Origin of the sequence: Oceanobacillus profundus (assembly GCF_003515705.1) — a bacterium.
GTDB classification, from domain to species: Bacteria; Bacillota; Bacilli; order Bacillales; family Amphibacillaceae; genus Oceanobacillus; species Oceanobacillus profundus.
Window position 1 is genome coordinate 346,029 of record NZ_QWEH01000001.1, and the last position, 57,671, is coordinate 403,699.

Here is a 57,671-nt window from a genome sequence, read left to right on the forward strand (position 1 = left end):
TAAAATTGCTGGAAATGCAGTATATGTGAAGGATTTCGATATCAAAATAAAGAGTGTGAAAAAGTGAATAATAAGTATTGGAAGGAACTATAATTAAAAATCAATTCTCCATTACGCTCTGCAGTTTAGCTTGGGCGTTATTTGTATGCGAATCAACATGCATTTTTTCTCCTTCCCTTCCAATCAAACACATTATCACCATTTTTTATAGAGTATAACGACTATTACAGTAAAAATTTTCTAAGCACAAGTTTTCTGCTTGAATAGTCTAATCTGAGCAGTAGTAAGTGCCTGTTCTATTGTATAATTATGATAGAGGTGAGGACATATGAATAAGAAGATTGGGCATCGAATCAAATATCATCGACTAAAGTCGAGGATGACACAAACAGAATTGTCAAATGGAGTTATTTCCGTTTCCTACTTATCAAAAATAGAAAATGGAGAAGTAGAGCCTCGTCAGGAAGTTGTCAGCTTGTTATCAAAAAAGCTAAAAATGGAAATAGAAACCGATGAACATAATGGGGTTGAATTTTATAAAGCCTGGTTTCGTCATTTATTGGTTGGAAACCGTGCGGAAGCAGTCAAAGGGTATCAATACATGAAAGAGAATTTAGATATTGCGGATACCTCCTATCGAAATTTAATCAATCTCCATAAATTAAGCTATTACATACTTATTAACAATAAAGCTGGAAAAGAAAAACAGTATAAATACTTACAAACTATATCGCATAGCTTCACAGAACTAGAAACCTATTATTGGTATAAATTTTCAGGTGATTACCATTTTTCCTTACTATCCTATAAAAAAGCATTATCCTTTTATCAGCATACAGAAGATTATTTGAAATATCCGATTTATTCATTGAAGGATGAAGAGAATGATCTGTACTATTTAATTGCATTGTCGGCTAGTAAACTGCGACAGACACATCATACATTTTCCTATGCCACTAAAGCGTTAGACTATTATCAAAAGATTTATAATCTAAAAAGATGTGCGGAATGTCATATTCTTTTAGGTATTTCTTATCGCAGGACATCTGAACTGGATAAGGCAAAGGAAAGCTATCAATTAGCAGCTACGATTGCGGAGCTTGCTCAGGAACATTCTTTATTTGCACTTTGTAATCAAAACTTAGGAAAGGTATATTCTCTGTTAAACAAGTCGGAGGAAGCAATTGAATACTATTTGAAAAGCTATGAACTACATGCTGTTGAATCCATAAGTGATCAAATTGTTCCTGTATCGAGCTTGATGAAGGAATACTACCAAAAAGGAGAACGTGCAAACGCTGAAAAATGGTTGCAAGAAGGGCTTCGTTTATCGGAGAGCTTAACACCGATAGATTCCATTTATGTTTATGAATTTAAAGTGTACAGGCACTTGATTCATGGAATCGAAGATAAAGAATTTGTAAATTTGATTACAAAAAAAGTACTTCCTTTCTTTGATGAGATACCTTATGAGAAATATAAGTATTTAAAGGTTTTAGCAGATTACTATTTTGATAATCGAAAATATAAATTGGCTGCAAGCTATTATAATTATGCTAACAGTGTACTGAGTGGAGTTTACAAAGAAAGGGGGTGATGATGTTGAAGAAAGTATTTTTATTGCTTTCCTTAGCATTAATTTTTTCTTTTGCTTCAGACCTATGGCAACAACCTGCACCAATCGAGATGGCAATTGAAGAGGGAGTACCTCCGTTAAACGATAAAGAGCCTAAACCAAAGAGTGGTGAATAACACATAAAGCGAATATATCGTATTTAAATGTTCTATCTGTTACATAAGGGAGCTGTCCTATTGCTAGAACAGCTCCCATCGTTTAAAAAAATAGTTTGCACGGATACATTATCTATGGAAATAATCTACTAAACCATCTGTAATCGCTGTGGCAACTTGATTCTGGTAAGCTGCTGTTTGAACGATTGCTAGATCATTTGGATTTGAAATGAATCCAAGCTCAATTAAAACAGATGGAGCTGTTGTACCACGAAGTACACTGAAATCACGTTGCATGATACCGCGATTATCTAAGCTTACAGTAGAGGCTAGCGAAGATTGGATATTTTGCGCCAAGCCCCGGTCAGAACCATTGCCAAAATACGTAGTTACCCCATTTACCCCAATTGTAGGGAAAGAATCATAATGTAGGCTGACAAACGCATCTGTTTGATAGGAATTACTAATACTTGCACGATTATCGAGTGAAACGAAGTAATCACCATTACGAGTAACAATAACAGTTGCCCCAGCATTACGGAGTTCATCTGCTACTCTAACTGCTGTATCGGAAACAAGATCCTTTTCATAAATCCCATTAAGCGCAATTGCTCCAGAATCTTTTCCACCGTGACCAGGATCCAGTACGATAGTATAGCCTTCTAATGATTCTGATTGAGGTGTGTTATTATTCGTGTTATTGCTTGTATTGATCGGTTCGGATGATTGTTCGCTAGTTGACGAAGTGTTCGTTAACCATGCGGCAATCCATCCTGTGGAACCATTTGAAAATTTGATTTGGTGCCAATCGCCGTTTGTTTCAACTATGTTGTATGTATCTCCTGCTGATGACGAGCCTATAACATTGTAATCCGTACCAGGACCTGAACGTAAACGAACACTATTTGCTGTTACAGTGATCGAATCCGTCGTTGTTACCGATTGTGTATTAGCTGAACTGCTTTGGCTAGTATTGGCAACTGGAATAAGATGGTGCTTTGCAACCCAAGCTACATGTCCACCGTAATAGGTTTGTACCCAACCATATTTCTCCTGAAACGCCATTACTTTATTCCCTTTACTTAACACGCCAATGATTTCGCCATCAGAAGCAGGTTCACCTCGAACATTTAATACCGAAGAGTAAACCTCATAGGATTGACCTTCATTAGCATGTGTTAAACTGGGGACAAGAAGTGATCCCAATAACAGAAAGCCAATGCCGATGAATAATTGCCGTAAATACTTCATTTGCTCCTCCTTTTGTCGAAAATAATTTTCCATAGATTAATAATAATAGTTAATACTTTCCTTAACAAGGGAAATTTAAACATTTTTCAGCAAAAACCGTGCTAAATAACTAGAATTCGAAAATATATCTTACTAGATTTTGTGTAAGGGGAGAGTAACTACCTAATCTTTAATTGATTACTAGGTACGTAGAATTAATAATTAGCCTGACCATAATTACTAGAAAATATACGTATTGCCAAATAAAAAAGCACGTTGAAACTGTTCAACGTGCTTCCTCTTTTATAAGTAATGATGCTGCCTTTAATGCGGGTTTATCCTGGAGAATTTCTCCGGGCTTACTTGCCTTTCCGATTACATAACCTTCAAATGACATTTTATAAAACTGACAAATGTAATTAAATTGCTGGACAAGTGGAAGTCCTTTTATTGTCGGTGTGTCGCCGCCAACCGCAATAAGGTAAACCTTTTTCTTTGATAACGCTTCTCGAAAATGTGGGTATGCAGGATCTCTTAATATTTGCGACCAGCGGTCAATAAACGTTTTCATCGGGCCGGACATACTATACCAGTATATTGGGGTAGCGAACACGATAATTTCATGAGCTAGCATCTGGTCAATGAGCCACTGATGATTATCCGCGTTTGGGTCAAAGCCTTTGGCATCATGGCGTTGATCGATAATAGAATTGACTGTATAATCACGTAAATAAATATGGGTTCCTTTTTCCTTTGGGACAGCTTGGTATGCCAAGAATTCTGTATTTCCATGAACACGGGTTGAACCGTGAAAGACGATTATCTCCATTACACATCCTCCTTGAAGGTAAAAGCTATCTGCATAAGTGCAACATTCCAATGGATAAGGATTTCAATGAACCCTTAAGTGAATGCCGAGTTTTCTAACGTCATTCAAAGTATATGAGTCAACTGTTAATAAGATGTTAGTTTTACAGAAGATATCTGGAAACATCTTGGCAATGAAAAAAGCGAGCTTCACCACGAAGCCCGCTACATAACTTTTAAGCAAAAAAACATTCATCTGACTTGATATAATAATCAGTCCCAAACCTCACTTGCGATAATAAGGCTTACGGAAAGACTTACACAAAAAGCGATAATTGCGATTAACATGAATAATGCCCCCTTTATTCATAAGAAAAATACTACATTCTGTTAAGTCTATTATAGTATATTTTACATTTAAAAAGAACGACATATTTCTGAACGATAGGAAGAGAGGGGCTGTTTTATACAGGAATACGTTTTTTCTGTTGGATTAAAAAGAAAAATACACCGATTAATACAACTGCGCCTCCAGCAACTTGCATGCCGTTAACACGTTCGCCCAATAACAGGACAGCTAATGCAGTGGCTCCAACAGGTTCACCTAGAATACTCATGGAAATGGTTGTTGTATTAACAAAGTTTAGCAGCCAGTTGTTGATAACATGTGAAATAGTAGGGATAACAGCTAGCAATAGAAAAATCCCCCATTCACGTGACTCATACCCACTAAGCGAAATTCCAGCAATGAGATTATAGATTGTCAGTGTAATCGAAGCAAAAAGGAATACACAAAAACTATAAATCCAATGTGAAAGCTTTCTAACTACATTTTGCCCGATTAATAGATAACCAACCACAGCAATGACACTTAAGAATGACAGGATATCTCCAAGCACTGCTTCCCTGCTTAAGCCAAAATCACCCCAGCCAACCATGACTGCACCAATCACAGCAATTCCTACTGTTAGTAATGCGGGGATGGAGGTTCGTTCTTTGTAAATAAGGAATCCACCAATCAAAGCAACAATCGGCTGCAAGGTAAGGATAATAGTAGAGCTTGCCACAGTGGTAAGCTGTAACGATCCAAACCATAGAGCAAAATGTAATGCTAAAAACAGTCCTGAAAACATTAATAGAAAAATGTCTCGTTTGGAAATAAGCAGAAACTCTTTTCTTCTTTTCCATACAAATGGAAGCAATAAAATAGATGCAAACCACATACGATACATACTTGAAATCGTAGCGGGTGCATCAGACCATTTTACAAAAATGGCAGAAAAGGATATGGCTATAATCGATACGACTAATGGTATACCGATTTTTTTATTTGATTTTACTTCTTCTTGCAATTCTTACTCGCACTCCTTCGTTAAAACGTTATAAATGCTTTACTATTATAACATGGGAGGAATGTTTTAGCTTTAGCATATTAATCGGGAAGTATTGGAAGAGGCAGCCACTTGCATGGCTGCCTCCAAGAAAATTAAGCACGAAGCCATTTCAAAATCTCACCTGGCGTAGCATTTTTTCCATACATTAAAATACCTACTTTAAAGATTTTTCCAGCAAGCTTCATAAAGATCCAGACACTTGCCATAATGACAATGAGGGAGATAATAATCTCAATCCATGGCCATTGTTCAAGTGTAGATAGACGCATAACCAGCACGCCTGGTGCAGTAAACGGAATGTACGTACCAACTTGCGCAACGATACCACTTGGATCACTCAGAACAGGTCCCATAATAACAAGTGGTGCGAATGGCAGCATCATTACGAAGCCCTGGAAGTTCCCGGCAGTTGAAATATCAGACATCGTCGCACCGATTCCAACAAAGATGGATGCAAACATCAAATAGCTTAAAATAGCAATGAAAACAAGTAGGAGGGTTTCCGGAACGAGTAAATATTCGATAATTGGAATATCTAATTTCCAAACTGCGAATGGCAATAGAACAACGAAGAAAACTACTACTTGAATGATGCCCAAAACAAAATAGCCGACGATTTTCCCTTGCATTAGATCAGATGGCGTTAGAGAGGATAGAATGATTTCAGCAATTTTATCCTTCTTCTCCTGTGATGCACTTTGGAAGGTTGCCATACCCGTCATAATAACAGAAAACATAATAATTCCAGCAAATATACCAGGCACCATACGCTCCATCGGATCAGCGCCAAGTCCAGCTTCTGCTTCTTCTGCATCCTCTTCACTTGCCGCTGCATCTTCCATTGTTATTTCTTCAAAAGTGATTCCTTGCAGCAGACTTGCTGTTTCTTCTTCTGTTAAACCAAACTGTTCAATTTTTAATGCTTGCAGCGGTGTTGTTAATACTTGTACTTGATTGATAAAGAACTGGTCAATCTCATCACTTGTATAAACAGGAACGACACCCGTCTCGATTGCTTGATCATTAATAAATAGGAATGCTGTATTTTCGCTAGCTTCTAAGATTGATTCCACATCTGCTTCATCAATATCTGTTTGCTCCATTTCCCAATTCAAGTCACTTTGATTGATCGTTTCCTCTAATGCTGGATAAATACCTGTTTGGTCATGAACATATACCGTTGTAGCACTAGGTTCCGCATCATCTGATCCACCAAACAAGCTGCCGATAAATCCAAAGGCAAGAATCAGGATTGGCGTTAAGAATAGCCCGATTAGAAAGGTCTTATTTTTCATATTTCGTTTAATTTCCCACTTGGCTACTTTCATCGTATTACGCATGAAGTTCACCTGCTTCCTGTAATAGATTTTTATCTGTTGCGATATCAATAAATATTTCATGAAGCGATATCCGGTCGATTGTTAGTTCTTGTATGGCGAGCTGTTCTGGTAACTGCTTCAGCCAGCTGGCAGGGTGGATGTCACTTGCTAAATAGAGAATTGATTTGTCATCCTCTTGCTCAACACGCTGCACACCAAGTATACGGATTAAGTCATCGTAAGCATTTTTCCCGTGAATGGTACATTTAAAATTGGCATATTGGGTTTTTACGTCATCCATTGTTCCATAAATCACCTTCTGTCCTCGGTGAATCATAAAGAGACGATCCGCCATTTCTTCTACAAGATTCATTTGATGGGATGATAGTAAGATTGCAGTTCCTTTTTCCGCCAGGCTGCGAATTTCCTGCTTGAACAGCTCTTGACTTACAGGATCGAGTCCGGAAAATGGTTCATCCAATATGAGCAGCTCTGGTTCATGAATAACAGATGCGATAAACTGCACCTTTTGCCCCATCCCTTTGGAAAGTTCTTCAACAGAAACCTTATCCTTACCTTCTAGGTCAAATTTTTTCAAATAGCTCAGTGCGCGCTCTTTTGCCTTGTCTAATGGGTAGTCTTTTAGCTCAGCTAAATAAAGCAGAATATCCATCACGTTGACATTTTTATAAAGCCCGCGTTCCTCTGGTAAATAGCCGATTTTATTGCGAGGAATATCTTTCCCATTGCTATTCTGAAAGTCAATCGTCCCAGCATCTGGATACATAATCCCCATAATATTGCGGATTGTAGTTGACTTCCCAGCTCCGTTTGGTCCAAGAATTGCCATGATTTCACCTTTACGAACATCGAAACTAATATCTTTAATAATTTGCTTGTCTTTAAAAGCCTTTCCTAAGTTCTTTACTGATAACATTGTTTCCATTGTTATTTATTCACCCTTTCTTTTTTAACTACATCATTTCGGACTAAAAACTCCTCGTCAAATTGAAGTGGAACACCTATCCCATCTTTTTCAGCATGGATGTGGAGATGAGGTTCAGATGTATTGCCGGAATTACCAATTTGCCCGATTGGATTACCTACTGTAAGTTGTTCACCTGCTTCCACTGTGATACTGCCTTCAAGTAGATGGACGATATACAATATAGCATCAGTCCCATCACATGCAATGGCAACATAATTTCCTTCTGGTTGATCAGGGTTTGATTCTGGTGGTATTAAATCTGGTGAATTATTTCTCGTTTCTACTACGCTTCCACTGCAAGCACTGTAAACTATATCACCGAAAATTTCGTATTTATCAAGTTCTTTAGGATAGATTCCGTTTGCTCTTGTACGAAATTGATTTAACTTCACAATATCAAGCGCATACTGTTGGGGCTCATAGGCATTGTGATAGTTTATCTGTGTCGCGCTGCCACCATGTGCAATATAATAAGACCCGTCCTTTAATGGAAAAGCAAGCTCGATGGGTTCATCCTCTGTGGAATAACCACTCACACTAGAAGTCGTATATAGACCAAAAATAAGTAATAATACGATATTAAATCCTCTTGAAAATTTTTGGCTCCTGTTAAGCTTCGTACGAAACGGAAGTGATTTGGTATTTTTCCAAGACAGATAAATAGCAGGAATTAATAAAAGCACCCATACAAACTTCAGGTATATTCCTACCCAATCCCATCGCCCTGAAAGAAATAGCCATGTAATAAATACAACGGTAAATAGTAACTGGATGATCCAATCAAGGCGGGTTGGATATTTTGTTTTCCATAAAGATAAAATAAAAGCGACGGGTAGGATAACCTGTATGACAAATACTTGGATAATAGCTAAAGTCATCGATTACACCTTCCTTTATCTAGTGGGTGACAGTAGCAACGTAATAATCTCTTCCAAATCAAGTGAAGATTGGTTCGTCCATTGTAAACCTTTTTCTTGTAAATAGTGTTCCGTTTCTTTTGGATGATTGGATACCACTTGAACACGGTCCCGAAAAACTTCACCAGGAATAGATGATTCAGTTAGTTCGCTGCGTAACCAATAACGCTTGTAGCGCTCTGTAAGTGCTTCTTTTTCAAAGTTCCCTATCATCTCCCCATTACGTAATACGAATAGATAGTCAGAAAGTTTCTTAATATCTTCAATTTGATGACTTGCAATTATAATGGAGCGTTCACCTTGGTCCATCCATTCTACTAAAATGTCCATAAGGTGAGTTTTCGCTGGAATATCAAGGTATGCTGTCGGTTCATCCAAAAGTAATAAAGGAGTATTCCTTGGGATGGTCAGTGCAAGTGTGAGTTTCTGCTGTGACCCTTGAGAAAGTTTGGAAAAGCGTTGATTCAAAGGAATAGCAAAATGTTCAACAATTCTTTGGAAAAGCTGTTCATCCCAATGTTCGTAAAGTGGGGCAATAAAACATTTTAAATTCTCTCCAGTAAAAGCGTCCCATCCGATCATTTTTTGTGATTGGTAGGAAACAAATGATTTCCATTGCTCTTCATCACCAGAAACATTTTGATTAAATAAATTAATACTGCCACTGTCAGTGTTTGCTAGATTCATCATCAGCTTCATTAATGTACTTTTTCCAGAGCCATTATTGCCAACAAGTGATGTAATTGTTCCGGGTTCAATTGTTAAATTGATTGGTCCAAGATGAAAATTATCTATTTTCTTTTTTACCTGGGTTATCTCTACAAAAGGTTTCAACGTTTACTCTCCCTTCTTATAGCTCATGAGAATGTTATGGAAGATTTCTTCAATCTGCTCAATCGTATAGTTATAACTCATTGCTGTTTCTATAGATCTTTCAATTGTTTCATAGACAGAGTTTATCTTGACTTGCTGTTTCAAGGCGTCCTCAATGTCACATACAAATGTCCCTTTTCCTTGCTTCGTTTCAATAAATCCTTGATATTCTAAATTTTGATAGGCACGTCGAATCGTAATCACACTTATTTCAAGATCCTTTGCAAGTCCCCGAATAGATGGAAGTGCTGTACCTGCTTGAATATGCCCACTAGCGATTAATGCCTTTAACTGATGTTCGATCTGATGGTATATAGGTTCACGTGATTCGTTGGAAAGATGAATCGGCAGCTGCAAAGCACACACCCCTTTCTAAAAGACATTAGCTTAAAGATAATCAAGCTTTTCCATCGTTTTTTTCAATGAACGTGGCCAATAAAAGAAACCACATGCAGCAAGGAGGATGGATACAATAGCTGATAGGAGCGGAAATTCTTGCGCAATTCGAATCGTCCATTCCACAAAACCTACATCTAACACTGCATGAAAGAGCGTTAAGATTGCTGCTCCAAGAAGTATAAAAAAGAGACTAGATCCTAATAATGTTTTCCAATTGATAATATCTCCTCCATCACTTGTAGGTAAGAAGAATCCAATATATATACTAATTGCTAGCCATATAATAACGAAAGCAAGATAGGCACTAAACCCCATGTTTCGGACTTCCGGTGTCAGTATGTACAAGCATAGTAGTAAGGTGAGCTGAAACGGAAAAGAATAAAAAGAGTGAAAGATAAATCGGCTCTTCACAATGACATTTTTTCTGATTGGCAGCTGTTGAAGCATAATAAAGGAAGGAGATGCCCAGATCTCTCCGCTAATTTTCTGTACATGGGATTCTTTTGGTTTTATCCAAGCCGGGAAAAGAAGAAAGATAACGATGAACAAAATATCCCCTACAATTGTTGTACCCCCTTCAAAGATAGGGAGGAATGCAAATACGATTACGATATATAGCAAACAAAGTGTATAGGTAAAGACAGCGTGCTTTGAAAAGTTCTTCCATTCCGTCCCAGCTAACCAGAAAGCTTGTTTCCATTCTTTCATAACAAATACCTCCTAACTGTTATACTGTGTATATCTATATGAACAGTATATGACCTAGAAACATTTCTGTCAATAATAATTCTAGTTAAAAGAGAAGGTGGGAATAGCCTGGCTAAAGCATTAGTATGGGGATATCTGGATTTCTTCAATCTGAATAGCTATAGAAACCAACCTCGTTCACAATTTAGTCACAACTTTGTTTCTGAATTGTGAACACATTCACAAACTTGTTTTCATCTTGAAAAATTCTGTTATGATATAAGTGTAGTAAGGAAACACCTTTACAATATATTGTGAAATGATGAACAAGCAAACAAATCAAAATAAGAATATAAAAGGAGATGGATGGAATGATTATGAATTTTATTCGTAACAGTAAAGTAGCTGCAGGTATTTGGACTTTCTTAAGAATTTATATTGGTTACCAATGGATGACAGCAGGTTATGGAAAAATTACTGGTGGACAGTTTGATGCAAGTGGATTTATTCAAGGAGCAATTGCAAACTCTACTGGTGAAGGAGCAACTGTTCAAGCGTGGTGGGGAACATTTCTTGAAGCTGTCGCATTGCCACAGGCTGAATTGTTTACGTACGCGGTTATGTGGGGAGAGCTGTTAGTAGGTATCGCACTTATCCTAGGAATTTTTACAAACTTTGCAGCTTTAATGGGAATTACAATGAACTTTGCGTTCCTTTTCAGTGGAACAGTAAGCACCAATGCACAAATGGTAGTAATCACTGTATTCCTTCTGGCTGCTGGTTATAATGCAGGCAGATATGGTTTAGATAGATGGATTCTACCATACTTGAAACAAACAATCCAAAGCAAAAAGCATAAAGTAGACAAAGAAGTTGCTGTTGCATCTTAAAAGTGAAAAAAACGCCTTACAAGGGAGCCACCCTTGTAAGGCGTTTTATTTTTTATAATTGAAATAAATCCAGCCATCTCAGAAAATAACCATCATATTGAACTTGAACCATCAGGCCAAACCCAATCCACTTCCACTAACAAACAATCGCTATTTCAAAATAGAATCCCTTTACGAAACTCATACCAATCTCAACAATAGGACTTTCGATTTTCGTATCTAAACTTAGCTAGTACAAATATAGGATTCTTGCCCAAATATGTTTAACTACCTCTCAGATTGTGAAACATTAGTAATATAACCTTAAAAAAGGAGAGGACATAATGAAACGTTGGGCAATAATCGCTTTCGCATTAATCTTAGCTGCAGTACTAACGGCTTGTGGAAATACGGAGGATGAGACAGATACAGGAAATGAAAATGATGCACCTGCTGAGGACGATGCGACCAATGAAAATGGTGCAGAAGATCCAAATGCAACGGCGGAGGAAGAGGTCTTGGTTTCCTTAAAAAACGCAGAAGGTGAGGTAGTTGGAACAGCAACGCTAACTCCTGCGGATACGGGAGTAGACATCAAATTAGAAGGGGAAAACTTACCACCCGGAACAAAGGGCTTCCATATTCATGAGGTTGGACAATGTGAGCCCCCGGATTTCGAATCTGCTGGTTCCCATTATAATCCGGCAGATGCTGAGCATGGATTTGACCATACAGATGGTCCGCATGCAGGTGATTTAGAAAATATTGAAGTGGCTGATGATGGTACAGTAACAGCTGAAGTAACGGCTGATATGCTTACATTGGACAAAGATGGTGAAAATACATTATACACAGAGGAAGGAACAGCATTGGTCATTCACTCTGAAGCAGATGACTACACGTCCCAACCTGCTGGTGATGCGGGAGATCGTATCGCATGTGGCGTGATTGGTGAGTAAGTAAACCCTTGAATTTGGTCCGATTTTGTGTATAATCGAAAGTAATTGCATAGGAAAAAGGTTTTCTAGGGTTCCGTAGCAACCGCTAGTCTGGTCCGAGAGAAAACCCACAGTAGTAAACTGTGTCACGGAAGGATAAAAGCCTGGGAGAAACTGTATTAACAGTCGCTCTTAGGCTTCTTTTGTTTTTTTTTGGACAGAATAAGCGTACATGTTAACCGCAGTGGTTGCCATTTTTGATGAAGGGCGGTTTTCTTAGCAAAAATAAAGGTGGAGGTGCTGTTTTAATGAATTCGAACTGGGTGAAGGTTTTTATTGCAGCTTTCTTTGAAGTGTTTTGGGTGATTGGGTTGAAGCATGCATATGATTTTTGGACATGGGTCGGTACAGCAATTGCTATTTTTGTTAGTTTTTATTTAATGATAATGGCTGGACGAAAGCTGCCCGTTGGAACGGTTTATGCCGTATTTGTTGGACTCGGGACGGCCGGTACCGTGTTCTCTGAAATACTATTCTTTGGAGAACCGTTTGAATGGAGCAAAATACTTCTAATTTTACTCTTATTAGCAGGTGTGATTGGCTTGAAATTAGTCACGGATGAAAAGGTTCAGGAAGGGGAGGCTTCTTAATGGCATGGGGAGCTTTAGTTTTAGCAGGATTATTTGAAATGTTTGGGGTCGCAATGATTAATAAATTACATCAAGACCGAAGTTGGCAAGCCCTTGCCTTATTATTTGGCGGATTTGGGGCAAGTTTTATATTCCTTTCTTATGCAATGGAAACATTGCCGATGGGGACTGCCTATGCCGTATGGACAGGAATCGGTGCTTCGGGCGGTGCAATACTTGGCATGATCTTATACGGGGAGTCAAAAGACTGGAGACGAATATTATTTATAGCAATGGTTCTAGGAGCAGCAGTTGGCTTGAAATTAGTCTCTTAATGCGCTAGGGATAGATATTAGAAATGAAAGAGGTCGGGTTGTAACTGACCATGATAAGTGAAAAAAATGGTTCCAATCATCTGCAGTTGATGGCTGGGGCCATTTTACTTTTTAGCTTACTCTGGTTTTATTTCAACATCCATATATAAACAGCTATTTCCCTGGTTTTATATGAATGCAGGCCATTAAAGTCTTTTAGCTAGCAAGCACAAGGATCTTGTCTCATGAAAAACTTCGTAACTCGAATTGTTTACATGTTAATTTTATATGGACTCCTGTATAATAGAATGTTAGCAAAGAAGAAAGGAAGGCGTTTATGCGTCCGAAATTTAATATAAAATCAGCAGAAACTCGTGAGAGAATATGGACACGTGATTTTGTGTTTATTTGTGCAGCGAACTTTTTTGTGTTTCTAGGCTTTCAAATGACACTTCCAACGCTCCCGTTATTTGTAAAAGAGTTAGGTGGCAGTGATCAGTTAGTCGGAATAGTTGTAGGGATTTTTACATTTTCTGCATTGATTTTTCGCCCGTATGCAGGTCATGCCCTCGAATCAAAAGGAAGAGGATTTGTCTACATGATTGGATTAGCAATCTTCGTTCTATCTGTTGGTGCTTATGCTTTTATTGCCAGTATTGTGCTGCTGTTTGTCATCCGAGTCGTACAAGGAATTGGCTGGGGACTATCAACAACGGCCGGAGGAACGATTGCGACCGATATAATCCCACCTGATCGTCGAGGGGAAGGGATGGGTTATTTTGGATTATCCGGTAACCTGGCACTTGCATTCGGTCCAGCTCTCGGATTAACGTTAGTAGGGATTATCTCCTTTTCAGAGCTTTTTCTTATTTGCGCTGTACTTGGATTCATCGCGTTTATTATTGCTTCCCGTATACATTATAAAAAAGTTGACCAATCTGAGCATAAAACCGCTACAGTTGCGTTTGATATTTTTGAAAAAACAGCACTACAGCCATCCGTCTTATTATTTTTTATTACCGCGACATTTGGGGGAATCGCGACATTTCTTCCAATTTATGCGATTGAACAAAACGTAGAGGGAATTCAACTTTATTTTCTTGTCTATGCTATCTTTTTAATGATATCTCGGACGTTTTCAGGACAAATCTATGATCGAAAAGGGCATCTATATGTATTTTTACCAGGGACAATACTTATATTTATAGCAATGCTCTTGTTAGCATGGCTCCCTAGTACGACCGCTTTACTGATTGCTGCTGGATTATATGGTCTAGGATTTGGCAGCGTGCAGCCAGCATTACAAGCCTGGTCAGTTGAAAAGGCTCCTAATCACCGAAAAGGAATGGCGAATGCAACCTTCTATTCTTTTTTTGATTTAGGAATCGGGATTGGAGCCATTGCCTTTGGTCAGTTTGCATATTTCTTAGGTTATGGATCCATTTACATTGCTTCAGCTGTATCGGTACTGCTGTCCATGCTGTTATACATTTACTTATATATGAAAGCAAAAAGACGGGTTTAAGAAAACACGCCCGATTGTACGCCATAGAGTACTTCTATGCGTAATATTTACTTTGAGGTCTGTTGAATGCCAGGTTCTGCGTGGATTGATTAGGATAATTTCACAATTACAGCTCCCTCGTTTACAATAAACCTAAAGAAATTTTATACTGGATTTTTTGAACATCCTATAGAAGGTAGGTTACTCATATTTTGAAAAAAATAAGTGATATTAATATCCAAAAATTATTTCCGTCAACCATTTATAAGCGCGGAAAAGATTATTATAAACAAAATAAAGTGAGCGATCTTTTATATGATATCAATTACCAAGTTTGGACGGCCACAGTTCATGGTTCAGAGGATTACTTTGTAGAAATCAATATGAAGGATTATACAAATGGATCGATTGATACGTATTGCGATTGTCCTGCTTTTGAAACCTTTGGCACGTGTAAACATATTGCAGCTACCTTAATGCAAATTGCGAATAAGGAGCAGGCTATTCCAAATGCTCCATCCAAGCCAAACTATCAGCTGACAAATAAGTTTATACAGGCATTACGTACGCTGCCACAGCAAAATGCACAGCCAGAGATTTTACCAAATAAACTACCGATGCATGTAGAATACCATTGCAGCTGGGGATTCGACCAACAATTACAAATCGAATTACGAACAGGCGAGAAACATTGCTATGTTGTTAAAGATGCTTACCAATTTCTCGTTAACATATTACAAGGAAACGAATACTACTTTACAAAAAAATTCATCTTCCATCCTGATACGCATTATTTTCTGCAAAAGGATTTGGAGCTATTTGAAATGCTCTTTGCGATTAAACGGAATGAGGAAATGTATCAGGGATATAGCAGATTTCATTACGAAGGTAATAGTGGTGATAAACGCTATATTGCAATTCCCCCACTTACAGCAAAGGAGCTGCTTGAAAAGCTTTCGGAAAGAGATTTCACAGTAGAAACACAGCAGAAAAGCTTTCAGCATATCGGAGTGGAGAAGGATACGCTGCCGTTTCGCTTTTCACTAACGAAAAGTAATCAAAATGACCTGCTAATGAAGATGTCAGACGCAACAGATGCAATGTATTTTCCTTATTATGAAATGATATTCCATGAAGGGGTCTTTTATTATCCGACGAAAGACCAGGTACAGGTTCTTGAAGAAGTTACAAAGTTCGGCATGGACGAATTACAATTACCGATTCCAAAGGAACAAGCTGACGTCTTTTTATCAGAAGTACTTCCATCATTAAAAAAGATTGGTGGGGTAGAGGTATCAGAGTCAATCACAGAAGAGATAATTCAAGTACCTTTACGTGCAAAATTGTATTTGGAAGTAAAAGGCGATTGGATTATTGGAAAGTTGGAATACCATTATGGTGATCAGTTGATTGATCCATTTAATGGGCGAAAGGATAATGATCGACTTATTATTCGTGAGGTGGAAAAGGAACAGCAAATTATGCAGCTGATTGAGCAAGCTAACTTCCATTATAATGGGAAAGAGCTCTATATTGAAGCGGATGAGGAAGAGCTGTATGACTTTCTGTATTATATCCTGCCACGATTAGATAAAGAAGTGGAACTGTTTTTTACATCAGAAATTCGAGGAATGATTATTGAAAACGAACTCAGTCCGAGTACGAGTGTACGTCTAGAAGGTACATCGAACCTATTAGAAATTGGCTTTGATATTAATGGGGTTAATGATTCCGAAATCAACCAAATTTTAAATGCAGTAATCGAGAAAAAACGCTATTATCGTTTAGGAAGTGGTGAATTACTGTCACTAGAAGGAGAAGAATTTACTTCTATAAAACGTTTATTTGACGAGATGCAAATTCATAAAAATGACTTGCTGAATGGGCACGTCCAGATGCCGGTATACCGAGGAACACAGCTAGATGAGCTAATCGATACGAAAAAGAACTACGATCCATCCTTTCGACATTTGCTGCATCAGTTGAAGTCTCCAGAAGAACAAGTATACGAGCTGCCAGAACAGCTGCAAGCGTCTTTAAGAAATTATCAGATGACTGGTTTCAGGTGGTTTAAGTCCTTGAGCAACTATCACCTCGGTGGAATCTTAGCAGACGATATGGGACTTGGAAAAACCTTACAAAGCATTGCGTATATCGCGTCAGAGAAAGAGCAGAAAGGTGCTGAACCAAATCTGATTATAGCTCCTTCCTCGGTCGTTTATAACTGGAAGAATGAATTTGAGAAATTTGCTCCACATTTGTCTGTCGTTGTACTTACAGGAAGCCCTGAGGAACGACAACAATTGATTGAGGCTTCAATAGGTACCGATGTTTGGATTACTTCCTATGCAACGTTAAGGCAAGACATTGAAATTTATCGGGAATTTTCATTTCAATCCATGATCTTGGATGAAGCGCAATATATTAAAAACTATGCAACGAAAACCTCACAAGCCATTCGGGAAATAAAAGCTGCACGTCGATTTGCGTTAAGTGGAACACCGATTGAGAATTCAATCGATGAGCTATGGGCTATTTTCCAAGTTGTTTTGCCAGGACTTATGCCAAATCAACGGAGTTTTAAGCAGTTATCGAACGAAAAAATTGCAATGATTACACGGCCATTTATATTGCGAAGACTGAAAAAGGATGTGCTGAAAGAGCTGCCAGATAAGATTGAATCTGTTCATGTCTCGGAGCTGACAAAGGAACAAAAGGATTTATATGTCGGTTATCTAAGACAGGTACAGCAGGAAGCAGCACAATCAATGAAGGAAAGTGCTTTCCAACAAAACAGGATGAAAATTCTTGCTGGATTAACCCGTCTTCGTCAGCTTTGCTGTCACCCTTCGTTATTCATTGAAAATTATGAAGGCTACTCTGGGAAGCTGGAACAATTGATGGATACCGTGAAAACAGCGATTGAAAGTGGAAAACGTATGCTGATTTTTTCCCAATTTACAAGCATGCATGAGATTATTAAAGAACGACTAGAAAAAGAAGGGTTTGGCTATTTTTATCTTCATGGGCAAACCCCTGCAAAAGATCGCGTTGAGATGAGTGAACGATTTAATAATGGCGAAAATAGTATTTTCCTTATTTCTCTGAAAGCTGGTGGGACAGGGTTAAACTTGACTGGAGCTGATACGGTCATTTTATACGACTTATGGTGGAATCCTGCTGTAGAGGATCAAGCAACCGGACGTGCACACCGATTTGGTCAAAAAAATGTCGTGCAAGTCATTCGTCTTGTAACAGAAGGAACGATCGAGGAAAAAATTTATGATCTGCAGCAGAAAAAGCGTGAGCTGATTGACCAAGTTATTCAGCCTGGAGAAACAATGCTTTCTAGCTTGAGTGAGGATGATATTCGCCAGTTGTTAAGCTTATAGGTGATTGGTGGCAGTGGGGAAATCACATAACTTTCCCTACTGCCTTATTTTGTTTGGGCGAGGTCTCGGAATATGTTTGCTTTGTTGTAAATCAGGGAACGATATAGATAAACTTACGAAAGGATGTACAAGTCTATGTCACGAAAAATTCTCGCATATTTCGACTCAGAGAATGATGCAGAATCGGCAAAAGCAACCCTCCAAACGCTGAAAGTTTGTCATGTTATCGTGGATAAGCTTCCAGATACGGATGAAAAAGTAAGTTATATACCATTTACTCCGACAGGACAATCTCAGGGAGCGATTGGCACAATTGGCTTAAAAAATCATAATAGTGAAGAGAATGAAGGGCAAGTAACACATTTACTTGAGGCCCAAGTAGAAGAGGAGGATTTCGAAAAGGCAATGCAATATCTGATGGATAATAATGGGTACGAAATAGAGGGATAAAGCTGCAGCAGAGCTTAACAATGCTAACCCTGCTGCAATCATTAATTATTAAGTGAAAATAATTTTCGTGGCCTTCCTTTTAAATAAGGACGTTCTTCTCCAGATACTTTTATGACATTACCAGATAGCAGCTTATTGACAGTTCTTTCAGCACTGCGTTTTGTAACTTTATAATACGCAGCAATGTCGTTTGAAGAGAAAGGTTCATTATTTCTATCCGTTATAAAATCAATGAAATTATAGGAAAGTTCATTGTTCAATCGAGCTTTATGAATCAAGGCATGAAATAATTGAGATGTATCGATATCTCTGCGAATGCCAATCGGACCAATTGTATCCTTTCTTTCATTGACAATATAACAGAGGCTATGATTTTCATTTTTACATTTTTCTAATGCTAAACGTGCATGCGCTTCAGCTTCACTTGCTGATAGACCGAGACCAAATCCAATGTCGATTGGGATATTCAACTCTGCTTCAAACTCACGAAGAAGAGGGAAATCTCGATAATGATTTTGTAAATGATCAATCAACTTTTTGGTTCCTACTACCACAAATTGATGATCGTCTTTTATCGTGAGCAGTGAATCGGTTCGTTCAGCAAATCGAACCAAAAGACTTTGCATTTTGGTAGTTAACGCTTTCAATTCTTGTTCCTCATGTTGATCTTGATTTTTCATGCGGATATATCCAGCTACGAGAAGAGCACTCTTGTGTTGGTTCAGTTCGGTAAGGGATTTTGCAGATTGAATGGCATGTAATAAATTTATCTCTGGTATAATCATGCAACTGCCTGGAATATCAGCTTCTCTTAGTTGTACCTCTACTTCTTTGCTTGATGTAAGTACATAATCAATTTTACCTTCATCCCAGAGTTTTTGATGAAATCTTGTAATTTGTTGAATATCAGTGGATTCATCTGCCCCATAGCTATAATGATAAATCTGTTTATTATCAAAGCTAAGTTCTTTTGCGACCTCCTCAACATGCTGTCCGTTAAGTACATCGATGGAAATACGATCGAGTTCTTGATTGTAATCGTTTCTTAAACGATAGAAAGAGGTGAGTATCATATACTCATCAAAAGCAACCTGTACAGCTGGCAATCGTTTCTTTTTTATTTTTTCTCTGGCATACAAATAGGATGTTGCTTCCGTAAATAAATAAATATCACACATGAAAGCCCTTTCAATTAATTCGGGGGTTTCACTTGAATGTGTGTATATAAACGGAAGGATATCCAAATTTTCATCATGTTTTGCTAGTGTATGTACACGCTTTATCGTTTCTTCAATTCCAAAAACTGCAATTTTAACTTTCATGTCGTACACTCCGTTCCTTACTGTTTTTTAGATAATGACCCATTCGTTACATAGTTCATTAAATACCTACCGACTTCTGCTATGAAATGTTGTGCTATACCATTATTTTCCCATCCCTCTGTTAATACAGCAACCTCTAACTTCCTTCCAGTTGATTCCATAATCGCTACATCATGCTCTACTCCAGGCAATTCTCCGGTTTTATGATAAATATTCAGCTTACAATTATTCATTTGATATGCTGCTAATTTATTGTTGAATTGCTGATTTTTAAGTAACCTTCGAACTTCTTGCCGCAAATTTTTGCTATAGGGACCGTTATCGCTGGAAAAAAGCTTAAGTAAGTGAACGATATCTGCTGCAGTAGTAATATTCTCGTTGCCGCTTGCTTGTGCTTCTTGATCCATAAATTTACGTTTAATTATTGTATCCTGACAGCCGAGCTTTTTAATAGAATGATTGATACGGTCGATACCGATCATATCAAGTAATATGTTGGAAGCAGTGTTATCGGAAACGATAATCATAAGCTCCAATAGATTCTGGTAACTATACGTGTTGTGTTTTGTTAAATAGTTAATGACACCTGCACCTTCTACCATCGCCTCAGGTTTAATAGAAATGAGTTGTTCCCTTTGGATGCGACCAGCTTCAATCTGCTGCAATACCTCAGCAAGAATAAATAGCTTAACAACACTCGCAGCTTTTCTTGGCGTATTTGCATTAAATTGAATAGTACCTTCTGTGCTGTGAACAACAATTGATATTTTATCAAGGTTGATAGGAGATATAGAAAGTAAAGCTTTTTTTAATTCGAATAAATTCATTACTTTCTTCCACCTTACTATAATTACAGCAGTATTAGTTTAAGTTATATCATATTGAATTTTCATAATATTGTCAAGAAGACTCGTTAATTTGCAAGAAGACAAGATATGTGACAAGAGCTTTAATTGTTCGTCTGTTTTCTCCATATTTTTTAAACATGTATTCTGGACGAAAACTATACTAACGTCCTACTGAAAACGTTAACAATTGATAGATGTATAAAACTTAACGTGTATATGTAACTAGAACGTAGTAACTATAAAAATTATCAAATTATAATGAAATTTTTTCATATATCATTGTAAATTTTAGAATAATAGGGTAATATATTGGAAGATAGCTTTATGTTAAAATATATTTACATATATTTACAAAGCTATTACAAAGAAACAGGGGGTTAAATACATGAAATTGTCTAAAAAGTCATTATTATTGTTGGTTTTTGGACTGCTGCTTAGTGTTCTAGTAGCATGTGCAAGTGAGCCAGATGAAAATGATTCCGCTAATGAAGGAACAGATGAAGGTACAGAAGATGCTGCTCCTGCAGGAGAACAAGATCTAATGATTGCAACTCTATCGGATGCTGTATCCTTAGATCCAGCTGGTTCAAACGATACTCCTTCAAGTAACGTTCAAGCGAATATCTTTGAATCATTAACAAAACAGGACGAAAATATGGAAGTACAACCAAGCCTAGCTGAAAGCTGGGAACAAGTTGAAGATACAGTATGGGAATTTAAATTACGTGAAGGTGTAAAATTCCACGATGGTACAGACTTTAACGCAGAAGCAGTTAAGGCAAGTATTGAACGTATATTAGATCCAGAAGTTGCATCGCCACGTCTATTTCTATATGAAATGATTACAGATATTGAAGTAGTAGATGACTATACAATTCGCTTTACAACAGAATACCCATTCTCACCACTGCCAGCTCACTTAGCACATAACGGTGGAGGTATCATTTCACCAGCTGTCATTGAAGAAGACTACGCTGCTATAGAAGCTGGAGAGGATCCAGGAAGTGTTATTAACGAAAAACCATATGGTACAGGATTCTTTAAATTTGAAGAATGGCAACCAGGAACACAAATTACACTCGTTAAGAATGATGATTATTGGGGAGAGCAAGCTTTGCTTGACTCTGTAACATTTAAAGTTGTTGGAGAAGGCTTAACTCGTGTTGCTGAATTAGAAACAGGTACATCACATATTGCTGACCCAATCAGTCCGAACGATGTTGCTCAGATTGAAGGGATGGACGGTGCAAGTCCAGCAAAACAAGCAAGTGTGAGCTTATCTTACATTGGATTTAATATGGAAAAAGAGCCATTTAATGATCCGTTAGTTCGTCAAGCAATCAACTTGGCTGTTGATAAAGAGCAAATCATTACAGGTATTTATGATGGAAATGGTGTACCAGCAGTTGGGCCATTAGCACCAGGAGTACTTGGATATGATGAAAATGCTCCAGGACTTGAATATGATCCAGATCGCGCTAGAGAACTCTTAGCTGAAGCAGGCTATGAAGATGGATTCTCTACAACACTTTGGACAAATGATAGTCCAGAACGTATGGATACAGCAACAAACCTACAAGCACAGCTTGCTGATTTTGGTATTAAAGTAGAAATTGAAGTCCTTGAGTGGGGCGCATATCTTGAGCAGACTGCACAAGGCGAGCATGATATGTTCATCCTTGGCTGGTCAACAGTAACAGGGGATGCAGACTATGGATTATATCCATTGTTCCACTCTGACAATGTTGGAGAACCTGGAAACCGTACATTCTTAAAAGATGATGAGTTAGATGCATTGTTAGAAGAAGCTCGTCAAGAGGCAGAGCCTGACGCTCGTCTTGAGTTGTACAGTGAAATTCAAACAAAGTTAACTGATCTTGCACCAATGCTTTATATTCATCACCAAGAATTCTTGTTAGGTGTTAGTGATAAGGTTCAAGGATTAACACAGTTACCAACTGGAATCTTGCAATTACATGAGGTATCTATTCAAGAATAATAAACGCTCTGCATTCACGGAGTTATCCGAGTTTGATAAGCGATTCGAAAAGCCCGCTAAGTATCTTAGGGGCTTTTCGCTTTGGCTTAGAAGAGGATAGGGATTTGGAAGCTGTGACCTGTTACAGTGGTATCAAAAAAAGCGCTCATTACAATAATGAGCGCTATTTGATACTGATTAAACTGTAGTAGGTTGGTGCTTCCCGGATTTAATGTCTTCCATATAGTGACATGCTGCCATATGTCCGTCTAACATTCCGTCTGCTTTACGAAGCTCTGGTGTTTCGGTTCGACATAGGTCAGTTGCAAATGGACAACGAGTATGGAATCTGCAACCTTTTGGTGGATCAATTGGTGAAGGTACATCACCTTTTAAGATGATCCGCTCTTTTTTCTTATCCATATCTGTACTAGGGATTGCAGAGAGCAAAGCCGTAGTATATGGATGCATTGTATTATCAAATAGTGATTTTTTATCAGCAATCTCAACGATTTTCCCTAGGTACATTACGATAATTCGATCTGAGATATGTCGTACAACCCCTAAATCATGTGAGATAAATAGATACGTTAATTTGAATTCACGTTGCAGCTTTTTCAATAGATTAATAACCTGTGCTTGGATAGAAACATCTAACGCTGATACAGCTTCATCTGCGATGATTAGCTGTGGATTAACGGAGAGAGCCCGAGCAATTCCGATCCGCTGACGTTGACCACCACTGAATTCATGAGGGAGTCTATCTGCTTGGTGTGGTCCTAGACCAACCGTTTCCATCAATTCAATTACACGATCATTCCGTTCGTTTTTTGGTACGGAGTTTTGAATCTCCATCGCTTCTGTCAGAATTTGGCGTACCGTATGACGCGGGTTAATCGATGCGTATGGATCTTGGAAAATGATCTGCATATTTTTACGATTTTTATTCATTTCTCGTTTGTTGTATGCAAGCAGATTTTTCCCATCGAATTCAACTTCACCAGATGTTGGTTCATCAAGGCGTAAAATGGCTCTTCCTGTTGTAGATTTCCCACAGCCTGATTCTCCTACGATACTTAATGTTTCTCCTTCATAAACTGTAAAGGATACACCGTCTACAGCTTTTACATGATTTACGGTACGTCCTAAAATCCCGCCTTTAATTGGGAAATATTGTTTTAAATCAGTAACTTTCAGTAGTTCTTTCTGTTTCTGCATGAACATTCACCTCCGGATCGCCATCCCATTCATCTGAATAGATCCAGCAACGAATTTGGTTCCCTTCCTCATCTGTGACGAGGTCAGGTAATTTTTCTCTGCACATTTCTGTCGCGAATGGACAGCGTGGAGCAAAACGGCAGCCTTTAGGCATCTCCGCAGGGCTAGGTACAGATCCTCTTATTACAGCTAAATCACCTTCAATATCTTGGTCATGCTGTGGAATAGATTTCATTAAGCCAACTGTATACGGATGCTTAGGAGCCTTGAATAATGTTTTTGTATCGGTATACTCAACAACCTTTCCGCAATACATAACAGCAACATAATCACATGTTTCTGCTACGACACCAAGGTCATGTGTAATTAATAGTACACCCATACCGAGTCGTTCTTGCAAGTCTTTAATTAAATCAAGAATTTGCGCTTGGATTGTTACATCAAGTGCTGTTGTTGGTTCATCAGCGATGAGTAGTTCTGGATTACAGGCAAGCGCCATTGCAATCATAACACGCTGTCTCATTCCCCCTGAAAGCTCGTGTGGATACTGATTGACACGCTTTTCCGGGGAAGGAATTCCAACTAATTTCAGCATTTCAACGGAACGCTGTTTTGCTTGTTTTTTATTTAAACCTTGATGGATTTTATAAGCTTCACTAATCTGTTGGCCAACTGTAAACGTTGGATTTAACGAAGTCATTGGCTCCTGGAATATCATTGATATTTCATTACCGCGTATTTTGCGCATATTAGCTTCGCTTTTATCAAGTAAGTTTTCTCCTTTAAACTTGATTTCACCACCAACTATTTTTCCAGGCTCTTTAAGCAGGCGAAGAATGGAAAGGGAGGTGATACTTTTACCTGATCCTGACTCCCCAACGACACCGAGAATCTTCCCTTTTGGGATTGCAAAAGAAACACCGTCAACTGCTTTAACCTCTAAATCTTTAGTGAAGAAGGAAGTCTGTAAATCTTTGATTTCCAATATATTCTCATAGGAATTTGGTGCACTTGTCATATAAGAAGCTCCTTTCTGACAATAGAATGTTCAAAATGTTCTATTTGAACAAATGATAGCAATCAGTCTAGATCAATTCGTTTATTTAAATATCGATACGTAATGTCAACTGCTAAGTTAACGAAGATGAATAATAGAGCAACGACTAAGATGGTTCCTTGGACTACTGGGAAGTCACGTGCTCGAATAGAATCGATGATTAGTTTTCCCATACCGTTTACGGCAAATACACTCTCTGTAAGTACAGCTCCACCTAACAGACCTCCGAATTGAAGACCAACTACGGTAACAACAGGTATCAATGCATTTTTAAGTGCATGGCGATAAATAACAACTCGTTCCTTAACACCTTTTGCTCTTGCAGTACGAATATAGTCTTGGTCAATTACATCGAGCATACTCGAACGTGTCATTCTTGCAATAATGGCTGCGCTACCCGTACCCAGAGTTAGAACTGGTAATACGACCTGTGCGAAGCTTCCCCAACCAGATGGCTTAAACCAACTGGTGTCACTAAAGAATGGAACCCAGCTAGGAAGATCAATACCGATGGCAAACCATTGGATAAGCATAAGTCCGAGCCAGAAGTTCGGCATGGATAGTCCAAAAAGTGCAAGAATCATAAGAGATGTATCAGCTAGAGAGTATCGCTTCGTGGCTGATATGACACCGACGATAAGCCCGATAAATACGGCAACAACTGTACTGTAAATCGCAAGTTCTACCGTAACCCAAAATCGTGCTCCAATTTCAGCTGTTACATCTCGTCCACTACGCATGGAGTTTCCAAGATCACCTTGAACAGCATCCTTTACATAATTAAAATACTGAACCGGTAATGGATCATTTAGACCCAATCTTTCTCTAATATTTTCAACCTGTTCCTTTGGTGCGCTTTCACCTGCCATAATTTGAGCAGGATCCCCTGGTACTAAGTGCATCATACTAAATACTAGAATTGAAACCCCGATTAAAACGGGAATAGTTTGAATAATTCTTCGGATAATAAACTTAAACAAGATCTTTCACCTCTTTCTACTCTTTTGTCTTCGGATCGAATGCGTCTCTTAAACCATCACCAAGCATATTGAATGCCAGAACTACAAGCACAATGGCAAGCCCAGGGAAAAGAGCAACATGTGGAGCATTGTATAAATAGTTACGCCCGTCACTTAGCATAGCTCCCCATTCAGGTGTAGGTGGCTGAGCACCAAGTCCCAAGAAAGACAATCCACTAGCAGATAAAATAGCAGTAGCTATATTAAGAGTAGCTTGCACGATAATTGGTGAAGTAATATTTGGAAAAATGTGTTTAAAAATAATCCGAGCATCACTAGCTCCTAAAGCTCTCATCGCATCAATATATTCGAGCTTCTTAACAGATAAAGTAGAACCACGAACAATCCTGGCAAATACAGGTACAGATGAGATAGCAACCGCGATAATAACATTTTGCAGGCTTCCTCCAAGCACGGTTACGATTGCAAGAGCAAGTAAAATACTAGGAAAAGCAAGTAAGATGTCCATTAATCTCATAAGGATGCTGTCCGTTCTTCCACCATAATATCCAGCGAAAATTCCAATAAGGACTCCGACTGCACCACCGAGTAGAACAGAGAAAAATCCGACAATTAATGTTAGGTTTGTTCCGTGAATAATACGGCTAAAAATATCACGACCAAAGTTATCCGTTCCCAGCCAATTATCTCCTGATGGGGGTTGGAGCTTATTCAGCATATCTTGTGTATCGGGTTGATATGGTGTGAAGTATGGACCGATTATTGCGACAATTATAAGGAATAAAATTAGAAAACCGCCAACCATAGCTGATTTATTCTTTTTTAGCTTTCGATATACTAATCTCCAATTTTTGAATCGCGGGTTAGGAGGTTTGATCGCGGTTCTAGTGTTTTCGATATGTTCTGTCGACTGACTCATAGATTGCTAACTTCCTTTCATAAGTAGATTAAAAGGTAGTTCAAAAAGCCCGGTGAAAAGGACACGTTTAGACGAGAGGTTGACAATGCTCAACACTTTCTGCAGGGCAGAGGTGTGAGCTTAATCATATAACCATCGTCCAAAACTACTATGTATTTTTCATCTGCTTTTTGAACACGCACCTAAATTGCATATTTTTACCCACCATTTTTCGATTATAACACGAAAAATTGAATTTACAATTTGATTAAAAAGTGGGACTATTGTCGAAAAAAGAAACATACTGGTAAATCAACAATTCGCAATAAAAATATGTAAATTGGTATTTTTCAGTAATTAAGTCGTCTAATTATTTCGTCTATGGTATGCTAATAACAGAACGAGCATACACATATAGCAATTAAGTGGCTCATCTAGACAGTAAACCCACTTTACAAAAATGCTTTTAAAAAGGAGTGAGAAAGGATGGCAGACATATTAGAAAGATTAAAAATTACAATTCCGATCATTCAAGCTGGTATGGCTGGTGGGATCACGACGCCTGAACTTGTAGCCGCTGTGTCGAATGCTGGTGCGCTTGGAACAATTGGTGCAGGCTACATGAGTACACATACATTAAAAGATACGATTCACCGTGTGAAACAATTAACTGACAAACCTTTTGCGGTAAACCTGTTTGCTGCAAATCTCGAAGCCTTCTCAACGGATGTAGATGAGATGCAAGCACTATTGAACAAACAAAGAGATGAAGTAGGTATAGATACTAAGGAGAATCTAGTAAAAGTGAAGGACTATTTACAAGAGAAAGTGTATCTGCTTATAAAAGAAAAGGTTCCTATTGTCAGTACAGCTTTTGGTGCACTTTCTTCTGTATTAATAAAACGGTTAAAAGAGAATCACATAATCCTTATTGGAATGGCAACAAATGTTGGTGAGGCAAAGCACCTAGAAGATATGGGGTATGACATGGTCGTTGCCCAAGGTGTTGAAGCTGGTGGTCATCGTGGCACGTTTGATATTGAAAAGTACCCGAGTGGGAGTAATATTGGTTTGATTACACTAATCCAGTCAATTTTAGAAAATACCTCTTTACCAGTTGCTGCTGCAGGAGGGATTTATACGAAGAAACAACTGGATGCGCTACTATTAATGGGAGCAAGTGGTGTACAGATGGGGACAAGATTCTTACTGGCTAAAGAGGCTGGAACAAATAAAACTTATCGGAGAGCATTAATGAAAGCCAGTTATGAAGATACGGTGATAACAAAAGTGTTCTCAGGTAGACCCGCAAGAGCAATTAAAAACAGTTTCATCGATGAAGTAGAATCAAGTGGGCTAGATATTTTACCTTTTCCAATTCAAAATGAACTAACGAAAGATCTAAGAGCAGCTGGAGCTGAATTTGCCATTGCTGATTTACAATCACTTTGGGCTGGTCAAGGAGTAGGGGCATTACATAAAGAAGAAAGCGTGAAAGATATTATCGGATTTTTTGTGGGGAACACAGAAGTTAAAACGATATAACCTGATCATATTAATAAACAGCCAAGAACCTAGATTAACTTAATTTCTTGGCTGTCTTTATTCGCTTGTTTAATAGAATGAATATAACAATAAATTACAGTAAATGAGGAATTATGATTAAATAACTAAAAAAATGATGCTTTAGAATTATTTGACATCAAATTATCGTTCCGTTACTATATTATTTATTAGAATAGTAAAACAAAAGGGGTGTTTTAATGAGAAAGATAAAATTGTTTTTATCGACAGTATTATTGATGGGGTTTGTATTATTTCTAGCAGCATGTAGTGAGGATGAATTTCTCCAAATGCTAACAGGGGGAACTAGTGGTACTTATTACCCGCTTGGTGGTGAAATGGCTACTAATATAACAGAAGCTACAGGTATTCAGACAGATGCAGTTTCATCGAATGCTTCGGCTGATAATGTAATCGCTTTAAGTGAGGGAGATGCTGAGTTAGCGTTTGTACAAACGGACGTTATGTCAAATGCGATTGATGGAATAAACTCTTTCGAAGGTAATCCGATTGATAATGTACTTGCAATTGGAGCACTTTATCCAGAAACAATTCAAATTGTTACAACTGCAGACTCTGGTATTGCATCTGTAGAAGATTTGGCAGGGAAATCTGTTTCAGTTGGTGCACCAGGATCGGGAACATATGTGAATGCAGAGCAAATTCTTGAAATTCATGGAATGACTATGGATGATATCGACCCGCAAAACCTTGACTTCGGTGAATCTACTGGAGGAATCCAAGACGGTACTATCGATGCTGCTTTTATTACAGCAGGTACGCCAACAGGTGCTGTTGAAGGGCTGTCTGCTACAGTAGACGTTTCGGTCGTTCCAATTGCTCAGGATAAAATTGATGAAATGATTGAACAATATCCGTATTATGCTGCTGACACGATTTCAGCAGGAACATATGGCTTAGATGAAGACGTAAACACGGTTGCGGTGTTAGCAATGCTTGCGGTAGTAGATAGCGTTTCAGAAGATACAGTTTATGACATCACGAAAGCTATTTACGAAAATGCAGATAGCATGGCGCATGATAAGGCTCAATTTATTAAGTTGGAAACTGCGTTAGATGGTATCGGAATTGATGTACATCCAGGAGCGCAAAAGTATTATGAGGAAGAAGGTATAAGTGTAGAATAGACTGTTTCTATTTATAGGTTGCTATAGCCGGCTGTCCGTCCTTTTATAAGGAAATGGCTGTCGGCTATTTTTGCCAAATAGATAGGCAGTTATATGACTAATCATTGAATAATGAAAGCATGATCTAGGTGAAACGTTATGTTACATAAAAAAAAGATTATCATTATTATTTTTATCATAGCAAGTTTATTAGGCATTTTTCTATTTGCTCCAGTCGGTACTGCTCTTGTTTTCTATGAAAAAAACACAAATGAACTGGCAGCGTTTAAACCAATAGAAATAGGTGACAAATTTCAGATCATCTTTACACATTCCATTCACTTAACAGATGTTGCAGAAAAATATATCGTTACGGAAAACCTTGATATACAGCAATACGAAATTGTCTATGAGGAATTTGGTATTGGCATGCCTGCTAATGCGGGAGAAGGAGAAACATTTGTCTATGAGGATGGAAAATATCATGTGAGAGACTTAGAAAATTACTTTGCTTCGATGAAAATTCGCAACGGAAAAACTGTTTCAGAAAATCGATTCTTATGGGAGTCAAATTCGGGACAGGAGCATATGGTCTGGTTTAATGATTATTTTGATCCTGGTGATTGGTTTACAGTGAAGGTAGAAAAAATCACATTATGGAAATATGTGAGAGGAGTAGAGATCCATGAGTAAAAACAAAGAAACAAAGCAATTAACATTCGAAGAGCAACAGGAACTTATGCAAAAATATGATGCTGAATCAAATACACGAAATGTTGGTGGCTTTATTGCTAAAGTAATCTTTTTTGTATTAATTGCTTTCTCTCTTTTCCAAATTTATACAGGAGTATTCGGTCAACAAACAGCTTACATTCAACGAACAGTCCATTTAGGCTTTGCATTGACACTTATCTTTCTATTATTTCCTGCCCGAAGAAAAACAAAAAGGCAGACAATACCTTGGTATGACTATGCTCTTGCATCATTATCCATTGTTGTCTGTGGATATTGGCCGGTATTCTATGAGTCCTTAGTTCAACAAGTAGGGGGCATTGATGGCACGCAAGTAATCATAGGTGGGGTTGCAGTACTATTAGTTTTAGAAGCTGCCAGAAGAGCCGTTGGCATGCCAATAACAATAATTGCTGGATTATTTCTTGTGTATGCTATTTTGGGTCCGTTTATGCCAGGAATGCTTGCACATCGGGGGTTAAGCTTCCAGCAATTAATTCAATCTATGTTTTTTACAACAGAGGGTATCCTTGGTACTCCATTACAAGTATCATCTACGTATATTTTCTTATTCTTATTATTTGGCGCTTTTTTAGTTCAAACAGGAGTTGGAAACTATTTTAATGACTTGGCGATTTCGATTGCTGGTCGCCGGATTGGAGGACCCGCAAAAGTTGCGATATTTTCTAGTGCGCTGAACGGAACAATTTCTGGAAGCTCTGTAGCGAATACGGTTACAACGGGTGCGTATACGATTCCAATGATGAAAAAGCTTGGATATAAGAAAGATTTTGCGGGGGCGGTAGAAGCGGCAGCATCCACCGGCGGGCAAATTATGCCGCCAATTATGGGAGCGGCAGCATTTCTAATGATTGAGTTTGCGGGAGAAAGCTATTGGAATATAGCGAAAGCAGCAACAATCCCAGCTATTCTGTATTTCTCCGGTATTTGGATTATGACGCATTTTGAAGCGAAGCGAATGGGCCTTCTTGGATTACCGAAGGAAGAAATCCCAAGTAAAATATCTGTACTGAAGAAAATCCATTTATTACTGCCAATACTGGCAATTGTTTACTTTTTATTTATTGGTATAAGTGTTGAACGTGCAGCAATCTATGGGATTATAGCCACCATTATTGTAAGTTTGTTTCGAAAGGATACACGAATTACACCGAGTAAGTTTATTGTTGCATTGGAGTCAGGTGCGCGAACAGCGTTAGGGGTTGCAGCAGCCACGGCCTGTGCCGGAATTATTGTAGGGGTCGTTACAAAAACAGGTTTAGGGCTAAAATTAGGAAATGGTCTTGTTAGCATTGCAGGAACCATTGCAGGTTCACCAGAAATTCAGTTGATGTTAACCTTGTTCTTCACAATGATTACGTCGATCATTATTGGAATGGGATCTCCGACAACAGCAAATTACATTATTACATCGACTATTGCTTTACCGGCAATCATTGCATTAAATGGAGAACTGGATGTAGCAATTCCTGTTTTAGCTGCACATATGTTTGTGTTCTACTTTGGTATTGTTGCGGATATTACACCGCCAGTGGCACTCGCGGCTTTTGCAGCGAGTGGAATATCTGGAGGAGATCCGATCCGTACGGGACTAAATGCATCGAAGCTAGCGATTGCTGCTTTTATCATACCGTATATGTTTGTTCTTAACCCGACACTATTGATGATAGAAGGAAACTTTCTCGATATTGGCTGGTCACTCATTACGGCCATGATTGGAATGGTTGCGGTTGGTGCAGGTCTCATTGGATTTTGGTATCGGAAAATTAACTGGTTTGAAAGGATTATTTCAGTAGTTACTGGATTGCTGTTAATGTATCCAGAAGGCTATTCCGATACAATTGGCTTTATTGCTTTTGTTATATTAGTGGCTATTCAGTTTATGACAAAAGATAAAGGCCAAAATAATCAGCGTGGGAATCTGGAAAAAGCAGGGTCTGCAGGATAAAATTTAATATGAAGGTGATCAGGATCTTATCTGATCACCTTTCTTTGATTTCTTATGTTAATGCGCTATGCTTAAACATAAGATTTATATAATAGAAGAAAGAGGATTAACATCATGAAGCAATATGATTTTACAGAAGGGAATATATTCAAGCAGCTAATTCGGTTTTCTTGGCCAATTATGTTTACAAATTTATTGCAAACGTCCTACCAGCTGATCGATAGTTTGTGGGTCGGAAACTTGCTTGGTGCCACTGCATTGGGAGCAGTAGCAGTATCGGGAACCATTTTGTTTACGGTACTTTCATTTATAATTGGTTTGAATAATGCAGCACTTACCATTCTGTCACAGCAAAAAGGAAAGGATAATGAAACAGGATTAAAACGATACTTAAATGCATTTGTCGTAATTCTAACAACGATAGCGATTGTGTTAGGTGCCATAGGATACTTTTTTTCAGAACAGTTTCTAAGTATGCTTGGTACACCGGAAGTTATGATGGAACAAGCAAATGCTTATTTACAAATTAACTTTATTGGGATTTTATTCCTGTTTGGTTATAATTTTATTAGCACGGTTCTTCGGGCTTTGGGTGATAGTAAAACGCCGGTACGCTTTGTTATGATTGCTGTGGCGCTTAATACGGTGCTCGATCCAATATTTATAAGTGTGTTTAATTGGGGAGTAGAAGGTGCGGCATATGCAACTGTATTATCGCAAGGAGTCGCTTTTCTATATGGTTTGATTTATATTTTATCTAAAAAGCTTGCTCCGTTTAGTATGCCAACATTACCAGCTAAAGCTGAAGTTGGATTGATTTTGAACCTTGGGATTCCTTCAGGTTTACAAATGTCTGTTATTTCAGCAGGATCAGCAGCAATTATGAGTGTTGTTACAGGATTTGGTGGTGGCGTTGTTGCTGGATTTAGTGCAGCTCAGCGTTTGGATAGTTTACTAATGCAGCCTGCACATGCACTTAGTACTGCTGTTAGTAGTATGGCAGGACAGAACATTGGCGTAAAAAATTGGTCTCGTGTAAAAGGGATCGCGAAGTATGGGGTGCTCTACAACTTCTCTATTATGCTAGCAAACGGTATTGTTGTTGTATTTTTGGCTGAATATGGTGTCAAACTGTTTATCCGGGATGAATCGGCAGTGGAGTTTGGTAAGACGTACTTACAAATTATTGCTTTGTGCTATCCGTTTTTAGGAATTAATTTTATCTTAAATGGAATCGTTCGTGCGGCAGGTGCAATGTATCAAGTGCTTGTACTTAATATTATTTCATTTTGGGTATTGCGGTATCCGCTAACAGCCTTATTTGCGATGTTATTTGGTGAGATTGGAATAGCAATCGGAATGGGAGCAAGCTTTGTGATTAGCAGTGTGATTGCTATTGGATACTATCGATTCGGTAAATGGCGAGAGAAAGAATTGTTTAAAAAAAGTAAATAAATTGGAGCAATTTAATGAAACGATTATGTAATCTTATAAGTAGTGGCATCATTTCCGGTTTAGTACTGGGTATATTTTTGAAGATGGTGGAACTTTTTACAGGGAAAGCGGTTTATGTTCTGTTATTAAATGTAGATTATATTCCTATTATAAAAGAATGGAACATGCATGAGGCTATTGAATTTGGCTTGCATTTGATTGTTTCTATTATACTTGTACTATGTATCTACTTTTTGCTTGAAAGGTGGAAGCTTCAAAATCAAATGCTGCCATACATAATCGTAAATGTTCTGATTGGATGTATCCTCTATTTTACAACGCAATTATCAGAGCGCACTCCAGATTTGATGGATAGGACTGCATTTTTGTTTTGGGCTGTTGGACATCTCATCTATGGGGTTGTTGTCTGGCTGTTGATACAGTTATTGTTGAGGGAAAAGGAAAGATAGTATATGAAGCTAAAACGGAAGATACAAAAGATAACAAAGCAAACCTTCAGTGTAGTGTTTATTTTAATTGGTGTATTTTTACTAGTGTCGTTTTTGACTTTTGAAAAACAAGAGGAATTCCGTCCTGAAAGATCATCTCCCTTAATCAGTGAAGAAGTTCGGAGCTATAAGCCTTTAATTGAAACCTACGCGAAGGAATATGGTGTTGAAGATTATGTCGATGTTCTGCAAGCAATGATGATGCAGGAATCAGGTGGGAGAGGCAATGATCCGATGCAATCGTCGGAAAGCTATTGTGGAGAAATTGGGTGTATTAAGGATCCTGAGCTTTCTATTAAACAAGGGGTCTATTATTTTTCGAAAACATTGGCGGATGCAGATGATGACCTAGAACTTGCCATCCAATCGTATAATTTCGGCAGAGGATTTATTGATTATGTTCATGCAGAAACTGGACGCTACTCACAGGATATTGCAATTGCATTTTCTAAAGAAATGTATGAGAACGCTTCTGATCCAACCATCTATACATGTCTGCGGGAAGAAGCAAAGCAATACGACGCCTGCTACGGAGATATATACTATGTCAGATCTGTTATGCAGTATAAAGATGTATTAGCTCCTGAATGAAGAATAGCGAAGAAACTGGTATGATTATAGAAAAGAAAGAATTTAGACAAAACAAATACAATGGGAGGAATTCAAATGGTGAAAGTAATTCAAACAGAAAAAGCACCAGCAGCAATTGGACCGTATTCACAAGCAATTCAGGCAGGAGATTTTGTCTATGTGTCAGGACAGATTCCGATAGATCCAGCATCAGGTGAAATTGTTGATGGTATTGCAAATCAAACCAAACAAGTACTTGAAAATTTAAAAGCAATTTTGGCAGAAGCGGAAAGCGATTTTTCTCAAGTTGTTAAATTTACGATTTATTTATCTTCAATGGATCATTTTGCTGAGGTAAATGAAATTTATGGCAGCTTTCTAACAGAGCCATATCCGGCTAGAGCAACTGTTGAGGTAAGCCGACTACCCAAGGATGTTTTAGTTGAAATGGATGTCGTAGCATATACCAAATAATATTGGAGGAATCTAATTTGGAAAATTTTACGTATCAGAATCCGACGAAATTAATTTTCGGTAAAGGGCAGCTGGAGAAGCTCGCTGATGAAATAAGACCGTATGGCAATCGTGTTTTAGTTGTCTATGGTGGGGGAAGCATTAAACAGAATGGCATTTATGATGATGTGAAGAGAGAGCTCGATAGGCTTGGAGCAGATGTGTTTGAATTGCCTGGCGTAGAGCCTAATCCACGTATTTCAACTGTCCGTAAAGGCGTAGCCATCTGTAAAGAGCAGCAAATTGATTTCCTGCTTGCAGTTGGTGGCGGAAGTACTATTGATTGTACGAAGGCAATTGCTGTCGGTGCAAAAACAGATGTGGATATGTGGGATATTGTGACAAAGAAAGAGCGTGCAACCGGAGCGTTACCATTTGGAACTGTTCTAACTTTGGCTGCAACAGGCTCAGAAATGAATAGTGGATCGGTAATCACAAACTGGGAGAAAAATGAGAAGCATGGCTGGGGAACGCCGTATACGTATCCTGCATTTTCTATTTTAGATCCAGCACATACATTCACAGTACCACGCGCCCAGACAGTATACGGTATTGTCGATATTATGTCCCATGTGCTTGAGCATTATTTCCACGAAACGCCAAACACAATGGTGCAAGATCGTTTTTGTGAATCGATATTACTAACTGTAATGGAAACTGCACCGAAATTGCTTGATGACCCTGAGAATTATGATCACCGGGCAACAATCATGCTTAGTGGTACGTTAGCATTAAATAATATGCTGAACATGGGTTATCGTGGAGATTGGGCGACCCATAACTTAGAGCATGCCGTATCAGCAGTGCATGATATTCCACATGGCGGAGGATTAGCAATTCTTTTTCCGAATTGGATGAAGCATGTTTTGGATGAAAATAATGCACCACGCTTCAAGCAATTAGCAGTTCGTGTATTTGGTGTAAGTACGACAGGTAAATCAGATCAGGAAATTGCCTATGAAGGAATTGATAAACTCCGAGTGTTTTGGAATTCTATTGGAGCTCCAGCGACATTAGCCGACTATGCTATCGATGAAAGCACGGTTGAATTAATGGGTGAAAAAACGGTTAGTGCTAGCCCGGAATATGGTAACTTCAAGCGGTTAAACAAACAGGATTCGATTGCAATTTTCACAGCGAGCTTAACCGAATAATTTCGACTATTTCCCAGGAAATATTTTGTCAAATAAAGTAGAAAAAGAACTGGCATATCATTGATAGATAGCCAGTTCTTTTTTTATTTCCTCACGTATTTTTTCCAAACATTCTTCCGGAGTCTTACCGAAAACGCGTTTGTTGTTTACAAGTGCATACGGTCGTACTCGACATAATCCGCAAAATGATAAACATTCATTCATTAGCACGGCTACTTCCGGAAATTCTGCTTCGATAATTTCTTCTATATTTAAAGTAGTGATTGCATTACCGTCACAAACTTCAACAACGACTATACCCATTGCTATCACTTTCTTTCCTTAATAATTAAGACTTAGTTAGTTTTAGCATATTTGGGTCTAGAAATCAATCATTCTGTTTCGGTCTAGCCACGTAAGCAAAACATCCACCCGCTTTAAGCCTGCTATCTTGATGAAAAGGAATGAGCTTGCTTTGGTGAATTCTCGCTTTTATACCAAGCTACAAGCATAATTACACCACTAGCAATAAGCAATAAACTTGTGATAAGGAATACAGAAGAGAATCCCCAAGTAGCAGCAATTATACCGCCAAGTGCTGGGCCGATAATATTTCCCAGGAAGCGCAGGCTTGTGTTATAGCCAAGCACTTCACCTTGCATTGATAACGGTGCTTCCTGACGAATATATGCAATCCGTAGTGGAACAATACCGCCAATTGAAACACCAAGTAGGAATCTCAGTACGACGAGCTGCCAAATGTTCGTTACAAATGCTCCAGGGAAATAGACAATACCGGCCATAAATAAGAGGATGATTAATATCTTTATATAACCAATACGGTCTCCAATCTTGCCCCATCTTCGAGACATGAGAAGATTCCCTAACCCGGCTGCTGAAAAAGCTAGCCCGGCAAAGAATGCAATATTAACGGGGCCGTGAATTTCAGCTACAAATAAAGAAAGTATTGGCTGAATGCTAAAATGTGCAATCTGTACCAATGTTGAGAGCAACATCACGACAAGTAATACTGGTCTACTCAGAATATGCTGCAATACTTCTTTACTGCTATACGATTTAAAATCATTTTTATCATTAGATATATTGATTTGCAGCTCCTTGATTCCAAACATGACAAGGAATCCTGAAATGAATATTGTAATGGAAACCCATTTAAATGTGCTTGAATACCCAAATATATCTGCTAATGCACCACCGAGCATTGGTCCCATTAGCGCTCCAGTTATGCTCCCGGTTTGCAGCGTCCCGAGTACTTTCCCTGCGACTTCTTTCGGTGTTTGTACAGATATAAATGCTTGTGACATTGGGATAAATCCGGTTACGATTCCCATAAACAATCGCAATAAAAAAAGCTGCCATACTGATGTGGCAAACCCCATTAAAAATACAGATAGTCCAATCCCAAATGCAGAGATAATTAAAATATTCTTTCTGCCATATTTATCTCCTATTCTTCCCCATATTGGAGAAAAGATAAATGCAGCAATGAATGTTACTGCAAACGTTAACCCCGACCAGGTTTGTACATAGGAGTCGGAGAAATTCCCCATTGAATTAATATATAAGGAGATAAATGGAATTACCATTGTCATACTACCACTAACAAAAAAATTGGCGAACCACATAATAGCCAAATTACGTTTAGCCGCTTGGTCAGTATCTATGATTCCAAAAACCTTCTTTCTTTCAATTTATTTCGGTACTCTAAATATACACCAATACGAAATAAATTGAAAGTTATCTGCTCATCATACGGAATTGATTCGTGAAAAAGATGTTCAAAATTATATCCAAGCGTTATAATAGATAAAAGTAAAACTACATTCATTAGGGGCTTTCCCCGCTGAATGTTAGTCCTTCAAGAGTATGGCTTTAAAACGCTTGAAGAGAAACAGCAATTAATGCTATTACGTTAATTCGGAGGTTAAACTTGATTTTTTAGTGAGAATAAAAAGGAGACATATAACATGAAATTTAATGGAAAGATTATTCGATTGTCACTGTTGGTTCTAACGTTATTTATCGCGTTTGCTATGCCGGTATCAGCGGCGTCCAATACGATACTAATTTATGGAGAGAAGTTAAATGATTCACAGCGAGCCCAAGTTCGAGAAGCGTTAAATATTGAAGATACGGATACATTTGAAGCACACGACGTCAGTGGACAGGATTATGCAAATTTTATTAATGGAAATCCAAATGCCAATATGTACTCTTCAGCAAGAATTCTTCTGGAAAATGAAGGAGAAGGGATAACAGTTAATATTGTTACTCCGGAAAATATAACACAAGTTACAGCATCGATGTATGAAAATGCGTTACTTACTGCTGGTGCAGAAAATGCAACAGTGGACGTTGTATCACCAATCAAAGTTAGTGGACATTCAGCATTAACGGGTATTTATAAGGCATACGACGTAGAAGGCGAAGAACTAGACAAAGAACGGATGGAATTAGCCAATGAAGAGCTGAATGTAGCTACAGATCTTGCTGAAAATGAAGATATTACGCAAGATGAAGTAAGTACATTGCTTACCGAAATTAAACAGATGATTGCGGAGCAAAATCCGGCAACAAAAGAAGATGTAGAACGAATTGTCAGCGAGCAATTGGATAAATTAGAGATTCGTTTAAGTGATGAAGATCGGCAAATGCTTGTAAATCTTTTTGATAAAATGCGAGATCTAAACATTGATTTTGGAGCAGTGAAAAATCAGCTCGAGGATATTGCTAATTCAATTGCAGATAAAGCAGATGAATTAGGTCTTGATGCAAGTTTCTGGGAAAAGGTTGCTAATTTCTTCAGCGAGCTATTTAAATCAATTGGCGATTTCCTAGGCGGTTTATTTAATTAAAGTAGATACGTTTTAATAGAGAAGAGAAGTAGTCTTGTGGAAAAGAAGCTACTTCTCTTTTTTGTGTCTAATTTCCTGTTTTGTAATAGGGAAAAATGATAAATTGAGTCTTTTGTATCAAAAATATTACGCAATGTAACAAAAATATGAAAATAGTAATCCTTGTAATAGACTCTTAAACGTCTTGTAACTGTATTTGCAGTTTGCCTGTGGTACGATAATCATTGTCAGAAATTCAAGGAGGTACATCAGATGAAAAAACTAGTAGCAGCACTCGCTGCAGGTATTTTTATTGCTGGCGCGGCTACAACAACAGTTTCAGCTGAAGAACACGAAGTACAAAAGGGAGAAAGTCTCTGGGAGATTGCAGATAAATACGATACAACCGTTGAGGATTTAACTGAAATAAATGATTTAAAATCTACTGTCATTCACCCAAAGCAATTACTGTTTATTAACAACATGTATTCAGTAAAGCAAGGGGATACATTGATCAGTATTGGAAAAGAATATGACATAACAGTAGATGAATTGAAGGAATGGAATGATCTTAAAAACGATATCATTGTTATCGGACAAGATCTAAAAATAAATGGTGTAAATGTTAGTCAAGAAGATTCAGAGCCAGCTGAGATTGAAGAAGCGCCAAAACAAGAAAATGAAACGGAAAAACAAGCTGATGAAAAGAAAGCTTCCGTTAAAACAGAGAAAGTAGAAGAGAGTTCAGAAGAGAGTTCAGAAGACAGTTCAGAACAGAGCCCTGAAGGGGAAACAATCACTGTAACGGCAACTGCCTATACAGCTAAATGTGATGGCTGTTCTGGAGTAACATCTACAGGGGTAGATTTAAACGCTAATCCCAATGCAAAAGTAATTGCTGTAGACCCGAATGTAATACCTTTAGGTTCAGAGGTCTACGTTGAAGGTTATGGTTACGCAACAGCAGCGGATGTTGGTGGTGCGATTAAAGGTAATAAAATCGACCTTCATGTCCCAACGAAAGAAGAAGCAGTAAATTGGGGCGCTCAGCAAGTTAACGTAACGGTTATTAAATAATTTTTTAGCCCGAAGCATTAACAAAAAGGAAAGCACTGTTATAATGTGCTTTCCTTTTTTTGCGGCTAAAAAAACATGGAATTTCTCTATCTGCATATGTCTTCCAATATAATAAAATCTTGCACCCGCTTATAAACAATTATAATTGTATCTCTGTGGAGTGATTCGATTCTTCAATGACTTCATTTGGCTTATTGTTTAATTCTGTATACCCAACTATTCCAATCGTAAGAATAATAATAACGAATAATCCCAATAATATCCTTCTCATGCATGCTTCCTCCAAGATGTAAAATGTCTATAAACTAGTATAGTAGAAATAGAGTAAAACTACTATAGGAAAATACAGTAAACTTAAAAATTATTAACGAAATTTTTTAATCAAATTGTATATACACAAATTAAATGTAAGCGTTTTATGTTAAACTTAAATATGGAAGTATTTCTGTGTTTAAGGAGGAGTTTTACCGTATGACTAGTAAGACATTAGACAATTTTTTAAATGGTAGTATTTTAGATTTAAAACAACGTGGGCTATTCAATGAAATTGATACAGTAGAGGGAGCGAATGGTCCAGTTATACGGATTCAGGGAAAAGAGTTAATTAACCTTTCATCTAATAATTATCTTGGACTTGCAACAGATGAACGTTTGAAACAAGCAGCAAGTGAAGCAATAGATTCGTATGGTGTTGGGTCAGGAGCAGTACGTACAATTAATGGTACTTCTGATCTCCATATTGCGTTAGAGGAGAGAATTGCAGCCTTTAAAGGAACGGAGGCGGCAATTTCCTATCAATCTGGCTTCAATTGTAATATGGCTGCGATATCAGCGGTTATGGATAAAAATGATGCGATTTTGTCAGACTCTCTCAATCATGCGTCAATCATTGATGGCTGTAGGCTTTCAAAAGCAAAGATAATTCGATTTGAGCATTCGGATATGGATGATTTACGTCGGAAGGCTGAGGAAGCAAGATCAACTGGCAATTTTAATAAAATAATGGTTATCACTGATGGTGTCTTCTCAATGGACGGGGATATTGCAAAGCTTCCAGAAATTGTTGAAATTGCAGAAGCATATGATTTAATTACGTATGTTGATGATGCACATGGCTCGGGAGTTACTGGAAAAGGCGCCGGTACAGTTAAACATTTTGGTTTACAGGATAGAATAGATTTTCAAATGGGAACGCTTTCGAAGGCTATTGGAGTAGTTGGTGGTTACGTAGCGGGCAAGTCCAACCTGATTGACTGGCTGAAGGTGCGATCACGTCCATTCCTATTTTCTACAGCTGTTTCACCGGCAGATGCGATTGCTAGTACAAAGGCAATTGAATTACTTATGGAAAGCACGGAATTAAATGAAAAGCTCTGGGAAAACGGAGACTATTTAAAACAGGGCTTGAAAGCATTAGGTTTTACAATAGGTGCTAGTGAGACGCCGATAACGCCATGCATTATTGGAGATGAGAAGGTAGCGCAGCAGTTTAGCAAGCGTTTGGTTGAAGAAGGGATTTATGCGAAATCAATTGTGTTTCCAACTGTCCCACGTGGAACGGGGCGTGTCCGTAATATGCCGACAGCTGCTCATACAAAGGAAATGCTAGATAAATCGATTGCTGTGTATGAAAAAGTAGGGAAAGAAATGGGCTTAATTTAATTTCGATTGCATAGAGGGGTTTTGGAGATGAAAAAAATTCTAGTTACGGGTGCTCTCGGACAAATTGGATCCGAACTTACAGGCAAGTTGCGGGGTATTTATGGAACCGATCAAGTTATTGGGACCGATATACGGAAGATTGATGGGATTGAAGAACAAGGGCCATTTGAAGTGATGGATGTTACAGATATAGAACAAGTCTTGCATGTTGTTAAAAAGCATGAAGTAGATACGGTTATGCATCTTGCAGCACTTTTATCAGCAAAAGCGGAGGCATTTCCGAAGGTTGCTTGGGATATAAATATGGGTGGTTTGCTCAATACATTAGAGGTTGCAAAGGAATTCCATTTGCAAATTTTTACACCAAGCTCAATTGGTGCATTTGGTCCAACGACACCAAGGGATAATACGCCGCAAAATACATTACAACGTCCAACCACGATGTATGGCATCAATAAGGTTGCTGGTGAGCTTTTATGTGATTATTATTACCAGCGCTATGGGGTGGATACAAGGGGTGTTCGTTTTCCAGGCTTAATTTCGTATGTTGCTCCCCCAGGTGGTGGAACAACAGATTATGCAGTTGAAATCTATTATGAAGCGGTGAAACACAACGCATATGAATCGTATATTGCTGCAGACACCTATATGGACATGATGTATATGCCAGATGCATTAAATGCGATTGTTCACTTAATGGAAGCAAATCCGGAAAAGTTAATTCATCGCAATGCCTTTAATATTTCGGCAATGTCTGCACAACCAGAAGATTTTGCCAAATCGATTCAAAAACAGCTGCCAGATTTTAAGCTTTCATATAAAGTAGATCCGGTTAGACAACAAATCGCTGATAGCTGGCCGAATTCAATCAGTTCTCAAGCAGCAATGGAGGAATGGGGATTTAAGGCTGAATATGATCTCGATCGTATGACGGTTGATATGCTTGATAAAATTAGAAAGAAAGTAGCAGTTTAATAAAATAGGGGATGCATTCGGCATTCGTGAAAAAATAAGTGAAGGTGCCTAATAAAGGCGCCTTCACTTCGTGTTTTTATGCATACATTTCTGCAATTTGTTTTTGCAGCTTGCGATCTTGTACGTATTCATCATAGCTCATCTCTTTATCGATAATACCTTTTGGTGTAATTTCGATTAAACGATTTGCGATACTGTTAATGAATTGGTGGTCATGTGATGTAAACAGAATGGATCCTTTAAATTTAATTAACCCATTGTTCAATGATTGAATAGATTCTAAATCTAGATGGTTTGTCGGTTCATCAAGCATTAGTACGTTTGCATGTGAAAGCATCATTTTTGACAGCATACAACGTACTTTTTCACCACCAGATAGCACATTCGCCTTTTTCAATGCTTCCTCACCAGAAAACAGCATTCTTCCTAAAAATCCGCGTAAAAACGTTTCTGTCTCATCTTCTGGAGAATATTGACGAAGCCAGTCAACTAGTGTTAAATTCCCGTTTTCAAAGAATTTCGCGTTATCTTTAGGGAAGTACGATTGAGATGTTGTGACACCCCAATGATATGTTCCTTCATCAGGTTCCATTTCACCTGCTAAGATTTTTAATAAAGTCGTTTTGGCAATATCGTTCTTTCCAACAAGAGCAACTTTATCATCCTTATTCATCGTAAAGCTAACATTATCTAAGATTTTTACGCCTTCGATTGTTTTACTTAGCCCTTCGACGCGTAATAAATCGTTTCCGATTTCGCGTTCAGGAGTAAAAGCAATGTATGGATACTTACGGGAAGAAGGTCTAATATCATCTAATGTAATATTATCGAGCATTTTCTTACGAGATGTTGCCTGCTTCGATTTCGACGCATTTGCACTAAATCGAGCGATAAAGGCTTGTAGCTCTTTAATCTTTTCTTCTTTCTTTTTGTTCGCATCCTGTGCCATTTGCGTAGCGAGCTGACTGGATTCATACCAGAAATCATAGTTTCCAATATAAATTTGGATTTTCCCGTAGTCAACATCTGCAATATGTGTACATACTTTATTTAAGAAGTGTCTGTCGTGAGAAACTACGATAACCGTGTTTTCAAAGTTAATTAAGAATTCTTCCAGCCACTGGATTGCTTGAATATCAAGTCCGTTAGTTGGCTCATCGAGTAATAGAATATCTGGGCTGCCGAAAAGGGCTTGAGCAAGCAAAACTTTTACTTTTTGGTCGGCAGTAAGCTCAGCCATCTTCATCGTATGAAGCGATTCTTCGATACCAAGACCTTTTAGCAATACAGCTGCATCCGATTCAGCTTCCCAACCGTTCATCTCAGCAAATTCACCTTCTAGCTCTGCAGCACGCATACCATCTTCTTCTGAAAAATCAGCTTTCATATAAATTGCATCTTTTTCTTGCTTTACTTTATACAGCTTTTCGTGTCCCATTAAAACCGTATCAATTACTTCGTTTTCCTCATAAGCGAAGTGGTCTTGCTTTAAGACAGCAAGTCGTTCACCAGGAGACATGGAAACATTTCCTGACTGTGCCTCAACTTCACCAGACAATACTTTCAGGAAAGTTGATTTTCCTGCACCATTTGCACCAATAACGCCATAGCAGTTTCCAGGAGTAAACTTAAGATTTACGTCCTCAAACAGCTTTTTATCACCATATCGTAAACTAACATTAGTAACAGTTATCATTCTGGGTCTTTTCCTCCAATAAAATAAATAGTAATCATGGTAAGCTTACGTTATTTGACGCAACTTTGCAAGAACCCCATAGCATGTTTTACAAAATTGGTAATGTTTTATAGGTTTCCTATTTCGCTGTATTGTAATATGTTATATTAAATAGGAAGTAATTATTATTTATCGGCTATTTACTTTATAGATCTAGACATAATTATAAAACATTTTAATAGTCTACTCGTCTTGATTCTAATAATCTTAGTCGATGGAAGCTCTTATTTGTTCATGAAATATATGTCAGTTTAATCAGTGAAAAGTGTAAGCACAAAAAATAACTTGTATATTTGCCTATTTTTTGTAATAGTAGTACAAAAGGCTATTAGAAATGCCAAGCTTATAGGTACCTGTCTTAGATACACTTATGCAATTAGGAAAGCTATATGCTTTCCTGCTTTATAGAATCAATTGTTTTATTGCCCATAACGGAAAGGGGGGAAGGGCATGGGTGAAAGGATCATTTATTTCCTTTTTACCGATACAGGCAGTTATTTATCGAAAGCAATAAATTACTACACGAAAAAGTCATTAAATCATGTCTCTATCGGTTTTGATCCGCAATTAAACGAACTGTACAGCTTTGGAAGAAAGCAGCCGAGAAATCCATTTATCGGTGGATTTATTAGGGAAGATATTCAAAGTGAATTTTTAAAGCGTTCAACCTGTGAGCTATACAGTTTTACAGTTACGGAAGAAGAATATGAAGGTATCGTTCATAATATAAAAGAAATTGAAGCAAAAAAACAGCTTTATAAATATAATTTTATTGGTTTATTCGGTGTAATGATGGAAATAGAGATTAATCGAAAATATGCCCTATTTTGCTCCGAGTTTGTTGCAACAGTACTGCGAGATATGAAGAGGTTTCAATTTGGCAAACCGATTAGCTTTATTACACCCGCAGATATTCGTAGTTACCCAGGGATGCAGCTGATATATAAGGGAATTCTTGGAGATTATCAGAAGCAGAAACCACTTGAAGAAAGAATACAAGACCAAGCCATACCAAAGCAATCATTTATTTTTCTATTATCTTCTCGATTTAAACGCTTGGGTTTAAAATAAGCAAAAGAACCATCTACATTGTAAATGGTTCTTTTTTTATGGTCAGGAAGCTTTAAATATGGAATGCTATGGATACTTAGCTATCAATACAGCCACGTCCATGCAGCGCTAAAGCTCAAACCGATGATAAAAAGGAATGCCGTGTTCCCGGCCGGTTACCATGGGCCTAACATCTCCAGACCTAGTGTTTCATATGGAATCTTTAACCGAAAGGCTAGATTGTTTGCCTCGAGGTCTATCGTTTCCACTGCAACATGAAAATTACTGCGAATATCCATATCTGTAACTGCCACATAAATTTCCTGTTCTTGCGGATTGACCGTAACCCATTCTGGCATTGGAAGTAAGTCAGCCATATATTCCATGATTTTTTTGTTTGGGAGTTCTAATAAGCCAACCGATATGGACTTTTGTTTTAAAATAAGGTCGCCATTATCCTGCACTAATGGTTCGAAATGAACAGAAAGTGGGACCGTTGTTGAGAACACAGGCAGCTCTCCAATTAAATGGACATCTTCATCAAGTGATATACGATAGTAATGATCTGAATCTCCAAGTAATTGTTCAATGTATGCATTGACGAGATTATTCAAATTCTGTTTTGATGTTCGTATAATAAACTCAGAGCTTTCTTGATCGCCTCGTTCATGGCGGACTGGAGCTTTATTTTCCGGAACAGGTCCAAATAAGAGTGCGAAAAGCACAACAAAAACAATGCCATTAAAGATTAGCAAGCTATAGAAAGCTTTTTTCCATTTGTTACGTTTCAAACGCTGTTTTCTATCTGACATAGCGTTCATCCTTATCTTCTATTTGTAATATAGTCAAGTACTCGTTCAGCTATTAGATAATACCCCTCATAATTTGGGTGGAAATTATCTTCAGCAAATAAGTTCGTGGCTTTCACTGTAAATAAATCTTCGGTTGGTATAAATGTAATATTTTCGTATTCACTAGCAATGTTGCTGCTTGCAGTGTTCCAGGCTCCAACAATTAAATCGAGCTCTTTAATATCCTTAAAATATTGTTGGAAAGGGTTATAAAAGCCGACAAGATATATATGAGTGTCTGGATTTAATGCAATAATGGTCTCAAATATTTGCCGAATTCGGGATTCATAGCCATCCATTTCGGCAACAAAGTCATCGATAACAAGGTGCATAATGTTTTCCCTGGCGATTTTCATAATATCATTTGCACCAATTGTAATCAGTACTAAATCGGAATCCGCTATTTCTCTGGCGATCTTTTCCTGTCCCAGACGCTTGAGCAATTGATCTGTACGATTCCCGCGCTTCCCAAAGTTAACAATCTCTACAGATTGCAATCCATCATTGATTGTTCGGTCTAATATTCCAATATAACCACCTTGATCCGTTTCATCACCAACACCTTGGGTAAGTGAATCACCGATTGCCACAATCTTGGTTTCTTGATTACTGAAGAAACTAATTGTATTCTGTAGTGCACCAGATATATTTGGTGGAAATCCCGTTTGATCAGTATCTTCTTCTTGTTTTTGGTTTTCTTTACTTGTATCTGACTCATCATTCACTTCATGATCTTCAAATTCTTGTTGCATATCTTGCTCGGGCTGAGTGGCTGGCTCCTTACTCATTTCATTTGACGGTTGCATAAAAAAAATAATGAAAGCTCCGATAATCAGAAGGGAAAAGGTTATATAAACATACTTTTTCAAGTTAATCACACCTATGCAGTTATCTCTTAATATAATATGGAAAAAAGGCTAATTTGTCCGCTTTATAACTATTCGAAATGGATTTATAAATTATATACCCTTTCAAGCACTCCTGTAAAATTATGCTTAAAGAAATCATGGTGTTTGGCTATATATGTATTGCTTGTTATCCATTATTTCAAGGAAGATCCGTAGTGTCTATATCTTAATCGTTTATTCAGAACATCCATTATAAGTTTAATCAATAATATAAAAAGTTAAACTTGAAGTTGATCTTAAATATCGATTGTTTGTTGCATCATAAATATAGCGGTGAACTACTGGGACAGGAGCAAAAATTGTTCCAGCAGATTCTACTAATAATAGGAAGTCCGTATACGCACAATCCTTATTTACACATGAGTTCACACTTTCCTTTAAATACGAACATAACAAAATATAATGCTTAATTAAAAAATCGCCCTCTGTTAAAGAAGGCGATTTAAATTTTAGGTCCACTCTTTGGGGATATTCCCGGTTTGATGGAGATGTAAACCTGATTATATATAGTGTTTAAACTGTAACAGTTGCTTGCGTATTATTGCTTCGAAGCTGAAGTGCTAATGCAGCTGGATTTACCTCTGTAACAATAATTCCCGTCGCATTTGCATGCTGCAATGTTTGATTTGTGCTTGCTGCTCCTTCGGCAAAAATAAATTTTATTTCTTTATTTACCAATTGTTCAATAACTGCAGCTGGAAGTTCTTTATCCTTAACCCATAATGCATCAATAGGAGATGAAATTACAGATAATTCATTAGCTGGATCATCTTCTACAGAAATGATTTCAAAACCAAGTTTTTCTAAGGATTTCGTTTCGCTTTGATCAATCCCGATGCTAGCAATAACTTTTTTGCGAATACCTTCCTGACGATTAAATGGAGAGGAAAGCAAGCTTTTAATTACAGCGTCATTCGATTGTTGTGCAGCTTGATTAACTCCAGTTGCTTGATCAATTGCTTGCTCTAAGTCTGCCAGAATATCTTCTACAGCTTCTAGTCCAATCGACAAGCGGACAAGCTCTTCAGTTACACCGCTTTTCTTCAAATCTTCAGCATTTAGCTGCTGATGTGTCGTTGAAGCAGGATGGATGATTAAGGATTTAGCGTCTCCAACATTTGCTACATGTGACCATAGCTTCACATTGTCGATTAGCTTTCTACCTGCATCGCGTCCCCCTTTGATACCGAATGTAATAATCGATCCATAGCCGCTCTTGAAATATTTCTTAGCAAGCCCATGTGATGGATGTTCCTTTAAACCAGGGAAGCTGACCCATTCTACTGCTTCATGTTTTTGTAAATAGGCAGCAACTTTTTCTGCGTTCTGTGCGTGTCTTTCAATTCGTAAATGTAGCGTTTCTAGACCTTGTAAAAATAAAAATGCACTTTGGGGGCTTAAGCATGCACCGATATCACGTAATAATTGAACACGAAGTTTTGTAATAAATGCTGTTGGACCAAGATCTTTATATTTTAAGCCGTGATATGTTTCGTCAGGCTCGGTGAAGCCAGGGAATCGATCGTTATTCCAGTCAAATCTTCCACCATCAACAACGACCCCGCCAATTGTCGTTCCGTGACCGCCGATCCATTTTGTTGCGGAATGAATAACAATATCTGCGCCCCAAGTGAGCGGTTTTGCGATATAAGGGGCAAAAGTATTATCAATAATTAATGGAATATCATGAGCATGTGCAATATCAGCAACAGCTTCTACATCAAATACGTAAAGACTTGGATTTGTGATGATTTCACCAAATATAGCTTTTGTTTTATCGGTAATCGCAGCTTCAAATTCCTCCGGTTTTGTACCATCAACAAATTTTACTGTAATCCCATAGCGTGGAAGGGTCGCTGCAAAGAGATTGTACGTACCGCCATATAGGTTGCTGTCCGCAATAATTTCATCCCCAGCTTCCGCGATATTCAAAATTGCTAGCGTAATAGCAGCCATTCCGGATGATGTTGCAACAGCACCAACCCCATCCTCCAGCTGAGCAACACGCTGTTCAAATGCATCAACCGTTGGATTCATAATACGAGAATATATATTACCTGATTCTGCTAAACCAAATAAGTTTTGTGCATGTTCTGTATCACGGAAAACATAAGAAGTTGTTTGATAGATTGGAACAGCACGCGCACCTGAAGTTGGGTCCGGCTGTTGACCACCATGAAGTAATACCGTTTCTGGCTGAAATTGTGACATAATAAAATTCCTCCTTGAAATGTTATGTTTTTTTACTAGAAAACTATAAACTTTAATACCGTGGATCACTTGGCTACCGAAACAGCCACGTCCAGCTCCAGCGCTAAAGCTGTAGCGAGACTTCCCTCGCCTCCGTACGATAAAGAAGACTTGCCGACTGGCTAAGACATGAGACCTAGTCGCACTTATACCCTTGTGGTGAAAGTCAACATTGACTCTAGGTAAAAGGATGGCCGACTAAAACCAGGCTACGCCTAACATCGGCATACCCCTAAAGGGGCATGTTTCCTTTATCTCCTGCGGCTCAGTCCGTACGTCGCTAACCGGGCGCTTACGCTTTTGTGTTTGAAGAGGGAAAATGAAAAAGCCCTCTTCCTAAGAAGAGGGCGTATGTACGAACCGTTCCTCCTCTCATCTTCCAGGTTTTTACCCTGTAGGATTTAGCACCGTTACAAGCAGGTTAATGCTTTAAGGTTGCCGGGCTTCATAGGGCCTATTCCCTCCGCCGCTCTTGATAAGAGATGTTGCATTATTTAAGTTAGTGTGAGTATACAATGAATTCTATTATCTGTCAATGATGTTTTCTGAAAAGTTTAAATTAGGTTGAATGTAATTGCATGTTACAGGATTTACCTAAAGCTAGAGATTCATTTTAATGTGTTCTCAAACGACGCTGCGAATTTTTATAAATAGACGCCATATATATAAATAAAGCAGTCCAAATAAAAGCAAACGTAACTAGATGTGCTTGTGAGAAGGGCTCTTTATAGAAAAACACACCAATTACAAGCATCATGGTAGGTGTGATATATTGCAGGAAACCTACCATGGCTAGAGGAATCTGCTTTGCACCACTGGAAAATAACAATAGTGGAACAGCGGTAGCAATACCCGCTCCAATTAAAAATAGGTTCGTAACTGTTATAAATGGTGTAAAAGTAAATGAACCGCTTGGAATAATCCATAAGTAAATAAGTGCGACTGGTGTAATAAGCAATGTTTCAATTGTCAGCCCGGAGATTGCGCTGACATTCACTGTTTTTTTCAGTAACCCGTATAATGCAAATGTGGTTGCTAGAAGCAGTGAAATCCATGGAAATACACCGTAATTGAATGTTAAGTAAAGCACACCAATTGCTGCTAAAATAAAGGAAAGTAATTGACCTTTCGTTACAGGTTCTTTCAAAATGATAATTCCTAGTAAAATACTAATAAGCGGGTTGATATAGTATCCAAGACTTGCTTGCAGGATATGTCCTTGAACAACTGCCCAAATAAATAGAAACCAGTTTAATGTAATCACAATCGCGGCAGCTGTGATCCCAAGTAATTGCTTTTTCTTTTTCATAATTTGTCGGCATTCCTGTATGAAGTTATTCCATTTACCAAGAAAAATGACAAGAAGCAGCATAAATACTGCTGACCATGCTATTCGATGTGCTAGAATTTCCCCAGCTGGAACATAATCAATTTGTTTCCAGTACATTGTAATAATCCCCCATAAGAGGTAGGCACTGAATGTATAGATGATGCCGGTTTTCGTATGCCGATTATCCATTATATTTTCCCTCCTAAGCAGATTTTTTTGAACAACCTTTAACATTCCTATAATAGTAGATGGAATTTACCAATTTAGCAATCACTTAGCTTAGCTTAAGTTTTAGAAAACGCTTTCATAATCAAGTTTTATTCGATATGATAGATGTGAGCGTAAGAGACATCTATTAAGAGGGGGTTTGACGATGACACAAAAACAAAATCAAAAACGTATTGAAACGGCTGTCATCCATGAAGGCTATGATACTAAAGAAATGCTTGGGAGTCTTTCCACACCCATTTTTCAAACATCTACCTATACATTTGAAACTGCGGAGCAGGGGGAACGTCGCTTTGCCGGTGAGGAGTCGGGCTATATTTATTCTCGCCTGGGGAACCCAACCGTCCGTGTGCTTGAAGAGCGTATTGCGACTTTAGAAAAGGGAGAAGCTGGTCTTGCATTTGGATCGGGAATGGCGGCAGTGTCAGCTGTTCTCATTGCACTCACCAAAGCAAATGATCACATTATATGTTCATCGGGTTTATATGGATGTACGTTTGGATTTCTAACGATGATGCGAGAAAAGTATAATATAACTACTGATTTTTCGGAGATGAAATCAAAGGAAGAGCTTCGCAGTCTTATTCGGCCAGAAACGACCGTCATTTATGTAGAGACACCGATTAATCCAACGATGCGCTTAATCGATTTACAGCAGGTGGCAGAGGTTGCAAAGGAATACGGTATTCCGGTTGTAGTGGACAATACATTTTCTTCTCCTTATTTACAACAACCATTGGAATTAGGGTGCGACATTGTCCTTCATAGTGCAACGAAATATATCGGCGGACATGGAGATGTAATTGCAGGTTTAGTCGTTGGCAAAAAATCCTTTATTGATATGCTTTCCAATACAACACAAAAAGATATCGGCGGGGTTATATCTCCATTTGATGCATGGCTTTTACTGCGTGGTTTAAAAACATTGGCGGTTCGTTTGGACCGTCACTGTGACAATGCCCGAAAAATTGTGGCACAGCTGAAGATGCACCGGCAAGTCGCTAACGTATATTATCCAGAAGATGACGACAATCCGGATCTTGCGATAATGGAAGGACAAATGAGACGTGGAGGGGGAGTCATTTCCTTTGATGTGAAAGGGAATAAACAGCAGGCGCAGCAGTTGTTGAATCAATTGGGTTTCTTAAAAATTGCAGTAAGTTTAGGCGATGCCGAAACGTTAATTGAGCATCCTGCTACAATGACACATGCAAGCATACCATATGAAGTTCGGCAACAAATGGGTATCACAGACCAGCTCATTCGACTTTCAGTCGGACTGGAAGCGTGGGAAGATATTTGGTCTGATTTAGAGCAGGCTTTAGATCAATTATAAGAAAAGCAGCACTCATTTTACATGCACGTCTAATGCTAATTATTTTCTAGCATGGACGTGTATTTTATTTGTACTTTAATAATAGAATTGGATAGGTAGGGTGGATATTTTAACTTGAAGTTTATATAAAATGTGGATTAGTGTATTTAAATGGATTGTGCGTCTCCCCGATGCTCTTCTTCCCACAGGAGTCTACGTATATTTCCTCCGCTAGTATATGCTCACCAGTTATTACTTGTGGAATTAATAAAAACGATATCGATGCGATCCCGGACGGCGATTATTGCACATACTTGAAGAAAACAGCCGATAAGTTAGTTCGCAGTTTCTTTCAAACATGATAAAAAGAAAATTTCCCTACTATGTTTTAACTTTTGTTGGATAGGCTAAATAGTATGCATGAAACATCGGAAAAGCAGCGCATCACTAACCTGGATTAAATTTCTGTGCTATATTAGATAGTGGAAATATACGTTTAGAGGGAGATTGATACGATGGGAATACTGTCGTTTTTACTCGGACTTATAATCGTTTTAAATATTGCATTGGGTATTTCTATTGTATTTTTGGAAAGGAAAGATCCAACGTCTTCATGGGCATGGTTAATGGTATTACTATTTATTCCCATTGCTGGCTTTATCCTTTATTTAATTTTTGGTAAACCAATAAGCAACAGACGAATTTTCACCTGGGATAAGAAAAGCAGGCTGGGTGTGAAAACGACTGTTCAATCGCAGCTGCGTTCCTTGGAGGATGAGGATCTCCATTTTAATGATGAAGCAATGCAGGAGTATAGCGATCTGGTGTATCTACTATTAAGAAATGACGATGCTATTTTTTCACAAGATAATGCGGTAGAAATTTATACCGATGGAGAAGAAAAATTTGAAGCGTTGATTCAGGATTTGCAAAAGGCAAAAGACCATATTCATATGCAATACTATATTATGAGAAGTGACGAGCTCGGTCAGCGTTTAGCAGAGGTTCTCATAAAAAAAGCGAATGAGGGTGTTGATGTACGAGTGCTCTATGATGACATGGGATCACGTTCTTTAAAAAGAAGCTATGTAAAGCGATTAAAGAACGCTGGTGTTATGGTAGAGGCGTTTTTTCCTTCTAAGCTCATCATCAACTTTAAAATAAACTATCGAAATCATCGTAAGCTAACGATTATAGATGGGAAGATTGGCTATATTGGTGGTTTCAATGTTGGTGATGAATACCTCGGAAAAAGCAGGAAATTCGGATACTGGCGTGACACGCATCTACGTGTAATGGGGGAAGCTGTTCAAAGCTTACAGACTCGCTTTATTCTCGATTGGAATCAAGCATCCAAAAATGATATTCTATATGATGATCGCTACTATAACACGAGTACAAGTGGAGACGTAGGCGTTCAGATTGTTTCAAGCGGTCCGGATACAGAATGGGAACAAATAAAAAATGGCTATATTAAAATGATTATGGCGGCAAAGGAATATATTTACATTCAAACACCTTATTTTATACCAGATGAAAGTGTGAAAGATGCATTGCGAATTGCTGCATTATCCGGTGTAGATGTGAAAATTATGATTCCGAATAAACCAGATCATCCATTTGTGTACTGGGCAACGTTGTCCAGTAGTGGAGAACTATTAACGGCTGGTGCAGAGGTATTTATTTATCAAAACGGTTTTCTCCATGCGAAAACAATTGTCGTCGACGGGAAAATTGCATCAGTAGGGACTGCAAACATTGATGTTCGCAGCTTCCGTCTCAATTTTGAAGTAAATGCATTTTTATATGATACCGAAATAGCTGATCGGCTAGTTCAAAAATTTAACAATGATATTAAATTATCGACACAAATGACGAAGAAGCTGTATGATCAAAGAACAATCGGCATCCGATTTAAGGAATCAATTTCTAGACTAATTTCGCCAGTGCTATAGTACGTTCCCAAAAGAAGCAGTAACTTATAGTAAATGGCAAGTCATCGGGAGGACAAGAATATGGAAGCAAAACCATGCTCAAACTCATTAGCAATTAAAACAACACACGTACTTCCGCCAGATACAAATGCTTTTGGTACATTATTTGGCGGAAAGTTAATGGCGCATATCGATGATATAGCAGCAATAGCGGCCGTGAAGCATGCAAGGAATCCTGTTGTAACTGCATCAACGGACTCGGTTGATTTCCTGGCACCTGTAAAAGTTGGCTATTCGATTTCAATCGAGGCATTTGTTACATGGACACATCATACATCGATGGAAGTTTTTGCGAAAGCAGTAACAGAAGATTTAGTAACAGGAGAAAGAAAGGTCAGCGCGACCGCGTTTATGACATTTGTAGCTATTGATGAAAATGGAAAACCTGTCCCTGTACCATCTGTTTATCCAGAAACAGACTTAGAAAAAATGCTCCATGAAAATGCAGCATTACGTGCTAAGCGCAGAGGAGAAAGAAGACGACATTCTCAAGATCTCGCCAAAACCTTTGGTACAAAATACGCAATGGAATAAAAAATTGAGTCAGGCATAATGAAAAAAGGCTGTTGCAAGCGCGACAGCCTTTTTTCATTAGTCTTTTAGCTTTTCAGTATCTTCTTCAACCTCATCAGGGCTAACATGGTCATCAGCCCAAGATTGAATTTCCTTAATTACTGGTTCTAAGTCTTTCCCTTTTTGAGAAAGAGAATATTCAATTCGAACAGGGAATTCAGAATAAATATTCCGCTCCACAATTCCTTCTTTTTCAAGTAGTTTTAGTCGATCGGACAGCAGCCTGCCGCTAATTGGCAAATCAGCTTCCATCTCGGAGAAGCGTTTTGTTCCCTTTAATAATTCAAATAAAATTAAACCAACCCAGCGTGTACTAAGGAGCCCCATCGCCTTTTCAAAACGTGGACATAATTTCTCCATTATGATCACCTCATTCCTATACGATCATTTCAATTTGCTTTATATTAAAACATTACAGTGATTACAAAAAGTAACTTCTATACTATTATAATATCATAAACTGCTAATACCGTAAATAGAACTGACCTCGCGTACTGTTACCGGTAGATAGGAATTTGAAAATGAAGAAGGTTATTTTGGCAATTTTCGGTTGATTATGGAATAATGACTATATGGTACATTCATCCCAGTAATAAAAGACATACTATTTAAAAAGTAATGACTTTTAGGTGAAGCCATTATCTGATAATCTTGGAGGTTTGAATTATGGTTAGTCAAAAAACACAAGAGAAATATGCAGAATTAGCATTACGCACAGGTGTTAATTTACAAAAAGGGCAAGCATTAATGATTAACGCACCACTTGAAGGAGCAGATTTTACAAAAATCGTTGCTCATAAGGCTTACGAATTAGGTGCGAAAGATGTTCATATTAACTGGGTCGATGACGAATTGACTTTATTAAAGTATGAAAACGCTCCAGATGAAGTTATTGAACATTTCCCGGAATGGCGAGTGAAGCTTCATGATACATTTGCAGAAGATGGAGCGGCGATATTACACATTCGTTCAACAAACCCTGATTTATTACAAAATATTGATCCATCACGTGTTGCTAAAGCAAACAAAGCTGCAGCAGAAGCAATGATTAATTTCCGTAACTATACAATGAACGACAAGATCCCTTGGTCTATCATTTCAATTCCATCAGGTGATTGGGCACAGAAAATTTTCCCTGATAAGTCAAAAGAGGATGCAGTGGAAAGCCTTTGGGAAGCTATTGTAAACATTGTGCGTGTAGATCAGGAAGATCCAATTGCGGCATGGGATAAGCATAATGCAACATTAAAAACAGCACGTCAGGTTTTGAATGAGAAAAACTACCAAAAACTGATTTTCAACGCACCTGGAACGGATCTGGAAATGGAGCTTCCACAAGGACATATTTGGAAAGGCGGATCTGCTGAAGCAGAAACAGGTGTTACATTTAATCCAAATATCCCAACAGAAGAAGTTTTCTCTATGCCGCATAAATATGGTGTCAATGGAACAGTAGCGAGCACCAAACCTCTTAACTACGGTGGTAGCTTAATCGATAATTTCAGCCTGACTTTTAAAGATGGTAAAGTTGTTGATTTTAAGGCGGAAAAAGGGGAAGAAGTACTAAAGCATCTGCTTGACTCGGATGAAGGAGCGCGCAGATTAGGAGAGATTGCATTAGTTCCAGATGAATCTCCAATATCCCAATCAGGATTAGTTTTCTACAACACATTATTTGATGAAAATGCATCTTGTCATATCGCTTTAGGAAAAGCATATCCAACGAACTTGGAAGGCGGTTCTAAAATGAGTGCAGAAGAACTTGATAAACATGGTGTCAATGATAGCTTAATCCACGTTGACTTTATGATTGGTTCTGAGGACATGAATATTGACGGTGTAAAAGCAGATGGAACAACAGAAGCAGTATTCCGCAATGGAACATGGGCTTTAAATGTAAAAGGTGAATAAATAATAAAAATCCAGCGCTCGCATAAGCGCTGGATTTTCACTTGTCCAGGAAAGTATCCCAATGCTATCGCTCGAACCTGCCATCTATCTATGACACCGTCCTACCAAATAAAGCACCATCTATCCATTCTATGACACCAATCTGCCAAATAAAGCACCAACAATTCACGTTACTACACTGACCTACATCAACTCATTCTTAACCAACACAGCTTTAATTTTCGTATAATCATATTCCTCTGGCAGCAATTCTTTCAACGGCTTTAGCTTTGGTTCCTCAAGCTTTTCATGAGCTGCAAGTACAACTTCTTCTTCGTGATTATTAAAAAATATCCCCCATGCTAGTGGATAGCCATCTTGGACAGCTTTAAAAATATGATTCTCAATCGTCATTTTAGAATAACCTCGAATAGTTGCGATATCTTTCAATGATTTCCCCGATTGGAACATCTGGTAGCTGATTAAGTGACTAGGTCGGTCATCTGCAGTTTTCTTTTCCTTCGGTTTCGCTGAGCTAGTATCTCCAATTCTAATTTTCTGTTTGACATCTGGATGTTCTGCACGCCAATCTTGAATAATTGCTAAAAATTCCTCGCCATACTGTTCGTATTTCTTTTCACCAATTCCTTTGATTTCAAGCATATCCTCTCTATCCGTAGGGAAAT

At 38.1% G+C, this 57,671-nt stretch carries 55 protein-coding genes and 2 riboswitches (2 of these 57 cut by a window edge); of the genes, 29 read left to right on the plus strand and 26 right to left on the minus strand.

Going from position 1 to position 57,671, the window contains the following annotated elements; genetic code table 11:
* From D1B32_RS01625 to D1B32_RS23630, 3 genes are all read left to right on the plus strand, one after another.
* Positions 1-67 carry the 3' end of a PhzF family phenazine biosynthesis isomerase gene (locus D1B32_RS01625; protein WP_118888465.1) on the plus strand. It extends 842 nt beyond the left edge of the window, so 67 of the gene's 909 nt are visible here — the last part of the coding sequence; its start codon lies beyond the left edge, outside the window; its stop codon occupies positions 65-67.
* A 261-nt stretch (positions 68-328) separates the two neighbouring features.
* Positions 329-1,597, plus strand: a complete 1,269-nt coding sequence (locus D1B32_RS01630; RefSeq protein WP_118888466.1) for a helix-turn-helix domain-containing protein — start codon at positions 329-331, stop codon at positions 1,595-1,597.
* 5 nt (positions 1,598-1,602) lie between these two features.
* Positions 1,603-1,752 (plus strand): hypothetical protein, encoded by a 150-nt coding sequence (locus D1B32_RS23630; RefSeq protein ID WP_158586185.1) that lies wholly within the window; start codon positions 1,603-1,605, stop codon positions 1,750-1,752.
* Positions 1,753-1,860: 108 nt separating this feature from the next.
* On the opposite strand, the gene D1B32_RS01635 is transcribed toward D1B32_RS23630, so the two are convergent.
* From D1B32_RS01635 to D1B32_RS01675, 9 genes are all read right to left on the minus strand, one after another.
* The gene (locus tag D1B32_RS01635) at positions 1,861-2,982 is read right to left on the minus strand and encodes an N-acetylmuramoyl-L-alanine amidase family protein (protein WP_118888467.1); all 1,122 of its coding nucleotides are present in this window, start codon (positions 2,980-2,982) and stop codon (positions 1,861-1,863) included.
* Between the two features lie 265 nt (positions 2,983-3,247).
* A complete protein-coding gene (locus tag D1B32_RS01640; RefSeq protein ID WP_095307680.1) occupies positions 3,248-3,790 on the minus strand; it encodes a flavodoxin family protein in 543 nt (180 codons plus the stop codon).
* Between the two features lie 442 nt (positions 3,791-4,232).
* Positions 4,233-5,120 carry a DMT family transporter gene (locus D1B32_RS01645; protein ID WP_095307681.1) on the minus strand — a complete coding sequence of 296 codons (888 nt, stop codon included), beginning with the start codon at positions 5,118-5,120 and terminating at the stop codon, positions 4,233-4,235.
* Positions 5,121-5,254: 134 nt separating this feature from the next.
* Positions 5,255-6,502, minus strand: a complete 1,248-nt coding sequence (locus D1B32_RS01650) for an ABC transporter permease (protein WP_095307682.1) — start codon at positions 6,500-6,502, stop codon at positions 5,255-5,257.
* Complete coding sequence (locus D1B32_RS01655) at positions 6,495-7,427, minus strand: ABC transporter ATP-binding protein (RefSeq protein WP_095307684.1); 933 nt, start codon at positions 7,425-7,427, stop codon at positions 6,495-6,497. Before D1B32_RS01655 ends, D1B32_RS01650 begins: the two co-directional genes overlap by 8 nt.
* A 2-nt stretch (positions 7,428-7,429) precedes the next feature.
* Positions 7,430-8,347: a M23 family metallopeptidase gene (locus D1B32_RS01660; RefSeq protein WP_095307685.1), complete on the minus strand. Its 918-nt coding sequence runs from the start codon at positions 8,345-8,347 to the stop codon at positions 7,430-7,432.
* Positions 8,348-8,362: 15 nt separating this feature from the next.
* Positions 8,363-9,220: an ATP-binding cassette domain-containing protein gene (locus D1B32_RS01665; RefSeq protein WP_095307686.1), complete on the minus strand. Its 858-nt coding sequence runs from the start codon at positions 9,218-9,220 to the stop codon at positions 8,363-8,365.
* A gap of 3 nt (positions 9,221-9,223) precedes the next feature.
* A complete protein-coding gene (locus D1B32_RS01670) occupies positions 9,224-9,616 on the minus strand; it encodes a GntR family transcriptional regulator (RefSeq protein WP_095307687.1) in 393 nt (130 codons plus the stop codon).
* A 30-nt stretch (positions 9,617-9,646) separates the two neighbouring features.
* Positions 9,647-10,366 carry a hypothetical protein gene (locus D1B32_RS01675; protein WP_095307688.1) on the minus strand — a complete coding sequence of 240 codons (720 nt, stop codon included), beginning with the start codon at positions 10,364-10,366 and terminating at the stop codon, positions 9,647-9,649.
* A 350-nt stretch (positions 10,367-10,716) separates the two neighbouring features.
* On the opposite strand from D1B32_RS01675, the gene D1B32_RS01680 reads away from it, so the two are divergent.
* The 7 genes from D1B32_RS01680 (at position 10,717) to D1B32_RS01710 (ending at position 18,441) form a co-directional block, all read left to right on the plus strand.
* On the plus strand, positions 10,717-11,235 hold the full coding sequence (locus D1B32_RS01680; RefSeq protein ID WP_095307690.1) for a DoxX family protein: 519 nt from the start codon (positions 10,717-10,719) through the stop codon (positions 11,233-11,235).
* A 323-nt stretch (positions 11,236-11,558) separates the two neighbouring features.
* Positions 11,559-12,173 carry a superoxide dismutase family protein gene (locus D1B32_RS01685; RefSeq protein ID WP_095307691.1) on the plus strand — a complete coding sequence of 205 codons (615 nt, stop codon included), beginning with the start codon at positions 11,559-11,561 and terminating at the stop codon, positions 12,171-12,173.
* Positions 12,174-12,227: 54 nt separating this feature from the next.
* Positions 12,228-12,325, plus strand: a riboswitch (guanidine-I (ykkC/yxkD leader).
* A gap of 135 nt (positions 12,326-12,460) precedes the next feature.
* Positions 12,461-12,802: a DMT family transporter gene (locus D1B32_RS01690; RefSeq protein WP_095307726.1), complete on the plus strand. Its 342-nt coding sequence runs from the start codon at positions 12,461-12,463 to the stop codon at positions 12,800-12,802.
* Positions 12,802-13,116: a DMT family transporter gene (locus tag D1B32_RS01695; protein WP_095307692.1), complete on the plus strand. Its 315-nt coding sequence runs from the start codon at positions 12,802-12,804 to the stop codon at positions 13,114-13,116. The genes D1B32_RS01690 and D1B32_RS01695 overlap by 1 nt, the downstream gene beginning before the upstream one ends.
* A 316-nt stretch (positions 13,117-13,432) precedes the next feature.
* Positions 13,433-14,620 (plus strand): MFS transporter, encoded by a 1,188-nt coding sequence (locus D1B32_RS01700; RefSeq protein ID WP_118888468.1) that lies wholly within the window; start codon positions 13,433-13,435, stop codon positions 14,618-14,620.
* A gap of 191 nt (positions 14,621-14,811) precedes the next feature.
* Positions 14,812-17,991, plus strand: a complete 3,180-nt coding sequence (locus tag D1B32_RS01705; RefSeq protein ID WP_095307694.1) for a DEAD/DEAH box helicase — start codon at positions 14,812-14,814, stop codon at positions 17,989-17,991.
* Between the two features lie 135 nt (positions 17,992-18,126).
* Positions 18,127-18,441: a hypothetical protein gene (locus D1B32_RS01710; protein WP_118888469.1), complete on the plus strand. Its 315-nt coding sequence runs from the start codon at positions 18,127-18,129 to the stop codon at positions 18,439-18,441.
* Positions 18,442-18,482: 41 nt separating this feature from the next.
* Here D1B32_RS01710 and D1B32_RS01715 read toward each other — a convergent pair whose 3' ends face one another.
* Together D1B32_RS01715 and D1B32_RS01720 are read right to left on the minus strand one after the other, a co-directional pair.
* Entirely contained in the window at positions 18,483-19,763 is a 1,281-nt protein-coding gene (locus D1B32_RS01715; protein WP_095307696.1) for a hypothetical protein, read from the minus strand.
* A gap of 17 nt (positions 19,764-19,780) precedes the next feature.
* Positions 19,781-20,590: a serine hydrolase gene (locus D1B32_RS01720; protein WP_118888470.1), complete on the minus strand. Its 810-nt coding sequence runs from the start codon at positions 20,588-20,590 to the stop codon at positions 19,781-19,783.
* Between the two features lie 406 nt (positions 20,591-20,996).
* Between D1B32_RS01720 and D1B32_RS01725 the strand changes: the two genes are divergently transcribed.
* Positions 20,997-22,610: a glutathione ABC transporter substrate-binding protein gene (locus D1B32_RS01725; RefSeq protein WP_095307699.1), complete on the plus strand. Its 1,614-nt coding sequence runs from the start codon at positions 20,997-20,999 to the stop codon at positions 22,608-22,610.
* Between the two features lie 177 nt (positions 22,611-22,787).
* Here the strand turns inward: D1B32_RS01725 and D1B32_RS01730 are convergent, their stop codons facing one another.
* The 4 genes from D1B32_RS01730 to nikC all read right to left on the minus strand — a co-directional run bounded on the left by D1B32_RS01730 (position 22,788) and on the right by nikC (position 26,763).
* Complete coding sequence (locus D1B32_RS01730; RefSeq protein ID WP_095307700.1) at positions 22,788-23,807, minus strand: ABC transporter ATP-binding protein; 1,020 nt, start codon at positions 23,805-23,807, stop codon at positions 22,788-22,790.
* On the minus strand, positions 23,773-24,825 hold the full coding sequence (locus D1B32_RS01735; RefSeq protein WP_095307701.1) for an ABC transporter ATP-binding protein: 1,053 nt from the start codon (positions 24,823-24,825) through the stop codon (positions 23,773-23,775). Before D1B32_RS01735 ends, D1B32_RS01730 begins: the two co-directional genes overlap by 35 nt.
* 62 nt (positions 24,826-24,887) lie before the next feature.
* Positions 24,888-25,844, minus strand: coding sequence for an ABC transporter permease (locus tag D1B32_RS01740; RefSeq protein ID WP_095307702.1), 957 nt, complete (start codon positions 25,842-25,844; stop codon positions 24,888-24,890).
* A gap of 16 nt (positions 25,845-25,860) precedes the next feature.
* A complete protein-coding gene (gene nikC / locus D1B32_RS01745; RefSeq protein ID WP_095307703.1) occupies positions 25,861-26,763 on the minus strand; it encodes a nickel transporter permease in 903 nt (300 codons plus the stop codon).
* 465 nt (positions 26,764-27,228) lie between these two features.
* Between nikC and D1B32_RS01750 the strand changes: the two genes are divergently transcribed.
* The 9 genes from D1B32_RS01750 (at position 27,229) to D1B32_RS01790 (ending at position 36,313) form a co-directional block, all read left to right on the plus strand.
* On the plus strand, positions 27,229-28,287 hold the full coding sequence (locus D1B32_RS01750) for an NAD(P)H-dependent flavin oxidoreductase (RefSeq protein WP_095307705.1): 1,059 nt from the start codon (positions 27,229-27,231) through the stop codon (positions 28,285-28,287).
* A 218-nt stretch (positions 28,288-28,505) separates the two neighbouring features.
* On the plus strand, positions 28,506-29,453 hold the full coding sequence (locus D1B32_RS01755; protein WP_095307706.1) for a TAXI family TRAP transporter solute-binding subunit: 948 nt from the start codon (positions 28,506-28,508) through the stop codon (positions 29,451-29,453).
* Positions 29,454-29,591: 138 nt separating this feature from the next.
* On the plus strand, positions 29,592-30,125 hold the full coding sequence (locus tag D1B32_RS01760; RefSeq protein ID WP_095307707.1) for a DUF1850 domain-containing protein: 534 nt from the start codon (positions 29,592-29,594) through the stop codon (positions 30,123-30,125).
* Positions 30,118-32,133: a TRAP transporter permease gene (locus tag D1B32_RS01765; RefSeq protein ID WP_118888471.1), complete on the plus strand. Its 2,016-nt coding sequence runs from the start codon at positions 30,118-30,120 to the stop codon at positions 32,131-32,133. The genes D1B32_RS01760 and D1B32_RS01765 overlap by 8 nt, the downstream gene beginning before the upstream one ends.
* A gap of 114 nt (positions 32,134-32,247) precedes the next feature.
* Positions 32,248-33,588 (plus strand): MATE family efflux transporter, encoded by a 1,341-nt coding sequence (locus tag D1B32_RS01770; RefSeq protein ID WP_118888472.1) that lies wholly within the window; start codon positions 32,248-32,250, stop codon positions 33,586-33,588.
* 14 nt (positions 33,589-33,602) lie between these two features.
* On the plus strand, positions 33,603-34,037 hold the full coding sequence (locus D1B32_RS01775) for a hypothetical protein (protein ID WP_118888473.1): 435 nt from the start codon (positions 33,603-33,605) through the stop codon (positions 34,035-34,037).
* Between the two features lie 3 nt (positions 34,038-34,040).
* Entirely contained in the window at positions 34,041-34,667 is a 627-nt protein-coding gene (locus D1B32_RS01780) for a lysozyme family protein (protein ID WP_095307711.1), read from the plus strand.
* A 75-nt stretch (positions 34,668-34,742) separates the two neighbouring features.
* Positions 34,743-35,120 carry a RidA family protein gene (locus tag D1B32_RS01785; protein WP_095307713.1) on the plus strand — a complete coding sequence of 126 codons (378 nt, stop codon included), beginning with the start codon at positions 34,743-34,745 and terminating at the stop codon, positions 35,118-35,120.
* Positions 35,121-35,137: 17 nt separating this feature from the next.
* Positions 35,138-36,313: an iron-containing alcohol dehydrogenase gene (locus D1B32_RS01790; RefSeq protein WP_118888474.1), complete on the plus strand. Its 1,176-nt coding sequence runs from the start codon at positions 35,138-35,140 to the stop codon at positions 36,311-36,313.
* A 57-nt stretch (positions 36,314-36,370) separates the two neighbouring features.
* Here D1B32_RS01790 and D1B32_RS01795 read toward each other — a convergent pair whose 3' ends face one another.
* From D1B32_RS01795 to D1B32_RS24110, 3 genes are all read right to left on the minus strand, one after another.
* Positions 36,371-36,616, minus strand: coding sequence for a YuzB family protein (locus tag D1B32_RS01795; RefSeq protein WP_095307715.1), 246 nt, complete (start codon positions 36,614-36,616; stop codon positions 36,371-36,373).
* 122 nt (positions 36,617-36,738) lie between these two features.
* On the minus strand, positions 36,739-37,938 hold the full coding sequence (locus D1B32_RS01800) for an MFS transporter (RefSeq protein ID WP_095307727.1): 1,200 nt from the start codon (positions 37,936-37,938) through the stop codon (positions 36,739-36,741).
* 35 nt (positions 37,939-37,973) lie between these two features.
* The gene (locus tag D1B32_RS24110) at positions 37,974-38,141 is read right to left on the minus strand and encodes a hypothetical protein (protein ID WP_187393116.1); all 168 of its coding nucleotides are present in this window, start codon (positions 38,139-38,141) and stop codon (positions 37,974-37,976) included.
* A gap of 139 nt (positions 38,142-38,280) precedes the next feature.
* Here D1B32_RS24110 and D1B32_RS01805 point away from each other — a divergent pair, with 139 nt between their 5' ends.
* Together D1B32_RS01805 and D1B32_RS01810 are read left to right on the plus strand one after the other, a co-directional pair.
* On the plus strand, positions 38,281-39,168 hold the full coding sequence (locus D1B32_RS01805; protein WP_118888475.1) for a DUF1002 domain-containing protein: 888 nt from the start codon (positions 38,281-38,283) through the stop codon (positions 39,166-39,168).
* 252 nt (positions 39,169-39,420) lie between these two features.
* Entirely contained in the window at positions 39,421-40,224 is an 804-nt protein-coding gene (locus D1B32_RS01810; protein ID WP_118888476.1) for a LysM peptidoglycan-binding domain-containing protein, read from the plus strand.
* A 139-nt stretch (positions 40,225-40,363) separates the two neighbouring features.
* Here D1B32_RS01810 and D1B32_RS24405 read toward each other — a convergent pair whose 3' ends face one another.
* The gene (locus D1B32_RS24405; protein WP_262366376.1) at positions 40,364-40,495 is read right to left on the minus strand and encodes a hypothetical protein; all 132 of its coding nucleotides are present in this window, start codon (positions 40,493-40,495) and stop codon (positions 40,364-40,366) included.
* A 200-nt stretch (positions 40,496-40,695) separates the two neighbouring features.
* Between D1B32_RS24405 and D1B32_RS01815 the strand changes: the two genes are divergently transcribed.
* Together D1B32_RS01815 and D1B32_RS01820 are read left to right on the plus strand one after the other, a co-directional pair.
* Positions 40,696-41,886 (plus strand): glycine C-acetyltransferase, encoded by a 1,191-nt coding sequence (locus tag D1B32_RS01815; RefSeq protein ID WP_095307718.1) that lies wholly within the window; start codon positions 40,696-40,698, stop codon positions 41,884-41,886.
* A 27-nt stretch (positions 41,887-41,913) separates the two neighbouring features.
* Entirely contained in the window at positions 41,914-42,861 is a 948-nt protein-coding gene (locus D1B32_RS01820; RefSeq protein WP_095307720.1) for an NAD-dependent epimerase/dehydratase family protein, read from the plus strand.
* Positions 42,862-42,937: 76 nt separating this feature from the next.
* On the opposite strand, the gene D1B32_RS01825 is transcribed toward D1B32_RS01820, so the two are convergent.
* Positions 42,938-44,557, minus strand: a complete 1,620-nt coding sequence (locus D1B32_RS01825) for an ABC-F family ATP-binding cassette domain-containing protein (RefSeq protein ID WP_095307721.1) — start codon at positions 44,555-44,557, stop codon at positions 42,938-42,940.
* A gap of 489 nt (positions 44,558-45,046) precedes the next feature.
* On the opposite strand from D1B32_RS01825, the gene D1B32_RS01830 reads away from it, so the two are divergent.
* Positions 45,047-45,667, plus strand: coding sequence for a hypothetical protein (locus D1B32_RS01830; protein ID WP_095307722.1), 621 nt, complete (start codon positions 45,047-45,049; stop codon positions 45,665-45,667).
* A 155-nt stretch (positions 45,668-45,822) separates the two neighbouring features.
* Here the strand turns inward: D1B32_RS01830 and D1B32_RS01835 are convergent, their stop codons facing one another.
* The 4 genes from D1B32_RS01835 to rarD all read right to left on the minus strand — a co-directional run bounded on the left by D1B32_RS01835 (position 45,823) and on the right by rarD (position 51,174).
* Positions 45,823-46,458: a YpmS family protein gene (locus tag D1B32_RS01835; protein ID WP_095307723.1), complete on the minus strand. Its 636-nt coding sequence runs from the start codon at positions 46,456-46,458 to the stop codon at positions 45,823-45,825.
* A gap of 11 nt (positions 46,459-46,469) precedes the next feature.
* Positions 46,470-47,375 (minus strand): SGNH/GDSL hydrolase family protein, encoded by a 906-nt coding sequence (locus D1B32_RS01840; RefSeq protein WP_392391084.1) that lies wholly within the window; start codon positions 47,373-47,375, stop codon positions 46,470-46,472.
* A gap of 543 nt (positions 47,376-47,918) precedes the next feature.
* Entirely contained in the window at positions 47,919-49,616 is a 1,698-nt protein-coding gene (locus D1B32_RS01850; protein WP_095307725.1) for an O-acetylhomoserine aminocarboxypropyltransferase/cysteine synthase family protein, read from the minus strand.
* Positions 49,617-50,024: 408 nt separating this feature from the next.
* Positions 50,025-50,137, minus strand: a riboswitch (SAM riboswitch).
* Between the two features lie 131 nt (positions 50,138-50,268).
* On the minus strand, positions 50,269-51,174 hold the full coding sequence (gene rarD, locus D1B32_RS01855) for an EamA family transporter RarD (protein WP_095307730.1): 906 nt from the start codon (positions 51,172-51,174) through the stop codon (positions 50,269-50,271).
* A gap of 184 nt (positions 51,175-51,358) precedes the next feature.
* On the opposite strand from rarD, the gene megL reads away from it, so the two are divergent.
* From megL to D1B32_RS01870, 3 genes are all read left to right on the plus strand, one after another.
* Positions 51,359-52,549, plus strand: a complete 1,191-nt coding sequence (megL, locus tag D1B32_RS01860; RefSeq protein WP_118888477.1) for a methionine gamma-lyase — start codon at positions 51,359-51,361, stop codon at positions 52,547-52,549.
* A 494-nt stretch (positions 52,550-53,043) separates the two neighbouring features.
* Positions 53,044-54,483 (plus strand): cardiolipin synthase, encoded by a 1,440-nt coding sequence (gene cls / locus D1B32_RS01865; protein ID WP_095307732.1) that lies wholly within the window; start codon positions 53,044-53,046, stop codon positions 54,481-54,483.
* 60 nt (positions 54,484-54,543) lie between these two features.
* The gene (locus D1B32_RS01870) at positions 54,544-55,056 is read left to right on the plus strand and encodes an acyl-CoA thioesterase (RefSeq protein WP_095307733.1); all 513 of its coding nucleotides are present in this window, start codon (positions 54,544-54,546) and stop codon (positions 55,054-55,056) included.
* A 57-nt stretch (positions 55,057-55,113) separates the two neighbouring features.
* On the opposite strand, the gene D1B32_RS01875 is transcribed toward D1B32_RS01870, so the two are convergent.
* Positions 55,114-55,455 carry a winged helix-turn-helix transcriptional regulator gene (locus D1B32_RS01875; protein ID WP_095307735.1) on the minus strand — a complete coding sequence of 114 codons (342 nt, stop codon included), beginning with the start codon at positions 55,453-55,455 and terminating at the stop codon, positions 55,114-55,116.
* 306 nt (positions 55,456-55,761) lie between these two features.
* Here D1B32_RS01875 and D1B32_RS01880 point away from each other — a divergent pair, with 306 nt between their 5' ends.
* On the plus strand, positions 55,762-57,006 hold the full coding sequence (locus D1B32_RS01880; protein WP_118888478.1) for an aminopeptidase: 1,245 nt from the start codon (positions 55,762-55,764) through the stop codon (positions 57,004-57,006).
* A gap of 183 nt (positions 57,007-57,189) precedes the next feature.
* Here the strand turns inward: D1B32_RS01880 and recQ are convergent, their stop codons facing one another.
* Positions 57,190-57,671 carry the 3' end of a DNA helicase RecQ gene (gene recQ / locus D1B32_RS01885; RefSeq protein WP_118888479.1) on the minus strand. The gene runs 1,669 nt beyond the window's last position, so 482 of the gene's 2,151 nt are visible here — the last part of the coding sequence; the start codon falls outside the window, past its right edge; it ends in the stop codon at positions 57,190-57,192.

Excerpts from the sequence above, each read along its gene's own strand:
- D1B32_RS01700 (WP_118888468.1), top strand. The coding sequence starts at position 13,433 with ATGCGTCCGAAATTTAATATAAAATCAGCAGAAACTCGTGAGAGAATA.
- D1B32_RS01770 (WP_118888472.1), top strand. The coding sequence starts at position 32,248 with ATGAAGCAATATGATTTTACAGAAGGGAATATATTCAAGCAGCTAATT.
- D1B32_RS01870 (WP_095307733.1), top strand. The coding sequence starts at position 54,544 with ATGGAAGCAAAACCATGCTCAAACTCATTAGCAATTAAAACAACACAC.
- D1B32_RS01880 (WP_118888478.1), top strand. The coding sequence starts at position 55,762 with ATGGTTAGTCAAAAAACACAAGAGAAATATGCAGAATTAGCATTACGC.
- D1B32_RS01660 (WP_095307685.1), bottom strand. The coding sequence starts at position 8,347 with ATGACTTTAGCTATTATCCAAGTATTTGTCATACAGGTTATCCTACCC.
- D1B32_RS01765 (WP_118888471.1), top strand. The coding sequence starts at position 30,118 with ATGAGTAAAAACAAAGAAACAAAGCAATTAACATTCGAAGAGCAACAG.
- D1B32_RS01775 (WP_118888473.1), top strand. The coding sequence starts at position 33,603 with ATGAAACGATTATGTAATCTTATAAGTAGTGGCATCATTTCCGGTTTA.
- D1B32_RS01715 (WP_095307696.1), bottom strand. The coding sequence starts at position 19,763 with ATGAAAGTTAAAATTGCAGTTTTTGGAATTGAAGAAACGATAAAGCGT.
- D1B32_RS01805 (WP_118888475.1), top strand. The coding sequence starts at position 38,281 with ATGAAATTTAATGGAAAGATTATTCGATTGTCACTGTTGGTTCTAACG.
- cls (WP_095307732.1), top strand. The coding sequence starts at position 53,044 with ATGGGAATACTGTCGTTTTTACTCGGACTTATAATCGTTTTAAATATT.
- D1B32_RS01690 (WP_095307726.1), top strand. The coding sequence starts at position 12,461 with ATGAATTCGAACTGGGTGAAGGTTTTTATTGCAGCTTTCTTTGAAGTG.
- D1B32_RS01750 (WP_095307705.1), top strand. The coding sequence starts at position 27,229 with ATGGCAGACATATTAGAAAGATTAAAAATTACAATTCCGATCATTCAA.
- D1B32_RS01875 (WP_095307735.1), bottom strand. The coding sequence starts at position 55,455 with ATGGAGAAATTATGTCCACGTTTTGAAAAGGCGATGGGGCTCCTTAGT.
- D1B32_RS01630 (WP_118888466.1), top strand. The coding sequence starts at position 329 with ATGAATAAGAAGATTGGGCATCGAATCAAATATCATCGACTAAAGTCG.
- D1B32_RS01635 (WP_118888467.1), bottom strand. The coding sequence starts at position 2,982 with ATGAAGTATTTACGGCAATTATTCATCGGCATTGGCTTTCTGTTATTG.
- D1B32_RS01800 (WP_095307727.1), bottom strand. The coding sequence starts at position 37,938 with ATGTGGTTCGCCAATTTTTTTGTTAGTGGTAGTATGACAATGGTAATT.
- D1B32_RS01730 (WP_095307700.1), bottom strand. The coding sequence starts at position 23,807 with ATGCAGAAACAGAAAGAACTACTGAAAGTTACTGATTTAAAACAATAT.
- D1B32_RS01695 (WP_095307692.1), top strand. The coding sequence starts at position 12,802 with ATGGCATGGGGAGCTTTAGTTTTAGCAGGATTATTTGAAATGTTTGGG.
- D1B32_RS01680 (WP_095307690.1), top strand. The coding sequence starts at position 10,717 with ATGATTATGAATTTTATTCGTAACAGTAAAGTAGCTGCAGGTATTTGG.
- D1B32_RS01675 (WP_095307688.1), bottom strand. The coding sequence starts at position 10,366 with ATGAAAGAATGGAAACAAGCTTTCTGGTTAGCTGGGACGGAATGGAAG.
- D1B32_RS01815 (WP_095307718.1), top strand. The coding sequence starts at position 40,696 with ATGACTAGTAAGACATTAGACAATTTTTTAAATGGTAGTATTTTAGAT.
- D1B32_RS01825 (WP_095307721.1), bottom strand. The coding sequence starts at position 44,557 with ATGATAACTGTTACTAATGTTAGTTTACGATATGGTGATAAAAAGCTG.
- D1B32_RS01795 (WP_095307715.1), bottom strand. The coding sequence starts at position 36,616 with ATGGGTATAGTCGTTGTTGAAGTTTGTGACGGTAATGCAATCACTACT.
- rarD (WP_095307730.1), bottom strand. The coding sequence starts at position 51,174 with ATGGATAATCGGCATACGAAAACCGGCATCATCTATACATTCAGTGCC.
- D1B32_RS24405 (WP_262366376.1), bottom strand. The coding sequence starts at position 40,495 with ATGAGAAGGATATTATTGGGATTATTCGTTATTATTATTCTTACGATT.
- D1B32_RS01720 (WP_118888470.1), bottom strand. The coding sequence starts at position 20,590 with ATGAATTTATTCGAATTAAAAAAAGCTTTACTTTCTATATCTCCTATC.
- D1B32_RS01710 (WP_118888469.1), top strand. The coding sequence starts at position 18,127 with ATGTCACGAAAAATTCTCGCATATTTCGACTCAGAGAATGATGCAGAA.
- D1B32_RS24110 (WP_187393116.1), bottom strand. The coding sequence starts at position 38,141 with ATGAATGTAGTTTTACTTTTATCTATTATAACGCTTGGATATAATTTT.
- D1B32_RS01835 (WP_095307723.1), bottom strand. The coding sequence starts at position 46,458 with ATGTCAGATAGAAAACAGCGTTTGAAACGTAACAAATGGAAAAAAGCT.
- D1B32_RS01850 (WP_095307725.1), bottom strand. The coding sequence starts at position 49,616 with ATGTCACAATTTCAGCCAGAAACGGTATTACTTCATGGTGGTCAACAG.
- D1B32_RS01830 (WP_095307722.1), top strand. The coding sequence starts at position 45,047 with ATGGGTGAAAGGATCATTTATTTCCTTTTTACCGATACAGGCAGTTAT.
- nikC (WP_095307703.1), bottom strand. The coding sequence starts at position 26,763 with ATGAGTCAGTCGACAGAACATATCGAAAACACTAGAACCGCGATCAAA.
- D1B32_RS01650 (WP_095307682.1), bottom strand. The coding sequence starts at position 6,502 with ATGCGTAATACGATGAAAGTAGCCAAGTGGGAAATTAAACGAAATATG.
- D1B32_RS01725 (WP_095307699.1), top strand. The coding sequence starts at position 20,997 with ATGAAATTGTCTAAAAAGTCATTATTATTGTTGGTTTTTGGACTGCTG.
- megL (WP_118888477.1), top strand. The coding sequence starts at position 51,359 with ATGACACAAAAACAAAATCAAAAACGTATTGAAACGGCTGTCATCCAT.
- D1B32_RS01810 (WP_118888476.1), top strand. The coding sequence starts at position 39,421 with ATGAAAAAACTAGTAGCAGCACTCGCTGCAGGTATTTTTATTGCTGGC.
- D1B32_RS01755 (WP_095307706.1), top strand. The coding sequence starts at position 28,506 with ATGAGAAAGATAAAATTGTTTTTATCGACAGTATTATTGATGGGGTTT.
- D1B32_RS01780 (WP_095307711.1), top strand. The coding sequence starts at position 34,041 with ATGAAGCTAAAACGGAAGATACAAAAGATAACAAAGCAAACCTTCAGT.
- D1B32_RS01735 (WP_095307701.1), bottom strand. The coding sequence starts at position 24,825 with ATGACAAGTGCACCAAATTCCTATGAGAATATATTGGAAATCAAAGAT.
- D1B32_RS01760 (WP_095307707.1), top strand. The coding sequence starts at position 29,592 with ATGTTACATAAAAAAAAGATTATCATTATTATTTTTATCATAGCAAGT.
- D1B32_RS01685 (WP_095307691.1), top strand. The coding sequence starts at position 11,559 with ATGAAACGTTGGGCAATAATCGCTTTCGCATTAATCTTAGCTGCAGTA.
- D1B32_RS01640 (WP_095307680.1), bottom strand. The coding sequence starts at position 3,790 with ATGGAGATAATCGTCTTTCACGGTTCAACCCGTGTTCATGGAAATACA.
- D1B32_RS01655 (WP_095307684.1), bottom strand. The coding sequence starts at position 7,427 with ATGGAAACAATGTTATCAGTAAAGAACTTAGGAAAGGCTTTTAAAGAC.
- D1B32_RS01785 (WP_095307713.1), top strand. The coding sequence starts at position 34,743 with ATGGTGAAAGTAATTCAAACAGAAAAAGCACCAGCAGCAATTGGACCG.
- D1B32_RS01820 (WP_095307720.1), top strand. The coding sequence starts at position 41,914 with ATGAAAAAAATTCTAGTTACGGGTGCTCTCGGACAAATTGGATCCGAA.